Source organism: Myxococcales bacterium (assembly GCA_016703425.1).
Lineage (GTDB): Bacteria > Myxococcota_A > Polyangia > Polyangiales > Polyangiaceae > JADJCA01.
In genome coordinates this window covers 230,438-288,108 of the sequence record JADJCA010000012.1, presented here as the reverse complement: position 1 = coordinate 288,108, position 57,671 = coordinate 230,438, and the positions used below count along the sequence as shown (strand labels likewise).

38 protein-coding genes and 1 pseudogene (1 of these 39 cut by a window edge) are annotated in these 57,671 nt (G+C 67.6%); 13 read left to right on the top strand and 26 right to left on the bottom strand.

Going from position 1 to position 57,671, the window contains the following annotated elements:
• The first annotated feature begins 37 nt into the window (after positions 1-37).
• On the top strand, positions 38-1,372 hold the full coding sequence (locus IPG50_24080; GenBank protein ID MBK6695262.1) for a sigma 54-dependent Fis family transcriptional regulator: 1,335 nt from the start codon (positions 38-40) through the stop codon (positions 1,370-1,372).
• A gap of 29 nt (positions 1,373-1,401) precedes the next feature.
• On the opposite strand, the gene IPG50_24075 is transcribed toward IPG50_24080, so the two are convergent.
• The 6 genes from IPG50_24075 to IPG50_24050 form a co-directional block, all read right to left on the bottom strand.
• Positions 1,402-2,178, bottom strand: coding sequence for a hypothetical protein (locus IPG50_24075; GenBank protein ID MBK6695261.1), 777 nt, complete (start codon positions 2,176-2,178; stop codon positions 1,402-1,404).
• Between the two features lie 154 nt (positions 2,179-2,332).
• Positions 2,333-3,727: a FecR domain-containing protein gene (locus IPG50_24070; GenBank protein MBK6695260.1), complete on the bottom strand. Its 1,395-nt coding sequence runs from the start codon at positions 3,725-3,727 to the stop codon at positions 2,333-2,335.
• Entirely contained in the window at positions 3,724-4,323 is a 600-nt protein-coding gene (locus IPG50_24065; GenBank protein MBK6695259.1) for an RNA polymerase sigma factor, read from the bottom strand. Before IPG50_24065 ends, IPG50_24070 begins: the two co-directional genes overlap by 4 nt.
• A gap of 103 nt (positions 4,324-4,426) precedes the next feature.
• Positions 4,427-4,873, bottom strand: coding sequence for a hypothetical protein (locus tag IPG50_24060; protein MBK6695258.1), 447 nt, complete (start codon positions 4,871-4,873; stop codon positions 4,427-4,429).
• An 81-nt stretch (positions 4,874-4,954) separates the two neighbouring features.
• On the bottom strand, positions 4,955-6,895 hold the full coding sequence (locus IPG50_24055; GenBank protein ID MBK6695257.1) for a protein kinase: 1,941 nt from the start codon (positions 6,893-6,895) through the stop codon (positions 4,955-4,957).
• A gap of 63 nt (positions 6,896-6,958) precedes the next feature.
• Positions 6,959-8,782 (bottom strand): serine/threonine protein kinase, encoded by a 1,824-nt coding sequence (locus tag IPG50_24050; GenBank protein ID MBK6695256.1) that lies wholly within the window; start codon positions 8,780-8,782, stop codon positions 6,959-6,961.
• A 161-nt stretch (positions 8,783-8,943) separates the two neighbouring features.
• On the opposite strand from IPG50_24050, the gene IPG50_24045 reads away from it, so the two are divergent.
• Positions 8,944-15,657, top strand: coding sequence for a VCBS repeat-containing protein (locus tag IPG50_24045; protein MBK6695255.1), 6,714 nt, complete (start codon positions 8,944-8,946; stop codon positions 15,655-15,657).
• A 33-nt stretch (positions 15,658-15,690) separates the two neighbouring features.
• On the opposite strand, the gene IPG50_24040 is transcribed toward IPG50_24045, so the two are convergent.
• The 6 genes from IPG50_24040 to IPG50_24015 form a co-directional block, all read right to left on the bottom strand.
• Positions 15,691-16,080: a DoxX family membrane protein gene (locus IPG50_24040; GenBank protein MBK6695254.1), complete on the bottom strand. Its 390-nt coding sequence runs from the start codon at positions 16,078-16,080 to the stop codon at positions 15,691-15,693.
• Positions 16,081-16,103: 23 nt separating this feature from the next.
• Positions 16,104-16,523, bottom strand: a complete 420-nt coding sequence (locus IPG50_24035; GenBank protein ID MBK6695253.1) for a VOC family protein — start codon at positions 16,521-16,523, stop codon at positions 16,104-16,106.
• A gap of 114 nt (positions 16,524-16,637) precedes the next feature.
• Positions 16,638-20,861 (bottom strand): hypothetical protein, encoded by a 4,224-nt coding sequence (locus IPG50_24030; protein MBK6695252.1) that lies wholly within the window; start codon positions 20,859-20,861, stop codon positions 16,638-16,640.
• Positions 20,750-23,983, bottom strand: coding sequence for a hypothetical protein (locus tag IPG50_24025; protein ID MBK6695251.1), 3,234 nt, complete (start codon positions 23,981-23,983; stop codon positions 20,750-20,752). Before IPG50_24025 ends, IPG50_24030 begins: the two co-directional genes overlap by 112 nt.
• A 286-nt stretch (positions 23,984-24,269) precedes the next feature.
• Positions 24,270-25,064 (bottom strand): hypothetical protein, encoded by a 795-nt coding sequence (locus IPG50_24020; protein ID MBK6695250.1) that lies wholly within the window; start codon positions 25,062-25,064, stop codon positions 24,270-24,272.
• 83 nt (positions 25,065-25,147) lie between these two features.
• The gene (locus tag IPG50_24015) at positions 25,148-25,888 is read right to left on the bottom strand and encodes a hypothetical protein (GenBank protein ID MBK6695249.1); all 741 of its coding nucleotides are present in this window, start codon (positions 25,886-25,888) and stop codon (positions 25,148-25,150) included.
• 199 nt (positions 25,889-26,087) lie between these two features.
• On the opposite strand from IPG50_24015, the gene IPG50_24010 reads away from it, so the two are divergent.
• Both IPG50_24010 and IPG50_24005 read left to right on the top strand, forming a co-directional pair.
• A complete protein-coding gene (locus IPG50_24010) occupies positions 26,088-26,921 on the top strand; it encodes a hypothetical protein (GenBank protein ID MBK6695248.1) in 834 nt (277 codons plus the stop codon).
• Entirely contained in the window at positions 26,863-27,948 is a 1,086-nt protein-coding gene (locus tag IPG50_24005) for a hypothetical protein (GenBank protein MBK6695247.1), read from the top strand. The genes IPG50_24010 and IPG50_24005 overlap by 59 nt, the downstream gene beginning before the upstream one ends.
• Before the next feature lie 126 nt (positions 27,949-28,074).
• On the opposite strand, the gene IPG50_24000 is transcribed toward IPG50_24005, so the two are convergent.
• From IPG50_24000 to IPG50_23960, 9 genes and pseudogenes are all read right to left on the bottom strand, one after another.
• Positions 28,075-29,769 (bottom strand): VWA domain-containing protein, encoded by a 1,695-nt coding sequence (locus IPG50_24000; protein ID MBK6695246.1) that lies wholly within the window; start codon positions 29,767-29,769, stop codon positions 28,075-28,077.
• Between the two features lie 3 nt (positions 29,770-29,772).
• The gene (locus IPG50_23995) at positions 29,773-30,561 is read right to left on the bottom strand and encodes a CbbQ/NirQ/NorQ/GpvN family protein (GenBank protein MBK6695245.1); all 789 of its coding nucleotides are present in this window, start codon (positions 30,559-30,561) and stop codon (positions 29,773-29,775) included.
• Positions 30,562-30,571: 10 nt separating this feature from the next.
• Positions 30,572-31,951: a cbb3-type cytochrome c oxidase subunit I gene (locus IPG50_23990; protein ID MBK6695244.1), complete on the bottom strand. Its 1,380-nt coding sequence runs from the start codon at positions 31,949-31,951 to the stop codon at positions 30,572-30,574.
• A gap of 6 nt (positions 31,952-31,957) precedes the next feature.
• Positions 31,958-32,650: a c-type cytochrome gene (locus IPG50_23985; protein MBK6695243.1), complete on the bottom strand. Its 693-nt coding sequence runs from the start codon at positions 32,648-32,650 to the stop codon at positions 31,958-31,960.
• Positions 32,651-32,752: 102 nt separating this feature from the next.
• Complete coding sequence (locus tag IPG50_23980; protein MBK6695242.1) at positions 32,753-33,730, bottom strand: c-type cytochrome; 978 nt, start codon at positions 33,728-33,730, stop codon at positions 32,753-32,755.
• The gene (locus tag IPG50_23975) at positions 33,727-34,080 is read right to left on the bottom strand and encodes a cytochrome c (protein ID MBK6695241.1); all 354 of its coding nucleotides are present in this window, start codon (positions 34,078-34,080) and stop codon (positions 33,727-33,729) included. Before IPG50_23975 ends, IPG50_23980 begins: the two co-directional genes overlap by 4 nt.
• A 3-nt stretch (positions 34,081-34,083) precedes the next feature.
• Positions 34,084-36,531: pseudogene (locus IPG50_23970) on the bottom strand (FAD-dependent oxidoreductase).
• A 263-nt stretch (positions 36,532-36,794) separates the two neighbouring features.
• Positions 36,795-37,361 (bottom strand): hypothetical protein, encoded by a 567-nt coding sequence (locus tag IPG50_23965; GenBank protein MBK6695240.1) that lies wholly within the window; start codon positions 37,359-37,361, stop codon positions 36,795-36,797.
• Between the two features lie 92 nt (positions 37,362-37,453).
• Positions 37,454-38,599, bottom strand: coding sequence for a hypothetical protein (locus IPG50_23960; protein MBK6695239.1), 1,146 nt, complete (start codon positions 38,597-38,599; stop codon positions 37,454-37,456).
• A 214-nt stretch (positions 38,600-38,813) separates the two neighbouring features.
• Here IPG50_23960 and IPG50_23955 point away from each other — a divergent pair, with 214 nt between their 5' ends.
• Positions 38,814-39,464 carry a hypothetical protein gene (locus tag IPG50_23955; protein ID MBK6695238.1) on the top strand — a complete coding sequence of 217 codons (651 nt, stop codon included), beginning with the start codon at positions 38,814-38,816 and terminating at the stop codon, positions 39,462-39,464.
• Positions 39,465-39,491: 27 nt separating this feature from the next.
• On the opposite strand, the gene IPG50_23950 is transcribed toward IPG50_23955, so the two are convergent.
• On the bottom strand, positions 39,492-41,747 hold the full coding sequence (locus IPG50_23950) for a protein kinase (GenBank protein MBK6695237.1): 2,256 nt from the start codon (positions 41,745-41,747) through the stop codon (positions 39,492-39,494).
• Positions 41,748-42,056: 309 nt separating this feature from the next.
• Between IPG50_23950 and IPG50_23945 the strand changes: the two genes are divergently transcribed.
• Positions 42,057-43,046, top strand: a complete 990-nt coding sequence (locus IPG50_23945; GenBank protein MBK6695236.1) for a hypothetical protein — start codon at positions 42,057-42,059, stop codon at positions 43,044-43,046.
• 3 nt (positions 43,047-43,049) lie between these two features.
• Here the strand turns inward: IPG50_23945 and IPG50_23940 are convergent, their stop codons facing one another.
• The gene (locus IPG50_23940) at positions 43,050-44,120 is read right to left on the bottom strand and encodes an extensin family protein (GenBank protein ID MBK6695235.1); all 1,071 of its coding nucleotides are present in this window, start codon (positions 44,118-44,120) and stop codon (positions 43,050-43,052) included.
• Positions 44,121-44,313: 193 nt separating this feature from the next.
• Between IPG50_23940 and IPG50_23935 the strand changes: the two genes are divergently transcribed.
• Entirely contained in the window at positions 44,314-45,075 is a 762-nt protein-coding gene (locus IPG50_23935) for a hypothetical protein (GenBank protein ID MBK6695234.1), read from the top strand.
• A gap of 84 nt (positions 45,076-45,159) precedes the next feature.
• Positions 45,160-46,365: a hypothetical protein gene (locus tag IPG50_23930; GenBank protein MBK6695233.1), complete on the top strand. Its 1,206-nt coding sequence runs from the start codon at positions 45,160-45,162 to the stop codon at positions 46,363-46,365.
• Here IPG50_23930 and IPG50_23925 read toward each other — a convergent pair.
• On the bottom strand, positions 46,362-47,924 hold the full coding sequence (locus IPG50_23925) for a hypothetical protein (GenBank protein MBK6695232.1): 1,563 nt from the start codon (positions 47,922-47,924) through the stop codon (positions 46,362-46,364). The two genes, IPG50_23930 and IPG50_23925, sit on opposite strands and share 4 nt — an antisense overlap.
• A 142-nt stretch (positions 47,925-48,066) precedes the next feature.
• Positions 48,067-49,509: a DUF4388 domain-containing protein gene (locus tag IPG50_23920; GenBank protein ID MBK6695231.1), complete on the bottom strand. Its 1,443-nt coding sequence runs from the start codon at positions 49,507-49,509 to the stop codon at positions 48,067-48,069.
• 199 nt (positions 49,510-49,708) lie between these two features.
• Here IPG50_23920 and IPG50_23915 point away from each other — a divergent pair, with 199 nt between their 5' ends.
• Positions 49,709-51,181: a cyclic nucleotide-binding domain-containing protein gene (locus tag IPG50_23915; GenBank protein MBK6695230.1), complete on the top strand. Its 1,473-nt coding sequence runs from the start codon at positions 49,709-49,711 to the stop codon at positions 51,179-51,181.
• Here the strand turns inward: IPG50_23915 and IPG50_23910 are convergent.
• Entirely contained in the window at positions 51,066-53,501 is a 2,436-nt protein-coding gene (locus IPG50_23910) for a DUF4139 domain-containing protein (protein ID MBK6695229.1), read from the bottom strand. The two genes, IPG50_23915 and IPG50_23910, sit on opposite strands and share 116 nt — an antisense overlap.
• 180 nt (positions 53,502-53,681) lie before the next feature.
• Between IPG50_23910 and purU the strand changes: the two genes are divergently transcribed.
• The 4 genes from purU to IPG50_23890 all read left to right on the top strand — a co-directional run.
• The gene (gene purU, locus IPG50_23905; protein MBK6695228.1) at positions 53,682-54,587 is read left to right on the top strand and encodes a formyltetrahydrofolate deformylase; all 906 of its coding nucleotides are present in this window, start codon (positions 53,682-53,684) and stop codon (positions 54,585-54,587) included.
• Positions 54,588-54,600: 13 nt separating this feature from the next.
• Positions 54,601-55,753, top strand: a protein-coding gene (gene prfB, locus IPG50_23900) for a peptide chain release factor 2 (GenBank protein ID MBK6695227.1) whose coding sequence is annotated in 2 segments (ribosomal slippage) — positions 54,601-54,672 and positions 54,674-55,753 — 1,152 coding nt in all. Because the reading frame shifts where the segments join, the coding sequence is not laid out codon by codon here.
• 63 nt (positions 55,754-55,816) lie between these two features.
• Positions 55,817-56,758 (top strand): NmrA family NAD(P)-binding protein, encoded by a 942-nt coding sequence (locus tag IPG50_23895; protein ID MBK6695226.1) that lies wholly within the window; start codon positions 55,817-55,819, stop codon positions 56,756-56,758.
• Positions 56,759-56,884: 126 nt separating this feature from the next.
• Positions 56,885-57,671 carry the 5' portion of a cyclic nucleotide-binding domain-containing protein gene (locus tag IPG50_23890; protein MBK6695225.1) on the top strand. The gene runs 524 nt beyond the window's last position, so 787 of the gene's 1,311 nt are visible here — the first part of the coding sequence; its start codon is at positions 56,885-56,887; its stop codon lies beyond the right edge, outside the window.

The window sequence follows — 57,671 nt, the reverse complement described above, 5'->3', positions numbered from 1 at the left end:
AGGTTCCCACGCCGGAAAGCCCTGATACCTTGACGCGATGGAAACCGACGGCACCCATCGCCAGCGTCGGCCTGGCATCCCCGTTCGCACGCTCCGCGCCGTCGTCACCGAAGGCCCCGACGCGGGCCTTAGCTTCGTCGCGCCGGAGGACGTCCTCACGGTGGGCACCGCCGAAGGCAACGGCCTCAGGCTAACCGATCGCACCGTTTCACGGTTTCACCTCGAGTTGAGGCGCCTCAACGAGGGCATCCTCACGACGGACCTGGGCTCGACCAACGGCACGCGCGTCGCCGCGGCCACGCTCGACGGCGCCCGCGTTGTCGTGGACCCCGGCGCCACCATCCGCATTGGCAGCACGACGCTCCGCGTCGAGGACGGCGACGAGGTCGTCGTTCGCACCTTCGAGATCGACTCGATAGGCGGTCTCCTGGGCCGCTCAGCGGTGATGCAGCGACTCTTCGCGAGCATCAGCCAACTTGGCTCGACGAACGCGCCGGTGCTCATCGTCGGCGAATCGGGCACCGGCAAAGAGCTCATCGCGCGGGCCATTCACGAGATCGCTTCGCAAGACGCCCCGATGGCGACCGTCGACTGCGCCGCCACCGTACCGGCGCTCTTCGCGAGTGAACTCTTCGGTCACGAACGCGGTGCGTTCACTGGTGCAGAACAGCGGCGCGAGGGCGCCTTCTCTCTCGCCAACCACGGGACCATTTTTCTCGATGAGATCGGTGAGCTGTCGCCGGAGATTCAGTCGCTGCTCTTGGGCGTCCTCGAACGGCGTCGCTTCCGTCGCGTAGGCGGAAGCGATGACGTGACGGTCGACGTCCGCGTCATCAGCGCCACGCATCGCGATCTTCGCGCTGACGTGAACGCGGCGCGGTTCCGCCTCGATCTCTTCTTCCGCCTCGCCGTGGTGACGCTGCGCGTTCCCGCGCTGCGGGAGCGGCGCGAAGACATTCCCTTGCTTGTGGAGCACTTCCTTCGCGAGGCGGCCTTCGAGGGGCCCGTCGAGGCCGTGTTTCCAGAAGAGGCCATGCGGCGCCTCATCGCCTACCACTGGCCCGGCAACGTGAGGGAGCTGCGCAACGTGGTCGAGGCCGCCATCGTCCTCGGCGCCCCCCGCGACCTTGGAAACCTCTCCTCGACGGAGAGCTTCGGCGGCGCGGAGACGTTCGCCGCCGTGAGGCCCCTCGGCTACCGCGCGGCGCGCAAGGTCGTCGTCGACGCCTTTGAACGCGACTACCTCCAGGCGTTGCTCGAGCGCTCCGGCGGCAGCGTGCGTCAAGCGGCTCGCGTCGCCCAGATGGATCGCTCGTACCTCACCGAGCTCCTGCAGCGCCACCAGATCGGCGAGCGGCAAAAGGAGTCCTAGCCGGCAAGCGCGGGCGCGAGAGACGCTCGCTAGGAGTTGACCGCGAGCGGCGACGAAGCCCACAATCCGTGCAGATTGCATGCGGCATACGCCGTCAGGCTCCCGACGCCGCGGGGCAACACGAAGGTGATCACGGGTGGCTCGGCATCGGTAGGTCGGAGCTCGATCAGCCCCAGGACCTCACCGGAGTCGGCCTTCACGTAGATCGTCGTCGTGAAGTGGTAGGGCTCGTCGACGGGCGCAAGCGGCGCGAGAAGGTTCTGGGGAGGCGGCGGGGCCGGAGCCTCGGCGTCGTCGCCTTCGAGCCCAGACTCCGCGGCGAGCGCCACATCGACGGCCGCGTCTTCGAGCTCCGGGTTCGGCGACCACACATCGCCCGCGTCGTCGCTGCCCGGGACCGTGGCGGCGTCTGATGTACCTGAGACGCCGCGCGGTCCGTTGCTCATGATGTGACTGACCATGACGGTGACGCGCTCAGGCATCACTGTGTCGCGCACAACAGTTGGCACGTGACTCCGCTCGCGTCCCGCCCAAGGGCCCGGAGCCTCTTCGGTAAAGACGCCGAAGGCCTCGAGCTGCACCGCGCGCGCTTGCCAACTCGGGTTCGGCTCCCACGTCGCTTGAACCACCGCCGTGGACTGCGTCGACGACGCCGGCACGTATTCGTCGTCGTCGATGGGAACGGGTACGAGGAGGCGCCCCGTAGGCACCCAGGAAGTGCCTTGCTCGATGCAGCCACCGAGGAGCCAGCTGACGCCGGCGCCGGCGGACACGCCGAGGAGAGCGAGAAAGGACCTCCGTTGCATGGCGTCGTCACCCAAGCAGGGCGCATGCCATCGCAAGAGCGCGCAGCGAAGGGGGCTCGTCGCCGCGGAGATGGCTCGTCCCTCGCGGCGGCGCCACGCCGCTGCCGTGGACGAGAAGCCGCGGTGTCGCCCGTCGTCTACGCGGCGTGCTCGCTCACTTGCCCTTGCGCGGGCCCCGGCCCCAGGTGCTGCGCGACATGCAAAGCTCGTCGCTGTAAGCGATGCGGTGGGCCTCCTCGGGTCCGAAAGCGCGCGCCAGCTCGTCTTCGAACGCCTTGGGCTCGTGCGTAACCGCGAGGAACATCTTGGCGACCGGATGCAGCTTCTCGCCGGGGCCTGGCATCGGCCGCGCACCCGAGCGGATCTCCCCCACGAGGCGCATCGCCTCGTTGGTCGCGTCACCGTCTTTGGCTCCCTCCACGTCGAGGACGAGGTGTTGGCACGTGCTGGGCCCCAACTTCTCCGCCACCTCGGCGCTGTTCACGGCTTGCGCACACAGGGGCCGTAGCGCCGCCCAGATGCGCTCGTTCGATTGCGCGTAGGCCGTCTTAAGCGTCGCGGCGTCGTCCGGTGCCAGGCCCAGCCGCTGCAACTGCTCGGCCGAGGGCGCCCACCCTTCGGGCTTGATGCACGGGGTGCGCGCCTTGACGGTGCCGTCTTTGGCGAGCTCTTTCCAGTCGTCCTGTGAGAGGTCGAAGTCGTGTTTGACGCGCGGCGCCGAGCCGTCGGCCTGCGCCGCCGCTAGCGCCCTCTCCGTGGAGGAGAGCTTGCCCTCGAGCTCCACCTTCTGGGCGGAGAGCGCCTCGAGGCGCTTCTTGTAGTCCGTGACCTGGTTCACGAGGTTCTGATTGGCAGCCTCGAGCGGCTCGTCTCCGCGCGCAGCGACCTTCGCGTCGAAGGCCTTCTGCCCGTCTGCGAGCGACTGCCGCTCGACGCGCCCGCCGCCAAAGGTAGCCGCCTCCCCCGCGCCAAGCTCCGCTCGCTGGCCGTCGTGTGACAACGCGACCTTGCCTTCGTACACGCCGAGCAGCACAAGCGCCGCCGCCCCTGCCCCCGCCGCCGCAACCTTGATGTCTCGCTTTTGCATCTCCGCCACCCTCACTCCAAAACAAGTTCCCTTGACCTCGATGACCCCCGCCGGCGTCTTCACGCGAAAACGCGCACCGGGTTCCACTCGATAAAAAACGTCACCTCGCGACTGAACGACGTCGTCACCGTCCCACGCGAGCTCGGCGCCCGGCTCGAGGACCACGCGGGCACGTGACCCCATCGTGAGCTCGATGCGATCGCGCGCGATGGCCGACCCTCGCGCGGGCGCTGGAGACCGAAACGCCAACGCGACGCTGGCGGCGAGCGACGCCGCGATCACGACCGCCGTCGCGCGCGAACCGAACCGACGCCCTTTCGGCGCGGCCCCCTGACCATCGCTGCGCTCGGCGCGGATGCGCTCCACCACGCGCTCCGAAAAATCGCGAGGCGGCGGCGCCGCGTCCCACGCCTCCAGGTCCACGTCCTCGGACAGCGGTCGCTCGTCGTCTCGCTCGCTCACGATCGCCTCCATTCGGGCTCGAGCGCGGCCCGCATCTTCTCGCGTGCGCGAAAGAGCTTCGTCTTCGCGGTCGCTTCCGGTACGCCCAGCGCCTCGCCCACTTCGGCGAGCGACAAACCGTGAAGCTCGACGAGCACGAGAGCCGCGCGTTGGTCGTCGGGGAGCGTCGCTGCCGCCTCCGCGATGGCGTGACCGAGTTGGCGTCGCACGAGGCGGAGCTCAGGCGTCGAGGGGCGCTCAGCGGACACCTGGTCGGCCTCCTCGATGGGCCCCGCGTCGACGGTGCGCCGCTTCTTGAGATCCAACGCGAGGCGCGTCGCGATGGTCAAAAGCCACGTCGAGACCTTGGCCGTCCCGTGGGGGTCGAAGCCGGGGAACGCACGATAGGCGCGCACGAACGTCTCTTGCGCCAGATCCTCCACCTCGGGCCGTCGGCCGAGCATGCGCGACAGCAGCGCAAAGACCATTCGCTCGTGCCGAACCACGAAGGCTCGAAAGGCCATCGGATCTTGCGCGCGGCAACGCTCGAGGATGGCGGCCTCGAGCGGGAGCGGCCTCTCCGGCTCCATGCTCTTCGTCGTTGGGCCGCTCATCATGACCATCATCACCGAGTGTCACGACGAGCCCGGCAAAAGGTTCCGCGGGGGCGCGCGGGTCGCGCCGCTTTTCTTCTAGGTCATTGAACTGACGTCGCTTTTGTCAGCCCGGAAATCCGCCGCTCTCGGCCAGGCCCGCTTCGATAGAGAGGGCGTTCTCGAAATCGCGCTCCGTGACCTCGTAGGGATTGCCGTCGGCGCCGGAGACGAAGACGCCTACCGAAGCCTTGTCGACGGTCACGTACACAGACACGCCGAAGAGCTCGGTCCGCGACGGAGCCTCGTATTTCGGGAACAGCGGGAGCGGCTGCCGGAGCGCCTCATATTCCTCGATGGTGTATTGGCAGCCGGCGACGGGAACGGCCGCGTCGCTCGGCAGCTCGACAAGCGGTCGCCCCAATCGGTCGAACAGCGCGACGAGCTCGCGCTCGTTGGCGAAGGGCAACGTAGCCTTGAGCGCGTCGCCATCGTTGGTGTGGCGCGAGGGCTGAAAAGTGAAGAGCCGGAGGCGTGTGGGCCATCGCTCCAACTGTTCGGGACTGGGCGGCATTGGGATGATGGTACGTCGTTGCGGTCGATGGAGCGGTGAGCAATTCGAAGCTGTCCGTCCTTGACTCAGACTTCAAGCGATCTAGCGCGCCACGCGAATCGGAATGTTGAAGGTGCGCGGCGTATCGGCCGCCGGGAACGTCCACGAGCGCACCTTACCTTCAACGCATTGTGCGAAGGCCGCGTCGGTCGCCTTGGCGCTCGCGCCAACGACGGCACCGTTCGCGTTCACGGTCGCGACCACCTGCACGACGCTCGTGGTCTTCGAGGACCCCTCCCAACACTCCTTCGTGCCGGCTTGATTCTTCCGCGCGACCTGGAAGCCCACGGCCGCGTCGTCGCCGGCGGATGCGGGCGCGGGCGTCGGCGCCACCTTCGGCGTGGCCACCGCAACGACCGGCTTTGGGCGCGGCTCGCGAGGCGGCGTCGGCTCACGGGGCGGAGCCGGCTCGCGCGGCAACACTGGCGCCGTGGCTTCGACGACGGCAGCCGTCCGCGCCGGCGTGGGAACCGGACTGGGCACGGCGTCGACGCGCGGCGGGGGAGCGACGACCGCGACCGCCGACGGCGTGGGAAACGTCGGCGACGTTGACTCGACCGTTGCGGCGGTGATGGCATGAGGCGCATTCGTTGGCGTCGGTGGGGACTCCACGGTCGTGAACGCGGTCATCGGCTTGGTCGGAGTCGGCGTCGACTCGGGGGGCGCCGGCGCCACGCTCCGCGAGGATCGCATGGCCATCACCGCGCCAGGCACCACCAGGAGCGCGACGAGTCCCGCTCCCCACGCCCAGAGCACGCGATCGCGCGCCGGTGCCGCCGCGGTCGCCGGCCTCGGTGGTCGCAGCGTCGGGACTTGGCGAGAATCAGGCACCTTCGCTGGCGGCGGCGACGTCGACACGCCGTCGGCAGCCTGCGCGGCCACGTCTACCAGCGGCGCTGACGGTGGCACGCTCGCCCGAGCGACAGCGGGCGTTGGTGTTGGCGTCGCGCGAGCGCCCCGCGCCGAGGGGGGCGCACTGGCCGCGACGTTGGGCGGCTGCTCCGATGGCAACAACTCTCCGACGTCGACCACTTCGCCGTCCTCGAGGTCCACCAGGGCTTCTTCCGGGATGGTCTCTACGGGCGCCGGCCGCGGCGTCAAGCTCGCGCGCGGCACCGGTGGTTTGGACACCCTCGAAGGCCGCTCGAGAGCCCGGAGCGCCGTCGCCAGCTCGTCGATGGTGCCGTAGCGCTCGCCCGGGTCTTTCGCCAGGCATCGCCGAATGACCGCATCGAAGGGCGACGGCACTTCGACGAGGATCGGCTCGTCGTGGAGCACCTTCACGATGACCTCGGTCATCGTCTCGCCGTCGAAGGGGACTTCACCGGTCAAGAGCTCGTAGAGGATGATGCCGAGCGACCAGATGTCGGCGCGCGGATCCGCGGACGTCGAGCTCTGCATCTGCTCCGGCGCCATGTACCAAGGTGAGCCCAGGATCTCTTTGGTCTCGGTGCGGCGCCGGTCGTGGTGCTCGACCTTCGAGATCCCGAAGTCGAGCACCTTCAAGCTCGGCGGCCGGCCTCGCGTCTTGGCGAGGAAGAGGTTCGCCGGCTTGATGTCGCGGTGAATGATGCCGAGCGAGTGGGCCTCGCGGATCGCGTCGCAGACCTGCAGCGCGTAGAGGAGCGCTTCGGTGACGGGCACGCGGTGGCGCCGCGAGAGCAGGGTCGCGAGGTCCTCGCCTTCGAGGTACTCCATGACGATGTAAGGCGTGCCGTCTTGAAGGGCGCCGACGTCGATGATGCGGGCGACGTGCTCGCTCTTGATCTTGACGGCCATCCGAGCTTCGCGAGCGAAGCGCGCGCGTACGTCGGCGTGTTCGGCGCGATGGGGCAAGAGGATCTTGATGGCCACCAGCTCGTCGAGCTCTTGATGGCGAGCGGCCACCACCACGGCCATGCCGCCGTGGCCCAAGACGTTCTCGACCTTGTACTTGCCCCCGATCAGCTCTCCGCGCCGAACTGGGAGCGTTTCCTCGCGCATCGCGTCGTAAGGGTACCGCACGGCGAGACAGACGTCTCCTTGACTGTTTTTCTTGCCGGAGCGCTACTTCTTCTTCGCCTCGAGCGCAGAAATGGCCTCGGCGAGCGCGGCGTCCTTGCGCATGCAACGGTAACAATCGCCCCGCGCGAAGAAGCCGCACCCGGTCGTCCGCTTAAACGTAGTGATGAGGGCCAACGCCCGCGCATCGCCGGCGGCGGCGGCCTGGGGCAAGAGCTCCTTCTTTGCCTCACACGACTTCGCCTCACGCAGGTCGAGCACGACGCTCGCGGCCGGCGATGCGTGTGCGCGCACGTCGGGCTTCTTGAGGCTGCGCTGGAACTTCGCGCGGTGCGGCCCCTGCGCGGCGGCTCGCTCCATGAGCACGTCGACGCCGCGCGCGCCCAAGGGCCCTTCGAGGAGCAAGAGCGCCGCGTCGACGTCGTCGGCGGTACCGACGTCGAGGGCCACATCGAGCACGCGGTCCATGTCTGCGTGAGCGGCGGCCTGGGCGTCTAGCGCGGCGAGGCGGCCCAACGCCGCGAGCGCGTCGCGGTGGCGCCCTTGCGCTGAGCAAGCGGCCGCGATCTCGCGCGGAACGCGCGCGTCTTTCGGGTATTCGGCCTCGAGCGCCAGGAGCGCCTCGACGCCGCGTTGGCTCGCGTCCCGGAGCTTGCTATCGGAAAGCCCTGCGAACGGGAGCCAAGGCGTCGTCGACGCAGCACCGCCGTCGACGACGCTCGGATGCGCTCGCGGACCACACGACTTGGCGGCGAGAACGACCATCAGCAGCGACAACAATGCGGCGCCGCCGAGAGCCGGCAGCAGGGTGCGGCGTCTCTCCCAGAACCAGGTGCGCACGTCCGCTGCCGCGTAGGCGCGCGACGTCGGAGGAGCCGGAAGCGCCGTCGGTAGGTTCCCGAGCTCCGACGCCACCGACGTTGTCGGCGACCCAATGTTCGCGGCAGTGTGGAGGACCGCGGCGCCCGAGACGACACGCTCCGACGCCCCATCGCCTCGTTCGGCCAGGTATTGGTTCAACTCCGCGTGAACGGCGGCCGCCGTCTGAGGCCGGTAGCCCGGGTCCTTCGCCATGAGGCGCATCACGAGCGCCTCGAGGGCCGGCGGCACGTGGACCCGCGGCGCGCGCTCCGAGGGCGGCGGCGGCGGCTGCGCGACCTGCATCGTGAGGACCGCGATGGCGGTATCGCCATCGAAGGGCCGGAGCCCCGTCAGCATCTCGTAGAGCGTCACACCCAGCGCGTACAGGTCGGCGCGCGCGTCGACCGCCTCGCCCCTCGCCTGCTCCGGCGCCATGTATTCGGGCGTACCAAAGACCTGCCCCAACTGCGTCAGCGCTTTGTTGTCTGCCGCCGGCGAGAGACCTGTCGCCTTCGCGATGCCGAAATCGAGCACCTTGACCAGCTCGTCGACCGAGCCCTCACGCCGAACGAGCATCACGTTGTCGGGCTTCAAGTCTCGATGAACGATCCCAAGCTCATGGGCGCGCGCGAGGCCGCTGGCGATCTGTGTGGCGATGGTCGCCGCGCGCCCGGCCTCGAGAGGGCCCGACGCGAGCGCGTCGCGCAGGCTCTGCCCCTCCACGAGCTCAAGGACGAGGAAGAAGGCGCCTCCTTCCATTCGCCCGAAGTCCGTGGCGGCGACCACGTTCGGGTGGTCGATATGCCCCGCCGCCATGGCCTCGCGCTCGAAGCGCGCGACGACCTCGTCGCTGCCGCTCATCTCCGGGAGGAGCACCTTCAACGCGAGCCGCTTCCTCATGTGGATGTGCTCCACGAGGTAGACGGCACCCATGGCGCCCTGCCCGAGGAGGGACTCCACGCGGTAGCGCTCGGAGATGATGGTGCCGGGGGCGAGCGCGGGGGTCATGGCGGGACGAGTCAGAGTACACGCTCGCGTTCGACTGTGGACGACACGCCGCACGCCCCCAGGATTGTCGCATGCAGTCTACATGCACGAAACCGTCGACTTAGGATACTTCCCTACCGTCTTCGTGTGTCCGCGTGCACGGTCGCTGAATGCAATCGCACTTGCACTTCAGACTCCTCCTCGTCGCCCTCCTGACCGCGACCGTCAACTGCAACGACGCGGAGTCGGGCACGGACCGGGCAGACCTCTCGTCGACGATCCTGGTGCCCGGCGCGACGCCTGGCACAGCGTCGGTCTCTCCCACCGGCGCTGCCTCGTACGCCATCCCGGTGGCCATCGCCCCGGGCATCGCCGGAAGCCAGCCGGCCCTGTCAATTCAGTATTCGAGCCATGGAACGAGCGGCATCCTCGGTCAGGGCTTCTCGCTCGCGGGACTTTCGGCCATCGCGCCATGTCCGCGAACGGTAGCCGACGACGGCGTCGCCGCCGACGTCGCCTTCGACGCCAGCGACCGACTCTGCCTCGACGGGCAGCGCCTCGTTTCGGTCAACGGCCTCTACAACCAAACGGGTGCCGAGTACCGCACGGCACGGGAATCGTTCGCGCGCATTCGGCAGCGGGCCGACAGCTTCGTCGTCGACGCAAAGAGCGGCCCAACGCTCGAGTACGGCGCCACGCGCGACTCGCGCATCGACGTCTCGAGCGGCGCCGGAGTCCGCGTTTGGGCCCTGTCGCGGGCCACGGATCGCACGGGTAACGTCGTCCGCTACGCGTACGCTGCGGACACGGCGAACGGCGACTACTTCCCGACGAGCATCGAATATGCGGCCAACGCAGCCGCCGGCGTCGTCGCCAATCAGAAGGTCGAGTTTCGCTACAAAACCAGGAGCGACGTGACGCCAGCCTTCGTTGGTGGCGCGGCAGTGAAGACGACGCGTCTGCTCCAATCAATCGCAGCCTTCGAGAGCGGCGTCGAGTTCCGCAGCATGAACTTCGACTACGACGCCGGTCACCGGGGGCGCGCGCGACTGATCTCCGTCCAAGAGTGCGGCGCCGAGCGCAATGGCCCCAACCAGGGGAAAGTGGTGTGCCTCAGGCCGACGCGCTTCGAGTGGACCTCGGCGACACCGCTCACGACCGTCGCGCTGGAGTCAGCCCCCAACGTGGCGGGGCTCGTGAGCTCGGCCATTACCGGTGACTTCAACGGAGATGGCATCGTCGACCTCGTTCAAGTGCAGAGCGCGACGGCGCTCGTCAACGTCGGCGTCCCCGACGATTCGCGCTTCCGGGGTTGGGCCAACTGGGGCTCCGGCTTCTACGGCACCATGCTCGCGGGCGACTTCAACGGCGACGGCAAGTCTGACCTCCTCGACGTACGCGGCGACGGCACGGCTTACGCTTGGCTCTCCTTCGGCAACGGATTCAACGCCACGCTCTTCGCGAGCGGACTCGCCGACGCGTCGCGTCTACGTGTGGCCGACTTTGACGCCGATGGACGGAGCGACCTCTTCGAGGTGGCGTCGAACGGCGACCTTCGCGTGTTCGTCTCGCGGAGCGCGAGTCCCGCGTCGCCCGTCATGGCGTCCCTGGGGCTCGAGCTCGAGAACGTTCGTCTTGCCGACTTCGACGGGGACGGGCGTGCTGACATTCTCCACGTCCAGGGCGGCGCCTTTCGTGTGATTCGTTGGGGCGCGGCTGGCCCTTCATCGAGCGCGTGGGGCGCCGATGGATCGGCAACGGGGCAAAACGTTCGCATCGGCGACGTCAACGGCGACGGAAAGGGCGATCTCATCGTCATTACGGCCGGAGGGGCCGCGAACGTCCACCTGAGCACGGGGCGCGGCTTCGTCGCCCAGGGCACGTGGTCGACAGGGCACAATCAGACGACCCAGATTGCCGACCTCGATGCCGACGGCAAGGGCGACCTCTTCCAATACGACGGCGGCGGCACCGAGTTGCAGGTGGCCCTCTCAAACGGCATTGGCGCCTTCGGCGCGCTGACGAAGATCACCGAGCGAAGCCTGGCCCCGGCGCGGTATCCATCGACACGGGTCGACACGCGCAGCTTCAATCCTTGGGGGCACTACGTTCACACGAACGACGACTTCCGCGATGGAGTGTGGCGCTTCTGCAGCGAGCGGGGTCTAGGTACGACGGTGGCTGGCGCGAGCGTGCGGAAGCAGAGACTTTCGAGTTGGTGCGAGCGTCGCGATACCGGCCATTGCCGGGTCTTCGCCAGCGGCGAGCGGGAAGACTGCAGCCTGAGCAATCGGTGCCCGGGCTCGACCGAGGGCGCCATCGACGCGCCCGGCACCTTGTCCGTTCGCCCGCTCGACGCACCCGAATTGTCGTCGCCGACCGTCGTCTCCGGCGACTACGAAGCCGTCGCCACGCGCCACAACGGCAACTGGTTCGTTCACACCACCGACATCGATCCCGGCGGCAACGTCGTCGAGTGGGTCGACTGCCAGACGGTCGACACGTCGGAGCAAGAAGCCGTCGATCGCTTCAGCGTGCAGCTCGGCGATCTCGATGGCGACGGCGACGTCGACCTCTTGCAGCGCGGCAACGGGGGCTTGCTCCGCCTCGCCCGAAACCCCGTAAACGCGCACTACGATGTCCTTCGCGCCGTCACGAACGGGCAAGGCGCTCGCACCGAGGTTGACTACGCGCCGCTCATGACCGGCGGCGTGTACACGCCGCTCGATGAGCCCATGGCGTATCCGCTAACCGCTGCCACCGGCGCCAGCTACGTCGTCAAGGAGACGCGCGAGACCGATGGCGCCGGGAGCGTGACGCGAAACCTCTACCAGTACCAAGGCGCGCGGACGCGGATGGACGGCCGAGGGTTCTTGGGCTTTCGCCGCGTCGTCACTCGCAACCTGACGACGGGCATCGAGACGCTGCAAGTGCTTCGCACCGACGAACCCTTCGCGGGGCAGCTCGAATACTCCGAACGTCGTTGGCTCGCCCCCGGCGGGCGCACCGCGGTCCTGGGCAAGAGCTGGAACGAGCTCGCGCTTCACCCCGGATATCCAAAGTTGGGAGTTGGCGGACGCATCGACTTCGTCGTTCAAACGGGCGCCATTGAGAAGAGCTGGGATCTCGACGGGGCGCCTCTACCGGACGTATCGACGAGGAACGAGGGGTATCAATACGGCAACCCCACGAAGGTGGTCACGAGCACGTCGTTCGGTGCCGACACGCTAAAGAAGACGACCCTCACTCTGTTCGATCACGACGAGGCGAGCTGGACCCTGTCACGAATCCGCAAGAGCACCACGACGACCGAGTGGACGGGTGCGGCGGCGTTAACGCGAACAACGACGTCGAGCTACCTCCCCAACGGCTTGCTCGCCGCAGAGACCGTAGAGCCCGGCAACGCAGAGCTCGAGGTTTCGACCCGCTACGAATACGACGCGTTGGGCCACGTCGTCACGAAGGTCGCCAGTGCCGCCGACGGCACCGCGCCCCGCACGGTCACAACGGAGTTCGCGGATCCGAGGTTTGCCACGGCGACGCGGAATGAGCTCGGACACCAAGTGCGGGCGGAGTACGACCCCCGATTCGGCCTCGCCACGCGGACCATCGACCAGAACGGCCTCGTCGCGGAGACGGACTACGACGCCTTCGGTCGGAAGCGTCGGAGCAAGGCGGCAAGCGGCGTCGAATCGACGAGCGAGCTCTACTTCTGCGACGCCACGTGTCCCGCCGGTGCATCGGTTTGGGGTCAGGTAAAGACGCTGGGGGGTGCGACGCAGCGCTCGTACCTCGACGTCCTCGGCCGCGAGATCGCCGCCGACGTCGAGGGTTGGAACGGACGCTGGGTTCGCACCCAACGGCGGTACAACAGCCAGGGCCTCGTGGCGGCGGAGTCGCGGCCCGCGTTCTTGGGCGACCCGGTGCATTGGTCGCAGACCACTTACGACGCCCTCGGGCGCGTCACCTCCGCGACGGCCCCCGACGGCGGCACGACGCGGTCGACCTACGCGGCCCTGACGTCGGCAACCACCGATGCCCTCGGGCGCACGTCGCGCACCACGAAGAACGGCGCCGGCTGGCTCGCGCAAAGCGTCGACGCCCAAGGCAACGCGATGACGTTCACGCACGACGCCGATGGCCACGTCGTCTCGACCGTCGACCCGAACAAGCAGCGGCACACCCGGAGCTACGACTTACGCGGGCGCCTCACGCGCGAGGTGAGCCCCGATCGGGGTGCTGTCGCGTTCACCCACAACGCCTTCGGGGAGGTCGTCAGCGAGCGACGGGAGGCGACCGGTGCCGAGACGCGCCTCGCGGTGGACGCGCTGGGTCGCGTGGTGAGGCGGACCGCCCCCGAGGGCACGACTGTTTACCGCTACGACACGGGCTTGGGGGCTATCGGAAAGCTCACGTCCGAGGAGTTTACCCCCGACGGCGGCGGCGGCGGCGTCGTGGCGAACACCCGCAGCTACGCCTACGACGAGCGCGCGCGCCTCGTCGGCGTCGAACACGTCATCGACGGGGAGATCTTTCGCACAACGTCGACCTACGACGCGCTGTCTCGACTCGTCTCGGTCACGGAGCCGAGCGGCCTCGCCCTCAGCTACGGCTACGACGCGCAAGGGCACCACGTGAGCGTTGCGAACGCGACCTCGGGCCTCGAATACTGGCGCGCCGTCGACACCGCCGCCGACGGCCAGGTACGCGTCGAACGTCTGGGCAATGGGCGGAGCACGACTCGTGACATCGACCCGAAGACCGGCCGCGTCACGGCCATCCGCACGCCCAACCGTGAAGGGAGCGTGGCTTGCGTGCCCGCCACGTGCACGATGGACATGGCGACCTACGATGCCGTGACGAAGCGCGACGCGGCGGGCTGCACCTTCAGCGAAGACAACGGTCGCTCGGAGCGGTTGCCTCAAGGTTGCGCAAGCGTGACAGTGCAGAGTTATCTCGCCAGCTACGATCTCGTGGGCAACCTCACAGGCCGCCGCGACCTCGTGACGGGTCTCGACGAGGCGTTCGAGTACGACGCGTTGAGTCGGCTCAAGAGCGCCAACCTGGCGGCGAACGGCACGGGCCTGGAGAAGGCCAACGCGGGCAAGACCGTGACCTACGCCTACGACGCCGTGGGTCGGCTCACGGCTCGGTCGGACGTAGGGCAATACGCCTACGAGGGACCAAAGCCCCACGCGGTGACGCGGACCACGGGGCCGGTAGCCGCCGAGTTCACGTACGACGTCAGCGGCAACCTACTCTCGGGGCACGGCCGCACGCTCACGTGGACGTCGTTCCAGAAGCCGCTCCGCATCGAGCGCGGCGAGGCCTTCAGCGAATTTGCCTACGGTCTCGGTCACGCGCGCGTGCGACAAGCGCTGCCTCACGGGCGCCAGATCACGTACGTGTCGGGCTCCTACGAGGAGCGCACGACGAACGGCGACGTTGACCGTGTTCACCGAATCTCCGCGGGACACGGCCTCGTGGCGGAGATCACCGTCAAGGGGCAGAGTGAAAGCGTCGCCTACTTCGGCACCGATCACCTTGGCTCCATCACAGTCGTCACGAACGAGGACGGCGAGGTCGTGCAACGCCTCGGCTATGACGCCCACGGCAAGCGACGTTTCGCCAGCGGCGGCGACGACACGGCGGGCACACTAAAGAGCGCAGCGACGACGCGCGGCTTCACGGGACACGAGATGCTCGACGACCTGGGCCTCGTCCACATGAACGCGCGCATCTATGACCCGACCTTCGGCGTATTCCTGTCACCCGACTCGGTGACCCAGTTCCCCAGCTCTACGCAGGGCTGGAACCTATACAGCTACGTTGGGCAGAACCCCCTGTCGTTTACCGACCCGACGGGACACATGCGGTGGGGCAGCGTGTTCCGCATCGTCGTCGCCGTCGTCGCCGTGGTAGCGGTGGTGGTGACGGGAGGGGCTGCTCTCGCCGCCATGGGCGCGATGCTCAGCGGCCTCACCGGCGGGTTCATCAGCGCCGCGGTGGCCACGGCAGCGGTGACGGCGGCGGCGACGAGCTTCGTCTTCACCGCCATCGTCACGGGCAGCTTGAGGGTCGCGGCGAAGGCGGCGCTCATCGCCGGCGTATGCGCCGGCGTCGGAGCGGCCGCGGGTGGCGGCTACCTCGGCGGCGCCCTCGAAGGCACGGGACGTGCGGCGTGGCAGGGCGGCGATCTCAAGCAGGGCTTCATCACAGGTGCCGCGCCGCTCGCGAGCCTCATCTACGCGTACAAGGATCGCGGCACCGACGGCATCGCCATGGCCCTGGGGCAGAAGGCCATCGCCATGATCGCCGAGCGCGGCATGTCGGGGGAAAGCTCCGCCCAAGAGGCACCACGCACATCACCGATGCAGCTCGCGGGCCTCGACTCGGGCACGATGAGTGACGTGGCCGGTAGCTTCGGCAACGCCGAGCAAAGCACGGTCTCGCCGGGCGGTGTCGACTACGGCGATCAATGCCGGCCCATGGAGCCCGGTCTCGAACGAAACTACTTCCTCGAAGAGATGTTGCTCGGCGGAAAGCTCTTCAAGCTCGCCGCCGACGGAGTCCGCGCCGCCGTTGGATTCGCTCGAGAGTTCTCCGTACGGGCCTGGACCCTTAGCGAGTGGGCGGGCGAAGCGGCGGGCACGACCGGCGGCTACACCGTCTATCGCGGCGGCCGCGAGTTGGGTCGTTTTGACGCGCACGCCTTCGAGGTCCGGGGACTGAGCCTAGACGTGCCGCACGTTCACGGCTTTGGGGTCTTCGGGGAGAAGGGTCACTTTCCTTGGCGCGCGGTGGTCGACGCTGCGCGGGGCCCGGCAGCCGGCGGCCACGGTCTTGGCGTGCACAGTCCCGGAAGCATGTGGGTTCCCAAGTACCCCGCGCCGTAGCGCGCCCCGCGGGCCCCCTGCTCGGAGACGTCGCTATGGGCGAGGACTGGGGTTCGCGTCGCCGCCCGGCTTCGTGAACCAGTACGCCCACGCGATGAGAACCGCCTGGAGCGGGAGCCGCGCCCACATGAGGGCCGGCTCCGTGAGCTCGCCGAAGGGGATGTGATTGACGGCCATGTTGATGTTCGCCGGCAACACCGCGACGAAGAGCGCCATGAGACCAAAGGCGGCGAGCCGCCGCGTTCGTTCGGCGAGGAGCGCCGCCCCCAAGATGATCTCGAAGGCGCCGCTCACGTAGACGAGCGCCAACTTGAAGGGAAGCGCCGCCGGCACGATGCGCACGAAGCCATCAGGTCGTGCAAAGTGCATGACGCCGGCGAAGACCATGAAGGCGGCCAGCACGAGTCGTAGGGCGCGCTTCATGGTCTTGGGTGCCGGCGGAGTGCTCAAGAGGGCTTCGGCAGATCGCAGTTGACCATCCAGGCGATGCCAAACTTGTCGACGAGCATGCCGAACTTCGCGCCCCAGAACTGATCGCCGAGCGGCATCGTCACTTGTCCGCCTTCGGCGAGCGCACGGAACACGCGCTCCGCTTCGCCGGGGTCTTTGGTGTTGATGGAGAGCGAGACGCCCTTCATGCCGTCGTACGGGTGACCGGGCATCGTGTCGCTGGCCATCAAGAGCGTCGGCCCGATCTTGAACGACGTGTGCATGATGCGATCGAGGTGTTCGGCCGCCAAGCCCTCGGCCGCCGGCGTACCGCGGAACGAGTGCGACGCGACGATCTCAGCGCCGAGGGTTTGCTTGTAGAACAGAACGGCCTGAGCGCAGGTACCGGGAAAGGTCAGGTACGCGTGGACTTCCATGGGAGCCTCCGTGGTGAGGCGCGGAGGGTAAGGGGCGAGTGAGGGGGACGGCAATGGGGGGGGGCAAGTCGCGCCGGGCACCGGGTGACACGGAGCTCAAACAGAGCTCATTTCTCAGCGCGCCAAGCGAGGGTTGACTGACGGCCAGTAGGTCCTGAAGTCACCCGAGGGGACTATCGGGACGTAGTCCCCGTATCCGCCCTCGACTCCGGAGTAGACCTTTCCGTCGCTCGGGAGCACCGCGAGATTGTCGGGAGCGATCACGGGTGACGGGACGCCTGTCTCGCGAAGGAGGGCATTGGCGAGTGCTTGCGCAGCGCCGCTTCGTCCAGACCAACACGCGACAAGGCGAATGGGCATGCCCGGTCGGAACCCCAACCGACCCTTGATCATGGCAGCGAGAACCTCCGGCGAGACCCACTGGTTGAACGCCCAGAATTGGCCATTCTCGCCTCCGTGTATGCCAACGGTGTACTCGGCGGCGTCCTTGGGGATCGCCTCAAAATTATTGATGAGCCTGTACTCGTAGGATCGCCAGTAGTGCTCGCTCGACGGCTCTAGACCACTCGGGTCGCGCACGAGGGTCGGCGCGTTTGCGATGTAGGCGAAGAGATTCGTGCCTCCCGAGAACCCCATCGGATCGCGCGCGGTCCACCTTCCGCTGGCGGGCTCGTAGTCTCGGTATCCGAATCGTACGAGGCCCGTCGTCGCATCCCGAAGGCCTCCAGCGAAGCCCTGCGGAATGTCAAATGTGTTGGCATCACCGCCGAGGGCCACGCCCCACGCATCGTATTCGGCGGTTAAGGCGACGACGCCCGCCGCGTCCACAACGATCTTGGGAGTGCCCACTTCGTCCGTGCCAACCAAGTAGTTCGTACCGCCGCGGCGGAGCGCGTAGAGACGGCCGGCGTCGTCATAGAAGTATTCGGTGACCATGCCACCGGGAGCGCGCGAGTGGGTGACGTAGAACGAGCCGTCGGAATAGAGGTACTCCGTTGTTCCGCTCCCGTCGGTGCGCGCCACGCGGCGCCCGCCGGCATCGTAGCCATAGGTCACCGTGTTTCCCCCCACGGTGGCGCTCAGAAGCTCACCACGCGCCGAGTACACGAACGTGTCACTCCCCCGCTGCGTGAGGAACCCCGCCGCGTCGTAGGTGTACGCCGTCGTGTCGCGCGTGACGATCCGGTCCTGCGCGTCGTAGGTCGTTGTCACCGGGTTCCCCCCCACGAGGGCGCTCGTGCGGTTGCCGTTGACGTCGTACGCGTAGCTCTCGACGACGACGTTGTCTTTCTTCACCTCAACGAGCTGGCCGCGACCGTCGTACTTGTACGCGTACGTCGATGCGGCGGCGCCGTTGACGCTCTCGACGCGGCCCGTGAGTTGGCTCCCGGCATCAAAGCTCAAGGTCGACGAGTAGCGGCTACCGGCGGCGTTGAGCACGCGGGATGTCCGCCGACCGAGGGCGTCGTAGCCGTAGGTCCAGTGCGTCGTCGCGCCGATACGAATCGCGGACGTCGCCCCGCGTGGACCGCTCCTCGTCAATCCGAACGGACCTTCCACCGTCGTGAGGCCGTCGGCGTCGTAGGCGAACGGCGTCGCCGGCCCGCCGTCGAGCGAGCGACTCGCCACCCAGAGGTTCGTGGCCCCTGCCGACGGAACGTCGTACGTGAAGGCATAGGCCCCCGTAGCGGGCCCCGCAAACGCAAGGCCCGTCAGGGCGGAGCCCGCGTAGGTGAACGCGATGCTCTGGGCCGCGCCGGCCGTCGGCGTCCGCACCGCGCTCGCCAAGCGCTCCGTCGCGCCCACGTAGCTTCGCGTGGTTGAGCCCTCGGGGAACGTCGTGCCCGTCATGCGCCCCGCAGCGTCATACGAGAAAGAGACGTTCCGACCGTCGCCGAGCGTGAGCTGCGAGAGGCGCTTGATGCCGTCGTACGCGAGCGCCATTGCGCTGCCGTCGGGCGGCGTGTAGCTCGTCACGAGGTCGCGCGCGTCGTACGCGAACCCGTGCACGGCGCCGCTCGGCATCGTCACGCTCGTTCGATTGCCGTTCGCGTCGTAGGCGTATTGGAACGTCGCGAGGTCCTGCGCCACCGGCGTGGTCTCCGCATACGTCATCGCGCTCACGCGGTCGGCGCTATCGTAGGTCACCTTCACGCGTTGACCGATGGCGTTGGTTCGCGTCGTCAAGCGGCGTGCGCTGTCGTAGGCGAGCGCCGTCGATGTCGCTCCCTGCGTCATCGTCTGGACGAGGCCGTCGGCTCGATACGAATACGTGACCGGCGACTGCCCGACCTCGCGCGTCTCCTGGATAGGCCTCAGCAGCGCATCGAGCACGATCGTCGCTCGCCGCGACGAGCCAGATCCGCCCGCGGTCGTGGAGACGCCGGTGCGTGTCCCCACGGTGTAGGTCATCGTCGACGTACGCCCGTTCACCGTGAACGAATCGGTCTGCGCCGTCAGCGAGAACGGATTGTTGAGATCGGGCACCGTCAACTGTCGAGAGAAGGTCGTCGTCACCGTGCCCAACGGCGTGGCCACCGACACGTTCGACGCGTACGGCGAACTCATCCCAAAGCGCGCGTCGGGCGCGAGGCGCGTCGTCATCGTATCGCCCACGGAATCCGTGGACGTCGTCACTCCGGCGGTGTTCGTGCTCGTCGTCGTCATGGCTCCCGATGGCGCCGTGCTCGTACGCGTCTCCGTGAGACTCCCGGCCGTCGCGACGGCGAACGATTGCGTGAGCCCGAGGGCGTTTGTCAGCGTCACCGTTCCGTCGGCGGCGCGCGCCAACGTCGTCGCGGCGCCCGCCGGATCGGTGTCCTTCACGAGGTACCCAAGCCCGTCGTATTCGTACGAATGGACGCCGGCGCGCGGATCGGTGAGCGACGCGAGAAGGCCACCGGGCGCATAGCCGAGCGCGTAGGCCTGCCCTGCCGGGTTCGCCACGGCGGTCAGGTAGCCATTGCCATCGACCGTCAGCGTGTTGCGTTGCCCGCCGGGCGCGACGATGGCGGTCATTTGCCCGCTCGCGTTTCGCTCGATCGTCACCACGTTGCCGCTGCGATCGGTGATCGACGTGAGCCTTCCCGCCGAGTCGTAGCCAAAGGTCTGCAGCGTCACGTTGGTGTTCGAGACCGTCCGCAGGTGCCGCCCAACGGAATTGAAGACGTAGACCTCGTTGCCACTCTCTGAGGGCACGGCGAGGTCGGCGCCGGTGAAGCCAGGAAGGAAGGGCGAGACGCGCGTGATGACGCCGCCTTGGTAGTTGGGAAGTATGTTTCCCACGTAAAGCGCGCCGTCGGGCCCAAGCTTCATGCCGCCGACGATCCACGCGCCGTCGACCCCGGGCTTGAGTGCGGACGCGGGCATGCCGCCGCCCCGCCCGCTGTTGTCCGCGATGTTGAGGGTTCCGTCGCCCATGTACGACTCGACGATCCCCTCGGCCGTCACGTGGCGTATGCGGTCGCCTTGGCTTTCGCCGTAGCCCGTTCCGCCGCCGGCGGTCGCGAAGTAGAAGCCGCCTCGGCCGTCCCAAGCGACAGCGCGAGCGCCGGCGTCAGAGTAGGGCTTGTCGGGACCGCTGGCGTCGGCGCTGAGCGCGTTGACGCCCATGGAGAGCGAGCCGGCGCAGCGCGCCCCGCAGAACGGACCGGCGGGGCCGTAACCCGCGCCCGCGACGGTCGTGACGATGCCGTTTTCGACCTTCTTGATGGAGCACTGCTGCGAAAAGAGGATGCGCCCGTCTTTGTCGACGTCGATGTAGCTGATCGCGGTGGGCCACGTCGCGTTGGCGAGCGGGATGTTGTTCTGCTCCGTCATGTAGCAATACGGCTGCGACTCGCTTCCCGCCTGGGTAGCCTTGGTGAGGCGACGGAGGATTCCGTCGGGCGCGATGGTGTAGATGCCCGTCATGCGCAGACCTGTGACCGGCTGCGAGGAGAAACCGGCGGCGATGTAGAGCGTCCCGTCGGCCCCGAACACGATGTGGGCTGTGCTCGGAAGCTGCGCTGCGGACGCGGGGCCGCCGACGCCGGTCTCGACGCCCGCGGTGCTCGGCGCCGTGACGTTCTCGACGACGCCGTCGGCGCGAAGTCGACGGATGCCGGGACAGCCGTTGTCCGCCTGCGCGTAGTAGAGCAGGCCATCCAGTGGTGAGATGGCCATGGCGACGGAGTTGGCGACCTGCGTCTGCGAGCCAGGTAAGCCCGCCGCGCCGCAGCCGGCGCTCATCGTCGCGCTTCCGATGAGCGGAGTGACAGCACCTTGCGGCGAGCGCTTCCAAATGCGTGAGCCGTAGTAGGGGTACTCGCGGAAGTAGATCGTGCCGTCGGGCCCCATCGTCCACGCCGAGTGGCGGTACCCGACGACGACCCGCGCTTGGAAGTTGACGACGTCTGCGTGACGGCGTCGGCCATACGACGTCGGCCGTCGCCGAAGAGGAGCTCCTTGTTGTCGGGGAAGTATTGGTGATGGCTCGAGAGCGACCATCCGCCAAGGCCCGTGCGCCTGACGTCGCCGGCCTCAAGGATCCCCTTGTGCTCTTGGCTTAGCTTGATCTCGTTGCGGGTCCGATCGGCTTCGATGATGCCGGTCGGGCCGCCGGCGCCAGCCGGGTTGGTCTTTTCGAGCGCGCCGAAGGCGTTGCCAAAGCCGGAGCCGCCTTCGGCGTAGAGCGCACGGTAGACGTGGCTCACCTTGATCTTCGCCGCGAAGGCGCCGCTCTGCGGGCGGCCCCACGCGTCGACGCCGTCCCAGTTGAAGGTGTAGGTCTGGTTCGCTTGGAGCGGCGGATTGATCGAGGGCGTGAACGTGCGCCCCGCCACGGAGATCTTGAGGTCAACGCGGCGGAGTGACGCGGGAACGGTCGCCTCCGTGATGGGAATCGTGAGCGAGTTCCGAAGCCGCGCGAGGCTGCGATCGCTCCGGTAGTGGAGGGCCTCCGAGGTGCCAACCAGCGGCAAGGTCTCGCCAAGCGTCTGGTTCTGCGCCTCGATGATCGAGCCGTCGCACTCGTCGCAGTCCGCCACGAGGCCGTTCGGGTTCTTCGGTGGCTTGAGGTTCGGGTACCGCGACCCCGCCTCAGGCACCTTGGGCCAGTTGTAGTCCCACGGCGTGAAGTGATCGACGACGACGCGCCAGAGCTCTTTGCCGACGGCGAACTTCACTGCGAGCTCGGTGCGCTCTTGGTCGGTGATGCCGAGCTGCCCGAGGCGCGTGGCGTTGGCGATGCCTGCTGGCGCCTTGTCGACGACGAGATCCGCCATGCCGCCGGTGACCGACTCAATCTTTATGGCGCGACCGTCCTTGCTCCCGACCCACGCGTCCTTGTCGCGGTCGAAGTAGCCCGCGGGGACGACAGAGCCAACGGGGAACTTCAGGAAGTTGTCGACGTAGGTCACGACGGGCTTCGAGAAGTTCACCGAACTGGCGCCCGCGGCCATCGCCTCGTCGACGCTAAACTCTGCGGCGTACGTGTACCCGCTCGTGGAAGGCAACGGCCCGGGCATCGCGTCGGGCCCACTCGGACCGACCGTGAACTCCGTGGCGCGCACGTGAATCGGCAGCGCCAGCGGTTGCGTGGTGCCGTTCGGCATCGTCATCGTGACGACGGTGCCCTCCGTGAAGAGGAGCGTCGCCTGGCGATCGCCGGCGTCGTCCGACTGCATCGTCCCTTGATGGCTCACGACGGGCGCCGTGAAGTCGACCGTCGTGACCGCCGTGTCGAGCGGCACCATCACCACGTCGTCGGCGTTGACGAAGTCGTGCCACGGCACCTCGATGACACGCGTCGACGGGAGCACGCCGCTCTTCTGGTACTCGAGCGTCATGCCGCCGCCGCCGTTGACGACGAGGTCGAAGGCGCCGTCCGCCTGCGTCTTCGTGGTCCCAAACTCGGCGCGGTTCTTGAGCGAAACGGTGACTCCGTCGAGCGGCGTCCCGTCGCGGAGCGCCACGCGACCTCGAATCACCGAGACGCGCACCGGATCGATGGTGGCCGTGAGCCCCGTCTGCACGGCGTTCGCTCCCGTATAGAGGAACGCGAGCGAGTCCTTCAGCGTCGGCAGATCGCCCACCGTCGGCACGGTGGTCGGGCAGTTCTTGCACGTGCCGCCGCAATCGACGTCGGCCTCGGTGCCATTTCGGACGCCGTCGTCGCAGGCTGGCGTTTGGCATTGCAGCTCGGCGCAGACGCTGCTCTTGCAGTCGCCAGCCACGTTGCAGCCGGCTCCGTCGTCGCACTTCGTGCCGCAGCTTCCGCCGCAGTCTTGTGCCGTCTCGCTGCCGTTCTGGAAGCCGTCGTTGCAGGCGGGCGACGCGCACAAGAGCGAGGGTGGGTGGCAAAAGCCATTGGCGCAATCGCCGTGGACCTTGCACGCGAGCGCGTCGTCACACTTCGAGCACGTGCCGCCGCCGCAGTCCTTCGCTGTCTCGTTGCCGTTTTGGAAGCCGTCACCGCAGCCGGGCGTCGCGCACTTGAGGGTGCTCGGGTTGCAGAACCCGCCAGCGCAATCACCGCTCACCTTGCACGCGAGGTCGTCGACGCACTTTGCCGAGCACGAGCCGCCGCAGTCCTTGTCGGTCTCCGTGCCGTTGACGAAGCCGTCGTCGCACGCCGGCGCTGCGCACTTGGTCGTCGTCGGGTTACAGAATCCGCTCGTGCAATCGCCGTCGGCTTTGCACAGAAGATCGTCGCCGCACTTGGTCGCGCACGAACCGCCGCAATCCTTGTCGGTCTCCGTGCCGTTGACGAAGCCGTCGTCACACGCGGGCGCAACGCAATTGAAGCTCGTCGGATGGCAGAACGTCGATTGGCAGTCGCCGTCGACTTTGCAGACCTTCGAATCGGCGCACTTCGTGGCGCAAGTGCCGCCGCAGTCCTTGTCTGTCTCGGTGCCGTTCTGAACGCTGTCGCCACACGTCGGCGGCTCGCACTTCAGCGCCGTTCCGTTGCACGAGCCGCTCTTGCAATCGCTGCCGGCGGCGCACGCAAAGGTGTCTTCGCACTTCGTCGTGCAACTCCCGCCGCAGTCCTTGTCGGTCTCGCTTCCGTTCTTGAACGTGTCATCGCACGCGGGCGCCACGCACTGCGTCGTCGTCGGGTTGCAGAACGTGCTCGTGCAGTCACCATCTGCGGCGCACGTCTTCGTGTCGGCGCACTTCGCGGTGCACGTGCCGCCGCAATCGATGTCCGTCTCGGGGCCATTCTTCACCCCGTCGGTGCATGTCGGCGCAGGGGCTTCGGCGTCCGCAGCGTCGACGGATGCGTCGACCGTTGCGTCGATAGGAGCGCCGCCCTCTTGGTCAGAGGGCAGCGCAACGTCGGGCGTGCCCGCCTCGGGCACCTCCGAAGCGGCGGGAACCGACGGCTCGCTCGGCGACGAACTGCACGCGACGAACGCGATGCACGCGACGGCGGTTGCCCACGATCCCCGTCCAACGACGAAGCGACTCTTCGACATCGTTTCCCCCGACCCCTGCCGTGTCACTGCAATCTCGCAGTGCGGCGGGAATCAGACGTGACACGCCTTCGTGATTTCGGGAAGGCAGGTCTTTGGGCGACGACGTGTGGAAGGACGCCGACGCGTCGCACGGCACCGTCGGTGTGGTTCTCACGAACGCTTTACGTTTCAGGGCGATAGCGAAGCGATGCGCGGCCGGCGCTCAAGGCGCAACGGCGCCACCAATGCGTCTCAGGCGTCGCCCTTTGGTCGGCGGACACCTGGCGATGGCGCCGTGGCGACCGCGCTACGGCGCCAGCTTGCACGCGAGCGCGTGCGTCTTTGGTGAGCTCATGAACGGGCCATAAGACGAAAACTCGAGAGCAGAGCGAAAGGCGCCAGTTGGGGCCACCGGCAACGCGATCTTCACGTCGTTGTCGTAGAGGTCTCGCCCCTTGAACGTCACCGTCTCCCCTCGCCCATCGCTGCTCAAGACGAAGATTCCTTGAGGTGATTGCCCCTGGAATTGTCCATCCTTCGGCGTCACGCGGAGGAGCACGCGATGGCCGGGCTCGCGGCGGGAAAGGTCGAGCTTGAGCTTGAAGGCCTCCGTCTCACAACTTACGCGCGCGTCGCCGGGGCGGTCCGGGTCCACGCGGTCGAGGACGAACGTTTCGCCATCTTCGTTGGCGAGCGTCAAGCCATCGGCGCGCTTCTCTTTGATCACGAAGTTGAGCTCGCTCGGATCGGAACACTCGAACTTGAGATCCTTGCCGGTGATCTTGAAGGTGCCGAGACAGGCTCCGCTCACGCGTGAGGGCGAGCCGGGGTAGTCGAACTGGAACCGCACCGAGTTCGGCGGCGTTCGTCCGACGGGGCGCTTGGTGTCGATGCCGATGCTCATCTGCGGCACCCAGTCGTGAGCGGGTGCTCGTGCGCCCGGCGGAGCAACATAGAGCGCCTCGTCGAGGGTCACGCCGCGCGACTCGCCTTCGTCTTGGGCTAGAGCCCCTTCGGGCGGCGCGTCACCGCAAGCCGCGAGCGTAAGCGCCGAGGCGATCAGGAAGCACTTCTTCATGCGCGCGAGGAGAGCACGATGCATGCCGAGGGAAAGCGGGGCCTAAAGTCCCCACTGACGCCGCCGCTGCCCATCGAGTGATCGCGAACCGCGATCCCGGAGGTCGCCTAGAGACGCTCGAAGGTCTCGTCGTAGTCCGACGAATACAAGGCCCCGCGCACGACGAGGGTCGCGCCGTCGGTCTCATAGGTCCACGTGGGAACGCCGCCACCTGACGGAGCGGGGCAGGTCTGCTGAAGGAACAGCTTGTTCGTTCCCGACTTCGTAAACGTGTACTCAAAACTGAGCAACGTTCCGAACCCTGCAACGGAATACGTGATGGTGGAGCCTTCGACGCGTATGCCCTTGGATGTGCCGACGGTCACACTCCCCGTCGAGCCGTAGCGATTTCGAGCCGTGAGTTTGTAGTCGCCATCCACGAGGGCGCCCCCCGCGAGCGTCGGCGCGAACCCCGGCTTCGAATACGACGTCGTGACCGTTCCCCGCGGGGCGGATTTGCAGCTACCGGCCTCGGCCGGCGCCGCGTCGACCTTCGACGCGTCTGGCATCGAACACGGGAACGGCCAGCATGAGGCGGCATCGAGGAGCCCGGCGGCGCCGGCATCCGACTCGTCGGGCTCCACGGCTGTGCTCGCTTCCCTCTTCGCATCGGAACGCGCGTCCTTGCCGCCATCTCGGGTGGCCGATGCCGCCGGCTCAGACTCCGGCTCCTCGTCGACGGTCACGGCTGGAGTCACGGGCCCCTGAGCCGCATCGAACGAAGTGCCGCCCGAACACGCCATCCATGTTGTGCCCAGCGAAAGCGAGGCGAGAAACGCAAGGCGGGTATGGGCGGCGCGGCTGTTCATCGGGGACTTGGACGGCAGCGCGAGCTGCCGATTCTTGCCCCTCGGGATAGTCCACTGCCGCCGACGGCGCCGGTTAAACCGGGCGCCGTCCATGGATCGGCCCGTGCCCGACGCGCTCTCCATTCCACCGGCTCAAACCCAGATCTCACGAGAAAAAGGCTGCGGGGAAGGTGGTCCGGTGTGTGCAGTAAGAGCACCCATGCTTCTCCGCAAACACTCCGTCGCCTTCTTGCTAGGCCTCATGGCCGCCACCACGTCGCTCGCGTCCGTCGCGTGCTCGTCCTCCTCCGAGGAGGACACGGATACCGGTGCGCTCGTCGACGAACCGACAGCCTCAGGCTTCGAGATGGACCTCGCAGCGGTCAACGCCAAGTGGCCGGCTGCTGGCTTCGCGGCGGAGAAGGCCGAAGACGTCTTCAGCGTGCTCGTGCAACTGGAGAACGGGAAGAGCTTCCGCGCCAACACGCACCTCTTCACCAAGAGCGTCAACGTCATTCCCTACGCGAACCCGGACATCGAGGCCTCCGTCGCTGGCGCGACCGACGGCCGTGGCGACGCGGTCATCGCGCAGTACATCCAGCCCGGCGAAGTCGGCCTCATGATCAAGCACCACCGCCCCGAGCACCGTGTGCTCGCGCTCGGCGGCGGCGGCCCCGAGATGAAGGAGAACTTCAAGCTGCAAGACACCCACATCGGAATCATCGTGGGCGTCGAGCGCAACGGGAAGCCAGGCGCGATCTCGATCAACAACCCCAAGGGCTACGAGAGCGGCGCCTTCGGCAAGGATCACTACCCGATGGTGTTCGTCAAGCCGACGTTCCCCGCCGGCGTCGATGCCGCCACCCAGAAGCTCTACGTCGACAACATCCGGTCGATGGCCGTTCTGTTCAACACCGTCTCGACCTTCCCCGGCGACTACAACGGCGGCGACCCCCTCGCCGCGCACGCCGGACGAAATCAAGCGCCACGTCGCCATGATGATCAAGGCCATCGGCGGCGACACCAACGCGCAAGCTTGGTTCACGAAGCCTGAGAACCTGATCTACTGCGCCGAGCTCGCCGAGGTCGCCTTCAGCGCCGGCATCCTCGTCCCCTTGACCAAGTCGGCGATCGTCGGACTCGATGGCGATGGCTTCAAGATCAACGAAGCCGATTGGTCCGCCTTCGAGCGCGCTGTCTCGACCGGTTGGCCCTTCGCCGCCGCCGGCACGCCGAGCGCCGACACCACGCCGCCCAACGCGCGCCTCGCTGAAGTGGCTCAGTACAAGCCCGACTTCGCCGCCATGAGTCGCCTCCGTCCCATCAGCGAGCTGGCGGCGCTCCCCAAGCGAGCCGACGGCTTGCCCGCGGCGGGTCTCGCCTTCGAACCGATGACGATGGCCGACATCGTCCAGCAGTTCTTCCGCACACACATCCCGCGCGCCCCGGAGCGGCAGCGCGGCAGCGTGGGCGCCCCGGCCAACATGAGCCTCGAAGGCATGGGCGAGGAGGTCGCGCCGATTCAGCAGATGGTCCTCGTGAAGATGGAAGAGGGCCTCTACGAATCGATGAAGATCCCCAAGGAGGGTCAGGGCAGCGAGCAGCGTCAACGCAAGATCGATGACGGCTCCCTGATGGAGCTGCCGAAGAAGTTCGCGGAGCGCGCCATCACGCCGCAAGACTTCACGGTCAAGGATGTGTTCGACGGCTTGGTCAAGATCATCGGCGTCAAGTACGGCTCGTACACGGAGTTCCAGAAGGCGCTTCAACCCTGGCTCCTCGTCGCGCGCAAGGTGACGAGCCCCCGCGCGAGCAAGACCGGCGACGGCCTCTTCTCACCGCCGAGCCTCTACCACTCGGTTGCCCAGCGCGACGAGCAGGGCAACTCGGGACACCCGGGCGGCTACCTTGGCCTCCAGTACCTCGGCCACGGCGTGCACTACACGCTGGTCAAGCAGAGCTCCCGCGTGTCCACGCCCGCGGCGGAGACACCGGCGGCCGGCGGCGGGGCAGCGCCCGCGCAGCAGTCGGACCGCAAGGCGCCCGCGGGACCGCCGGCGAACCCCTTCGGCAACCCCTGATCAAGCGGCGACGCCGTGCGCGCTCGATGGAGCGGAGCACGGCCTCGCCAAAAAAGACTTCACTCAGAAGCGGGCGCTCTTTGCGGAGGGAGTGTCCGCTTCGCCTATTTTGTCGCGGCGGCGCCGCTATCGCTGCATCTTCGTGCACAGTACACCTACCGCGTGCGCGACGTCGCGGGCCGAGCTGAGCCCCGCGAAGGAGTGCGCTCCAAACATGCGAGGCAGAAGCGGCCGGGAGCGCGGATCGACCGAGAGGGCGAAGACGTCGACGCCGCGCTCCTTGGCTTCGCGCACCGCTTGCCTCACGTCTCCGATGCCGTGACGGCCTTCGTAGCGGTCGGTGTCGGTGGGCTTGCCGTCGGAGAACAAGACGATCACACGCCGCTGCGCCCCGGCGCGCTCGAGGACTCGCGTGGCGTGGCGGAGCGCCGGCCCCACGCGGGTGTAGCCGCGCGGTTCTAGCGCCGCGAGCCGCTCGAGACCTTTCTGAAGCGACTCCTTGAACGCCTTGATGGGCGTGAAGCGGCAGTCCTCGTGAGAGAACGAACAGAACGACGCCATGGCGAGCTCATCGATGAGCCCCTCGAAGGCGAGGCCGACGATCGTCGCAGCGTCGCGCTCCACATCGAGAACCCGCCGATTGGCGACCCACGCGTCCGTCGAGAGGCTCCCGTCGATGAGAAGCAGCGCCGCGAGCGAGGGCCCCCGGCGCCGGCGAGAAACGTAGAGGCGTGTTGCGCCGTCGTGTCCTGCCCGCAGCGCAGCGCTCCGCTCGACGAGCGCGTCCAAGTCGACGTCGGGGCCGTCGGACTGCCTCGTGTGCCAACGACGAGCCGCGTCGATGCGAAGAACGCGAGCCCGTGTCTCGCCGACGGCTCGTCGCTCGTCGCTCGCGATGCGCCGGCGCAGCTCCACGCCTCCGCTCGTCGTTCCGCGCGCGGCCTCGACGGTCACGGCGCAGTGGCGGGCCAGGTAGCGCCGTCGGCCCGAGTCCCATTCGTCGTAGCAGAGGCCCGGCCCGCGGTCGGTCCTCGCTTCGGTGCTTCCGTCGAACACGAAGTCACTGCGGTACACCGAGCGGGTGCGCTCGCGCGACAAGACGACCTCGTCGGGGTCGAGCGCATCGAGGGCCGCGAGCTGGTCGTCGAGCTGGTCGCTCCCGTCGGCGCGCTTGTTCCCTCCCTTGTGCTCCTCGGCCGTGTGAACCTTCTCGAAGGAGTGAGTGAACGGGTTCTCGCCCTCTTCGTCTTCCGTGAGCCTCCGCTTGCGCGCCGGCGGCGGCCGACGCTTGGCATCCCGCTCCGTCGTGGGGCGCGGAAGGTCGTCGGCGTTCTGCTCCGAGCCCTGCACGGGAGAGGCGGCGCTCCCGGGTCGGAGGTACCCCGCCAGGTCGACGAGCGACAGCGCGCGCGGCAAGCGATCGCGGAGCGCGCCCCATCCCGGGAGCTCCTCGCGAAGCGCGGCCTCGAGGTCCGCGAGCGACGCGCGATCGATTCCAGCCGATGCGCCGTGAGTCAGTCCTGCGCGCACGATGGCGCCCGCGAAGGTCGCTCTCACGAGGAGCAGGCGCTCGTTGTCCTCCCGCGAAGGGAGCGTGGTCACGCGCGCCGGGAGGAGCACGGTGTCGCCGGCTACGCCGCCTCCGTCGTCGACCAGCTCCACTCGCAGATCACGCTCGGCAGCGGCGCCGGCCATCACACGCAGCGTCGCGAGGATGGTCGCGGTGCTGACGGCGCGCGCCTCGATCTCTTTCGACTCGCGGCCGCGCCACGCGCCAATACGACCGTACAGCCACCGGAAGAGCTTCTCGTCGATGCCCACGGCTCAGAAGACCAGCGCGGCGAGCTCGCGCAACGGCTTGACGATCTCGTCGTCGTCCGAGAGCGGCTGCACGATGCCGACGTCGCAGGCGAGCCTAGGAGACATGCCCGCTGCGACGAGCCGTGCCGTGTGGACGAGGAGCCGCGTCGATACGGTCTCGGGCAAGGCCAGCTCATCAAGCGCGCGGATCTTCCGAGCCAGGGCCACGAGGCGCTTGGCGACCCCGGGTTCACAGCGCGACTCGGCGACAACAATCTCGAGCTCAACCTCCGCCGACGGATATTCGAGAGCGATGGCGGCGAACCGTTGGCGTGTGGATGGCTTCAGATCCTTCGCGCCACGCCGATAGCCGGGGTTGAAGCTCGCCACGAGCTGAAACCCAGGCGCCGCGACGAGTCGTTCGTTGCGGCGGTCGACCCAGAGTTCACGCCGATGGTCGGCGAGCGGATGAAGCACGACCAGGATGTCGTCGCGTGCTTCGGCGATCTCGTCGAGGTAGAGCACGCTCCCCTCGCGCACAGCCCGCGTCGCCGGACCGTCTTGCCAAACCGTGTCTCCCCCCTGAACGGTCCAGCGACCCAGGAGGTCCGCGGCGCTGGTCTCGTCGTTGCACGCGACGGTCACGAGCGGCCGGCCGAGCTCCCAAGCGACGGCCTCGACGAGGCGAGACTTTCCGCAGCCGGTCGGGCCCTTGAGGAGGACCGGGAGCGACGCTTTGCAGGCGGCGCGCATGGCGTGCAGCTCGTCGGCCACCGGGTGGTAGTAGGGCTTCGGCCCGCCGTCGATCGCCATGAGCGCCCCGTCAGGCAAGTTGAGGCGCTCCCGCTTCGCCCGGCGCGTCGTCGGTGGCGGTGGGTCCCGTCACACGACCAACGGGGAGGCCCGAGCGAATGAACACCAGAATGAACGCGCCGATGCCGAGGGTGAACAGGCTCGCCGCGAGGATCAGTCCGACAAAGTGGACCTCGATCTCTCGTTGAACGGTCAAGAAGTCCATGCCAAGGCGCCGCTCGAGCACCACCTGCGTGACACCGGCAACGGCGAAGGCCAGCGTCATGGCGATCATGCCGACGTTGGACGTCCAGAAGGCGAACGTCGAGGTCGGCGAGTCGTGGAGCTGTCGCCCCGTCAACTGCGGCAACGCGTAGGCGATCATGGCGAGGACGATCATCGCGTACGCACCCCAGAAGGCCATGTGACCGTGCATCGCCGTCACCAACGTGCCGTGCGTGTAGAGGTTGACTTGCGGAATCGTGTGAGCGAAGCCCAGAAATCCGGCGCCGACGAAGGACATGACGGCGCAGCCCACGCTCCAGAGCAGGGCCATGCGGTTCGGGTGTTTGCGCCCACCGCGCTTCGCCATCGAGATGGCGTAGATGGCCATCGCGAGGAACGCGACCGGCTCAAGGGCGCTGAAGATGCCGCCGATCGCGAGCCAATACCTCGGCGTGCCAATCCAGTAGTAGTGGTGCCCCGTTCCCAGGATCCCTGAGAGGAACGTGAACCCCACGATGACGTAGAGCCACTTCTCGATGACCTCTCGGTCGACGCCGGTGAGCTTGATGAGCAAGAAGGAGAGGATCGCCCCCATGATCAGCTCCCAAACGCCCTCGACCCAGAGGTGAACGACCCACCAGCGCCAGTACGAGTCGTGCGTTTGGTTCGTGGTCGGAATCATGCCGGGCAGGTACAGGAGCGCGGCCATGAGGAGACCGAAGAAGAGCACCATCGACGTCGTCGTCATGCGCTTGCCCTTCCAGACGGTCATGCCGATGTTCGCGATAAACGCGAGCACGTCGACGACGACGAGGAAGTCCAGCGGGCGGGGGATCTCAAGGAACTTGCGCCCTTCCCACCAGTTGAAGTGAAAGCCGATAACGGCGGTCACTCCGACCACAACGAACGCGGCGAGCTGGACCTTCGCGAGCCACGGCCACATCAGCTCCCGCTCACACTCTTCCGGGATGATGAAATAGGCCGACCCCATGAAGCCCGCGAGCAGCCACATGACCAGCAGGTTGGTGTGCGTCGCCCGTGCCGTGTGGAACGGCACGATGCCGTGAAGCACGTCGTAGCCCGCGTGCGCGAAGCCCATGATGAAGCCGTAGACGATCTGTAGGGAGAGCAGGAGCATGCAGGTGGCGAAGAACCACCAAGCGACTCGTTGCGATTCGTAGCGCATCGTCATTCACCTCTTCCCGCCGAGGAACGTCACGAGCTCATCGACCTGCGAGTCGGAGAGACCAAGCTCCGGCATCTTTGAATCGGGCTTCACCGAAGAGGGCTTCTTGAGCCACTTTCGCAGGAACTCAGCGTCGAGACGCGCTCCCACGCCGTCGAGCGGCGGCCCCACGCTCGCCCCCTGCCCGCCCAGCGAATGGCACGCCACACAAATCTGGCGAAAGGCCTGCGGCCGATCGTCCTTGGTGCCTTCGAGCATCGCGTGGGTGGGCGTTGGACCACCGGCGAGCGTGGGCTTCGCCGGAAAGCCGTTCAAGTCGACGCTGCCGGCCCACTTGAAGAACGCCACGAGCGCCGACTTCTCAGCTTCGTCGAACTTGTACTTCTGCATCTTCCGCTGGCCCGGGAACATCGCCTCCGGGTCCGTCAGCATGCTGCGAATGAACGGCTCGCCGCGCCGCTCGTAGACCTTCGTGAGCTCCGGCGCGTAGTAGGCGCCCTCGCCGAGCAGGGTGTGGCAGCCCATGCAGTTGTTCGAGTCCCACAGGTCCTTGCCGTGAGCGACCTCGGCGGTGATCTGGTCGGCGCGCGTCTGTCCGGGAATTTGGCGAAAGGTGTCGACCGTGAGGCCGATGAAGGCCACGGCGCACACGCCGGTTCCCAAGAGGAAGAACGCGCGCGCTTGAGACTTGCTGAGCATGATGGCCTCGCCTGCCGTCATGCGTAGCCCCCGCTGTGCCGGGCCGCGATGATCCAGATCAGCCCGGTGACGTTTGTCTCTCTGATGACTGGGCGCTGGCGGCTACTTCACCTGGCTCGGTGGCACGACGTTCGAAACGGCGGGCACCTCGCGGAGCGCCGTGATGAGCGCCTCCTTGTCGTCCTTGGTGAGGCCCGCGTAATACGACCAGGGCATCACGTAGAGAAAGCGCCCCGCCTTGCCTTTGCCTTCGTCGAAGACGCGGCGGAGGTCGTCGTCGCTGTACGCACCGATGCCGGTCGCCTTGTCGCTCGTGATGTTCGGCGCGATGACGTAGCCCTTGCCCGGCGCGAGCGGGAACTTGAACCCGCCCGCGAGAGCCTTGCCAGGAAGCTTTTCCATGCGCTCGTTGACCGAGTCGTGGCAGTCGTTGCAGGAGCCAACGCGCATGAGCCAGCGACCGCGCGCGAGCTTGTCGGTCACGGGCGGCGCCGGCGGCGGGCTCTGGGTGAGCGGCTTCGGCGCGGCCCTTATGAACATCGACACGGGGAACTGAATCTCGGTGCGGCCCGGATCGCTGGCCAGCGGAGCCAACGTGCGGAGGTACGCGACGATGGCGAGCGCGTCGTCGTCGCTCAGCGTCTCGGCGTACGTCAGATAGGGCATCTGCGGAAAGAGCGCTCGCCCATCCTTGCTCACGCCCTCGCGCATGGCGCGCACCACCTCGCCGTCGGTCCAGTTCCCGATGCCGAACTGTTTGTCGGGCGTGAGGTTGGCGCTTCGGAGCCGGAACGGCGCGCCTTCCCACACGCCAAAGTCGCGGCCCGCGCCGAGCTTGCCCGGCACGACGAGATCGCCGGGCTTGTCGTCTTGCACCGGCGAGTGGCAACCAAGGCATCCGGTGACGTGATCGACGAGGTACTTCCCCCGTGCGATGGCCTCCGGGCTCGTAGGCGCCTTGAGGTCTTGCGCCGGCCGCATCTTCGGCGACAGCACAAAGAACTTCACGACGATGGACAAGACGGCGAGCGCGATGAGCGCCGCGAGGGCGAGACCGATGCGGCCGAGCAGCTTCTTCATTTCTTGGGCGTTCCTGGGTCGAGGGTCCGTAGGTGCGCGATGAGCGCGGTGATCTGTTCGTCGGTGAAGGTGGTGCCAAAGGGCGGCATCGCGCCGCCCTTGCCGTCGCGAATGGTCTGGCGAAGAGCGCCATCGGTCCGTCCAGCGAGGAAGCCTGCCTCGGTGAAGTTCCTAGGCGACGGCCCGCCGTCCCAAACGGGTAGGCCACCGGCGCCGCCCTCGCCATGGCAGCGAGCGCACGTTGCTGCGAAGAGCTCGCGGCCCGTCGGCTCCGCCTTCTTCTTCTCGCACCCCGCGAGCAAGAGTGCGCCTGCGAGCGCGAGCGCGCACGTCGTTCCCCCCACCCTCATGCGTTACGCCTTTATCTTGAGCATGTCCGGGTCGTACATCGGCTTGAGCGACACGCGGGCCGGGTACCTGCGCCCTGCAATGTCGACCTCCCAAGTTCCCGCGGCGAGCCACGCCGGGTCGACGGCCGCACCGCCACCGTCGACCATCGCGAGACCGACCGCGCCACCGAGCGTGTGCCCATAGGACGCGGCGCGCACGTACCCGACGGCCTTGCCGTTTCGGTAGACGATCTCCGCGTGGTAGAGCATCGGCTCAGGGTCGGTGACGAAGACCTGCACGAGCCGCTTCTTGAGCGGGCCTTCTGCCTTCTTGGCCAAGACGGCGTCCTTGCCAAGGAAGCCGCCGGGCTTCTTCAAGTCCACCGCAAAGCCGAGGCCTACCTCGAGCACCGAGTCGGTGTTGTCGATGTCGTGGCCGTAGTCGCGGTAGCCCTTCTCCATGCGAAGGCTCGCGAGGGCCTTGAGGCCCGCGTGCCGGAGACCGAAGCCTTCCCCTCCTTGGACGAGACGATCGTAGACGTGGAGCGCTTGCTCGGTGGGGATGTAAAGCTCGTAGCCGAGCTCGCCCAGATACGTGATGCGCACGCATAGAATTCGCGCGAAGCCGATGTCGATCTCGCGCGCCGTACGAAACGGAAAGGCCTCGTTCGACAAGTCTGACGCCGTGAGCGACTGCAAAAGCTCGCGCGACCTCGGACCTTGGATGTTGATCTGCGCATAGGCCGACGTGACATCCGTCACGAAGGCGTGGGCGCCTTCAGGGATGTGCCGCTTGAGCCAGGTCTCAGCGTGACGATGCGCCGTGTCGGAAGCCACCACCCAATAGCGCTCGTCGTCGAACTTGGTGACCGTGAGATCGGCCTCGAGGGTGCCGCCCTCGTTGAGCCACTGCGTGTAGGTTACACGCCCCGCCTGCTCGTCGACGTTGTTCGCGGAGATGTGATTCAGGATCCGGCCCGCGTCGCGGCCCTGCACCGAGAACTTCGCCATGAACGACATGTCCATGAGGATCACGCCCTCGCGCGCCGCGCGGTGCTCGGCCTCCCAGTTGGGAAACCACTCTTGGCGTCCCCAGGAGAGCTTCTCGACCTTCGCCTCTTGGCCCAGCGGCGCGTACCAGTCGGCGCCCTCCCAGCCGCTGACGTCGCGGAAGTAGGCCCCGCGCGCCGCGAGCCGATCGTAGAACGCGGGCTTCTTTGCGCCGCGGGCCGTCTGCATCGAGCGCGTCGGGTAGTGGCACTGGTAGACCATGCCGAGCGACTCGACGGTGCGCGTGCGACGGTATTCGGGCGTCGACTGGTAGACCTGGAGCCGGTCGATGTTCATGCCCGTGACGTCGACGTCAGGACGACCGTTCAAGATCCAGTGGGCCAAGACACGCCCCATCCCGCCGCCGGTGATGATGCCGATGGAGTTGAGCCCGGCAGCGACGAAGTAGTTCTTGAGCTCGGGCGCCTCGCCGACGATGGGCGCGAGATCCGGCGTGAAGCTCTCGGGCCCGCAGAAGAAGGTCTTGATGCCGACGCTGAGGGCCGACGGCACGCGCTGCATGGCCTTCTCAACGTACGGGCCCATGCGCTCCCAATCGGGCTGGATCTCTCCGAAGGAGAAGTCGTTGGGGATCCCTTCGACCTTCCACGGCGCGCAGATGGGCTCGAAGAGACCGACCATGAGGCCGCCGCCTTCTTCGCGGAGGTAGCCGTACGAGGCCGGGTCCTCGATGACGGGAAACGCGCTGGTGATCCCCGGAAGCCGTTCCGTGATGAGGTAATAGTGCTCCGCCGCTTGCAGCGGCACATTGACGCCGCTCGATTGCGCGAGCTGGCGTGCCCACATGCCGGTGCAGTTGACGACGAACTCGGCCTCGATACTCCCGAACGGCGTTTCGACGCCGGTGACGGCACCACGCTTGCGGGTGATGGCCGTGACGGGCACGCCTTCCAAGACCGTTGCGCCCTTCATGCGAGCGCCCTTTGCGAGCGCCATGGTGATGTCGACAGGATTGCCACGGCCGTCTTCCTTCACGTAGAAGCCCGCGAGCAAGTCGTCGGTCTTCGCCAGGGGGAAGAGCTCTTTCACTTCCTTCGGCGAGATCTCGTGCACGTCGACGCCGCAGTACCGATTGAAGGCCGAGACGCGGCGGTACTCCTCGAGACGATCGGGCTCGGTTGCGAGCTTAATGAAGCCGATGGGCATGAAGCCCGTCGACTGCCCCGTCTCCGCTTCGAGGCGCGCGTACAGATCGCGCGTGTACTTGCGCATCTCCGTCGACGTCTCGGAGGTCGATCCGAAGGTCACCATCAGCCCTGCGGCGTGCCACGTCGTGCCGGAAGTGAGCCGATCGCGCTCGAGCAAGACGACATCGGTGCAGCCCATGTGCGCCAAGTGGTACGCGACCGATGTCCCGATGACGCCGCCGCCGACAACAACAACGCGAGCGCGGGCGGGGAGTTTCGGAGCCGCGGCCGAAGACAATTCCGTCATGGTGGCGGCAGCATACAGCGCTCGTCGCCCGCTTGGGTCGAGCTTTCCAGCGTCCCCGTGAGGTCGCGACCGCGCGCCGGCCGCTACCTTGGCCCGATGCCTGAAGCGCCGCTCGGCGGCATGGCGTTGCCCGACCCGGGCTCGACGACGACGACGGCGCGCGCGTTCGTTGCGGGAGCGACTTTCCTAAGCTGCCCTCAGCTTGGGATCGGGCACCGAGCGTTGGTTGGTTACAGACAGACCGACGCGCCTGCGCCATGGCCGCAGTGGAGCGTGACCTCGGTGCCGGAGTCGGCGGCGGCGGCCGTCCCCGCCAAGCCGCAGTGCGTGGTGCGGCACGCGACGTTCCACGTCGAGTAGTTCGCGACGCAAGTCGCCTGGCAGCTCGCCGGCAGGGTAGGGCCACCGTCGGCAAGGGTTTGCGCCGAGCAGTTCGTCGTCATGCAGCTGCAATAAGACGCACAATCGGCCGCGACGGTCGCAGCGTCGAGGACGACGGCCGCATCCGTGGGAGCGTCCGTCTTCGCATCCTTGGGCGCGTCCGTTGTGGCGTCCTTGGGCGGCGGGATGACGCCCGAGTCTTTCGGGGTCGTCGAAGCATCGCTGCCGATGCCCGACTCGGGCGTGACCGTTCCCCCGGAATCCGACGAGGTCGAACCGCCGCTATCCGTGGTGCTTCCTCCGCCGTCGTCACCGAACGTGCGGGCGGGCGCTTTTTCGTCGTCGGAGCAGCCGGCGTAGGCGAAGAAGCTCGCAACAGTCAGGCAAAGGACAGGCTTGATCATCTTCGTCGACATGGCGCCTCCGCGTTGAAAAGCGTCGAGAACTTCAAGGCGCGAAAGATTCGCGCGTTTTGGAAGGTTCGCTGGAAAGGGCCTCCCAGGCAAGGTCACTTTGAAACCAGGACCCGTGCGACACCGGCACACGCCCGCACCGCAACGAGCGGTTCGTCGCTCTCGCAGCGGCGAATGCAGGGCGCTTCGTAGTCGCGAAGCACGACGCCTACAGGCTCACGCTTCGTCGGGCCGAGGAGGAGACTTCCCTTCTTCACTGACAGCATCCGGCTCCCCTTGAGTCGACCGGTGCTCGTCTTGTGCTCCTTCGACCACGTGACCTCGCCGCCGCCGCCGCTCAGCAAGGCCTCTTGGATCCAACCGACGACGGACGTCTCCGGATGCACGAGCCGCACGAGCGCGAAGCCGCTCTTCTTGGGCCCCAGGCGTTGGAAGCGATGCGCACCGTCGCCATCGGGATAGGGCGTGAGCTTCGCGATGGGGCGCCTCGCGGCGTCGGACTCGGAGTAGATCGCACCCTCACCGCCGGTAAGCTCGGCCTGGTACTTCACCGTCTTCGTCTCCGACGCGCCCGCCGACGCCGTGGCAGCCTCGGGACGGAACGCGTGACCGAGCTTCACGCGACGCGCAAAGCCCTCTCCCGAGAGGCCGATGGACTCGAAGCGCACTTGGTCGACGGCGTTGAGGCTGCCCAAGACGGTGAGCGGCGCGCCTCGGCTCACGCGCACCCCGGGCTCCGTGTCGCTATGGGTCTCCGGTGGCGTCGTCTTTGGCGAGAGGACCACCGGCTCGACGGCCACCATCCTCAGTTGATGCGAAGGAACGTAGGCGGCGATTTGATTCTCCGCGTCACGACACAGAACGCGGTAGGGCCGAGTGCCAGACGCCGCCTCGATGATCGGCGGCTCGTACTCGACGGACTTGTCGGCCTCCGCGTCCTCCTCCTTGACGGGCGGGAACTCGACGTAGAGCCGACCGGCGCGAGCCACGCGCACACGCTCCGGGTATTCGACCTCGATGCTCGCGTTCGCAAAGGCGAACGGCGGGAGCTTGGAGCGGTCGACAGTGGGCGCTGCCGATGCGGGCGATGCGGCCGACGACGGCGCCGTCTTGACGGGCGACGCGGAGGCAGCGGCCGGCCCAACGGCACGCGGCGCAACCTCAGGGCCGCAGGCAACGAGCAAGCCAAGGAGCGCCAGCCGTGAAGGCCAGCGGACCGCGACACGGTGGGTCTGCATCATGGAAGGCAAGATACCCAAAGGAGACCGACGACCGGGAAAACCTGGCTGCAGGAGCAGCCGGCAACCACCGTGGCGTGTGCCGCCCACGGGACGCAAAAACTCGAAAGCTCCCCTCGACGACAAAGGGCCCGGTGCTAGAGCCTGCTCGGGCGAATTGCGCCCGGCTGATCCCGCGAAAGCCCGGGATTTTGCGCACTTTGCGCCTGGGAGGGTCGTGCTGGCCTACAGCTATGAACAGTGGCATTCGCGGCGCTACCTTGAGGCTCGTGAACGCGAGCGGCAGCCGTCGGCGTCGGGAGCCAGCGGCAAGACCCGTCCTCTCGACGAACGGCTCCTCCTGGCCGGAGGCCTCGCGACCTACCGCGATCAAGACCGCCTCGGCGAGGACGCGGCGCTGCTCCGCACTTATGGCTATCGGCTCTACGTCATCGACGGCTCGCGCTTTCTGACGAGCGGCGCCTTCCACGGCAAGGTTCGCCTGATGCTCGACCACGTCGGCCGCTACGACGAATCGCTAGCCGGCTTCGCCGGCGCCCTCCGCGAGCTGCCGCTGTCATCGACGGGCCGAGCGGCCATTGTCTTCCACCACTTCGACGTCTTCGCGCGGCAGTGCCGCACGCTCGCGAGCGAGGTACTCGCGGCCATCGAATCCGAGTCGCGGACGCACCTTCGCTACAAGCGGCGGCTCGTCACGTTGCTCTCCTGCAGCACGCTGGGCTTCGACGCCTTGGGCACGCCAACGCGCTTGGTACACGGACCGGAAGCCGCGCCGCCTAGCTCCGGGGTTCGCGAAGCGCCTTTCAGGTGGCGTCGCGTGGACGACACGCTGCAAGACGAAGACTCCGTGATCGACGTCGTCGCGTAACGCAAGCCTCACGCAACCGCGGCGTGCTCATCGCTCCTCGAACTCGTAGGGCGCGGCGTCGGTGGTCACGACGAGTGTCCAGTCGAGCGCGTGGAGGCGCACGAAGGTCGCGAGCTTGCGCCCCTCCGTGACGCGGCCGCTCTTCTCTCCGCGAGCCACGGCGGCGCGAACCTGCTCCATGTCGAAGGGGTTCAGCTTGATTTTTCGGTTCTCGTAGGTGCCAGGCGCCATGCGGAGGACCTTCGCGTCGGACGAAAAGACGACGTCGCCGCGTGCGTTCAAGATCGACGACGTGCGGAAGCCGGCCACGTCGACGCGCGTTTCGGGCAAGAGATCTTCGATGGCGAGGAGCGCCGCCGCGACGCCGAAGAACTTCCCAGCGCCGTCGTAGAGCGGCACAGAACACGAGACATTCAGGCTCCCGCTGGAAGCGCCGGGGTAAGGCTCGCCCCAGACCTTGCCCTTTTGGTGGGCCGCGACGCGGTACCACGAGCGCTTGCGCACGTCGTAGTCATCAGGAAAAAAGGCGCTGCCCGGGTAGATCGCCAAGAGCCCCGACTCGAGCCCGATGGCCGACCACATGATCCGAGCGCCGGCGCGCGCCCGCTCGACCTTCGCCTCGAGCGACGACGCGAGGACGTCATCGGCGCTGCTCGACCGCGCGGTGGTGTGGATCAGCACGCGCTCGAAGTCCCCCACGCGTTGCAGGTCGAGGGCCAGCTCTTTGCCCGTGGCCGCGGGCGCCAGCACCGTGACCGGGTGCAGAAAGGTGATGCGCTGCGCGTAGCGATCGGACCAGGCCGTCGGGACGAGCTCCGCCGCCAAGTCTTTGGTGGTGTACGCGCGGCCCGCCGACGTCGGCGCCGCGCGGCGCAGCTCGCTGGTCGAGGCGCCGAGCGAGCTCACGAGATCTTCGATGTCGGCGAAGCGCGCCTCGAGGGACCGAGCGGTCTCGGCGACGCGGCCCGTCAGCGTCGAGAGCCGATCGCTCTGGCGTGCAGCGCGCTTGCGATCGACGAGCTGACGTTGCAGGTTCGTGAGCATCAGCGCGGCGGACACCATGACGAGGCCGAGCACGACGGCCAGCACGAAGAGCGGTCGCTTCTTCAGCCGGCGCCAAACGCTGCCGACGCGGCTGTCGGGCAACGCCGAGACCTCTTCGTCGCGCACGAGGCGTCGGACGTCTTCGGCCAACGCGCGCACGTCGGGGTAGCGGTCTTCGGGCCGCATGGCCGTCGCGCGCGCCACGATGGCGACGGCCGCCGCCGGGATCGGCAGGCCGAACTTGTGCACCATGGGGCGGCGCTCGTTGGCGAGCGCGTTGGAGAGCTGCGTCTGCGCCAAGACGCCCTCGCGCGCCGGCGCCAGCGTGAAGATCTCCTGGAACAGGAGGCCGAGCGCGTATTGGTCCGACGCGGGCTCGGCGGCAAGCCCCCTCGCCTGCTCCGGCGCCATGTAGGCGAGGCTTCCCACGATGTCACCGGCAACGGTGTCTTTGGTGATGGCGCGCGAGACCACCTCGCCAGACTCGAGCTCCAAGAACTCGGGGGGCCCCGTCTCGATGGTGTCGGTCAACAGCGTGCTGGCGTCGCCGACCGGCGCGAGCACCTTCGCGACGCCCCAGTCGGTGACGTACACCTCGTTGTGCGCGCCGAGCATCACGTTTTCGGGCTTCAGGTCTCGATGCACGACGCCGCGCGCGTGCGCGTAGTCGATGGCGTCGCAAACCTTGAGGAAGATCTCGAGGCGTCCGCCGAGCTGCCACATGGCCGAATGCGAGCGATCTTTGGTCGTCGCGCAGTGCTCCAGGAAATCCGCGAAGGATGGCCCGTCGATGAGGCGCATCGCGTGGGCGGGCACGCCCTTCTCGTTCACGACGATGCCGTAGAAGGGCAGGATGTTGGGGTGCTCAAGCTGGGCGGCGACCTGGGCCTCGACGACGAAGCGGCGTAGCTGCCTTCCCGAGGTGCGACGCAAGAGCTTGATGGCCACGGCGCGACCCAGCCGACGATCGCGTGCACGATACACGGTTCCCATGCCGCCGCGGCCGAGCTCGTCCATCACGACGTAGTCTCGCTCGAGGCGCCCCGGGAGCTTCCCATCGCGAAGCGCGGCCTCCACGATGGCGGGGTTGCGAACGACACGCTGGGGCAAGTCCGCCGTCTCAACGTCCGACGGGCCAGCGGGCGTGGGCGTGGGCGGTCGCGACGAGGTGCGAACGTCGTTGGCCGGGCGGCCGTATTCGCCACTCATGCGCCCCGCGGCCTGCCCGTCAGAGAGCACGACCGGGAGGGTGGGTGTGGTGCGTCCTAATGCCTTTGCCATGGTGGTGGGGCCCCCGAGGCCACACTCAGCATCGCTCGTGCCTGCCCGCAACGCGTTGAAAGCAAAGGCTCGACGACGGCTTCGTGGGGCATCCCACATGGCGTCGCTCGGATCCTCGGCGGATGTGCGCGGCTATCGCCGCGCGGAGGCGCGCCACCTGCATTGCCGCATGCCGACTCAGAGGCAGCCTGGAAACGCGATATAGATTTGCGATGAACGTTCGCTTCCTCTTGGTCCTAGCCGCGGGGCTGCTCGCCGCGTGCGGCGGTGACGAAGGCTCCAGCAGCGCGACGTCCGCCGATGGCGGCGCACCCAAAGGCCCCGGCGCCGGTGGGCCCCACGACCGGAGCGCCGGTCGCCGGCAACGCTCCTGTCGTGAGCGGCTGCAGGATCTTCCCCGACGACAATCCTTGGAACCAAGACGTGTCGGGAGCGCCGGTCTCGTCGAAGAGCGCGGCATACATGGCCAAGATGGCGCCGACGGCGAAGCTCCACCCCGACTGGGGCACGACGGCCGAGGGCTACGGCATCCCCATCTCTGTGGGCTCGGGCGCACCACCGGTGCCCATGACGTGGACCACGAGCTGGGGTCCGCGCGAGAGCGATCCTTTGGCCTGCCCGAGCGGTGGCGGCGCCTTCTGCTACCCGATCCCAACGAACGCGAAGGTGGAAGGCGGCGGCGATCGCCACGTACTCTTCCTCGACACGGCAGGCGCTCCGTCGAACTGCACGCTCTACGAGCTCTTCGATGCGCAAGCCTCCGGCGGCGGCTGGAGCGCGGCCAACGGTGCGATGTTCAAGCTTGGCTCGAACGCGCTACGCAAGGACGGTTGGACGTCGGGCGATGCCGCAGGCCTTCCGATCATGCCCGGGCTCGTCCGCTACGAAGAGCTCGCTTCAGGCACCATCCGCCACGCCATTCGTTTCACCATGTCGCAAACGCAACAGGGCTACATCCACCCGGCGACGCACGCCGCAGGCAAGGCCGACGTGGACCTTCCGCCGATGGGGCTCCGCGTGCGGCTCAAGGCCAGCGTGAACATCACCGCGCCGCCGGAGGGCACAACACTGGTCGCCGCCTTGAAGAAGTACGGAATGCTGCTCGCCGACAACGGCTCGAATTGGTACTTGAGCGGCGATCAGAACGACGGATGGGCCAAGGCGTTGCCAAACGTAAAGAAGGCGCTCGATCAGCTCCATGGGAGCGACTTCGAGGTCGTCGAGACCGGCGCCGTGAGCGTGGCCGGGCTCGACTGAGCGTCAACGCTTGCCGCTGCGACGCCGCGCGACGACGAGCGACAAGCCGACGAGGATGCCGAGCGCCGGAGCGGTCGGAACCTTGGCAGGCGCCGGCGCGGCCGTGCAGCCCTGAATCTGTCCCTCTTCCGCTTCGCCACCGACCGCGGTGATGTTGTTGGCTTCGCGGACGCCGAGGCCCGTCGAATCCTCCTCACCGGGACCGTCGTCGTCGTCGTGCACGTGCTCCTCTTCCGGCACGATCGTGGGCGCGACAGGCACGGGTTCGACGGGCGCGGGCGGCGGCGCGGCGGCAGCGGCGTCCGGCGTGACGGCCGGCGGCGCGGCAGCGTCCGCCTTCAAACTGCTCGGAGCGGCGCCGGCGTCGAGCACGACGGGCACCGGCATGCCTGCGTCGGCCGACGCCTGCGTGGGCTGCGTGGGCGCCGGATGCGGGCCCGTGAAGAACGGCGTCTGACGAGAGGACGCGCGGAGGTTCAGCTCCACGTGAATGTGATCGTGGTGCGGGTGCGGTCCTGAGTATTGGCGGTCGCCGCTGCCGTTCGCCATCCACGACGTGCGGTTCCAGATGATGAGCTGAACGCCGATGTCAGCGGCGTTTTGCACGAGCCAGTTGGCCACCGGATCGCCGGCGTTCGCGTTCGCACGGCCGTCCTTGAGCGGGATGAACACGTCGAGGGCGCGGCCCGTTCCGTGGACGCTCATGCGGCCGCCGTTGGCGGTGTTCTGGCGGCATGCGTATCCACCGATGGACTTCACCTGGCCGAACTTGGCCATCAGGTACTCGCCGACGTCTTGTGCACCTTCCGTGAGGTGGCCGGCGCAGCGGTTCGGATTCCAGGCCGGCGCATCGTCGTAGTGGACGCGTGCGGCGCTTCCGGTCGCGCGGACGTCGCCAGGAATCTCCCAGCGCCCGCGCACCGCCTGCTCGCGGGTCGACTCGTCGTCGCCGGCGTCGGAGCAGCCCACCAAGAAGGCGGGCGCGAAGGCCACCGCGAACGTGCCCACCACGAGGCGCGCGAAGGACTGAGCCCAGGTCGACCGCGCGGGGGACTGTGTAGGATTGGCAACCACGTTGAGGGATGATGTTACACACCCAAGGGGGTCTGAAAAGGCGTGAGACGCGAAGGATCTGGCTTTTTGATCCAGGGACGACAGGCAGCAACAGCAACGCAAATTGCTGTTATCAAACACAATTGTATCGATTTGGGTGTCGGTGCCCGAGTCGAATTGCAGGTCGGGGCCTTCGTCCGCTATGACGGCCCTCATGCGTAAGGTCCTTTCCGCGCTTCCGGTGATCGCGCTCCTTGTCGCCCTGCCCCAGGAGGCGCGCGCCCAGGCCGCCGCTGGCCGCCCCTTCGGCCAAGACTCCATCATCGTCTCGGCCGATCGGCTGATGGGGCTCTTCTCGTACGCCTCGGTCACCACGAGCCAGACGATCGCCAACGTCACGACCGAGACGACCACCTCGGGCCCCGGGCTATCGGTTCTGCTCGGAGGCAACCGGCCGCGAGACCTCGTTCACAACATCCCGCGCGTGAGCGTCGACTACGCGCTGTCGATGCACCTGACCCTCGGCGGGTCGGTGCCCCTCGCGTTCGGGCTCGGCGGCAAAGAAGAAACGAAAAAGACCGGCAACGTGACACGCTCCGTCGACGCACCGACGACGACCATCGTGGGTTTGGCGCCGCGCGTCGGCTACATCCTCAACGTCTCCGACACGTTCGCCATCTGGCCGCGGGCCGGCTTTGCGTATTACTCGGCCAGCGAGAAAGCCACGGTGCGCGACAACAACAACGCGGAAGGGACGCGCACGGTGACGACCAGCTTCGTCAGCATCGACCTCGATCCGCAGCTTGTCATCACGCCCTTCCCGCACTTCGGCATCACGCTGGGCCCGGTGATCAACGTACCCATTGGCGGGAAGATCGAATCGGAGACGCAGTTCGGCTCCGTCAAGCAGTCCGTCGAGATCGACTCGAAGGCTTTCCACTTCGGCATCATGGCCGGCATGCTCGGCTACTTCTGACGTTCCCTTTGGGCGGGCTCGGCGCCGTCGCCGCCCTTAGCCAGGAACTTGCGGAGACGGGCGCCAGTGCGATCTCCTGTGGCGATGCGCGCTTCCTTCGCCCTCGTGCTCGCCTGCTCGTTGGGCGTCTTGTCCAGCATCACCTCCGGCACCGCCTTCGCGACGCCGAAAAAAAAGCCGGTCGAAGCCGCCGAAACCTCCGCCGGAGAGACCAAAGCTGCGCAGAAGAGAGACGACCGCAGCCACGCCCGCCGCTTCGAGTCGGCGATCCGCGCCGCCTCCAAGGCCACGGGGCTCTACGTGCGCGGCGATACGGCGAGCCGCAAGGACTACGACGCGCTCCTCGACGCCGCGGTGGTGCACGGCCTCGACACCATCGTTCTCGACGCCAAGGACTACGACGGGACGCTGACCTACCGCTCCCAGGTTGCGCTCGCGAAGGAGACGGGCGCCACCAACCAGGCGCCCATCGAAGACTTCTCCGCTGCCATCAAGAAGGCCCAAGCGAAAGGCCTCCGCGTCGCCGTCCGCGTGAGCTGCTTCGAAGACGAGTTCATGACCAAGGCCAGGCCCTCCATGTCGGTGATGTCGAAGGCGGGCCGCCCCTACCCGCTCGGCTGGCTCGATCCGTCGAATGCCGCCGTGCAGGGTTACCTCGTCGACCTCGTGCGCGAAGCCATCGCGCTTGGCGCCGACGAGATCCAACTCGACTACGTCCGCTATCCGGTGCTGGCCATCAAGAACGCCGACTTTCACCTCGATGAGCGCGGCCTCACGAAGACGACCGTCATTCGAGACTTCGTGCGCAAGGTGCACCAAGTGACGATGGCGCACGACGTGCCGCTCTCACTCGACGTCTTCGGTGTCATCGCCTTCGGCAAACGCGATGACATCGAACGTTTGGGGCAAGATCCCGTTCTTCTCGCGAGCGAGTGCGAGGTGCTCTCGCCGATGGTCTACCCGTCGCACTACCACGCCGGCTTCTACGGCTTCGAAGAGCCCGGCGCGCACCCCGAACTGGTGGGCATCGCGATGGCCGGCCTCACGAAGCAGCTTGACGCGGTCAAAGGTCGACGAGCGGTCTTGCGACCATGGCTCCAGGCCATGCCGTGGAAGTCGTCGACCTTCTCGCCCGGCTACATCGTCCAAGAGATCAGGAGCTCCGACGAGCACGGCGGTTCGGGATTCCTCCTCTGGAATCCCGGACAGTCCTACAAGCAGTCGTTCGCCGCGCTCCGGGCCATGAGAAAGGCCGACGGCAAGGCGAGCGCCAACGCTGCACGACCCTAGCGCACGCTGATCTCGCGCGCCTTCGCGTCGGCGTTCAGGAGCCACGGCATGGCAGCGGGCGCCAACTCAGTGCCACGCGCGACGCGAAGCCGTGCGAACGCCTCGTCGCCGTCGTAGGGAACGAGGAGGTAGCCGCTCGAGCGCTCCGTGAAGCGTACCGCGTGAGCCGTCCGCACGGCAGAGACGCGCCCCCCGTCATCGAGCCACTCCACCGGGACCTTCGCGCCATCGAGGACCGCATCGGTGACGAAGGGCGCGCCATACCAAGCGAGCGCACCGTCCGACACGTGGAGCATGCGAAACCGTGCCGCACCGGGCCCCGTCGTGAGAGGCGCGGCGCTCGCGGGGATGCGGGCCACGGCGCTCAACCGCTCGAAGAGACCTCGGTACGTGTAGTCACTCTGCCACGCCGGGTTGCAGTAGCTCATCTGGTCAAAGAGGCTCGGCGGCTGGAGCGCCTTGGTGACAACGCTGTAGCCCCAGTTGCCCGTGAGGCCGCCGGGATACGGGTAGTGTGCATCGACTCCGCCGGCCCGGCCGCAGGGCGCGTGGTCGCGGCCATGCCCGTGGCCCAGCTCGTGGGGAACAGTGTCGATGGATTCGCTCGTTGGGAAGAGGACCCCGACGCTCACGCGATGCGCCGTATCGGCGGGGCTCTCGGCGAATCCCGAGAGACCGAGAACGCAAGACCCCGTGCAGAAGCCGGTCAAGGTCGCCGCCGGGGCGAAGGCCCCGTAGTAGTAGACGTCGGGCGCCACGCGATCGGTGAGGCGCGCGCGCGTGACGGTCATGAGCACCTCGTCCCAGCCGGGCCCCCTTCCGCTGATGGGCACGGAGAACGGAACGGGCTCTCGGACCGTCACGACGACCTCCGGCACCGGGTAAAACTCGAGGAGCCGCTTTCGAATGGCGTCAACGATTGAAGCGCTCGTGTCGGGCAGACGGTTCGATCCGTCGGCGCCGTATTGGACGGGCACGATCACCACGCGGAGCTTGTCGGCACCTCGCTCAGCGCGCAGCGGTTCGGGAATGCCCGACAGCGGAGACTGCGCGGCGGTCTTGGTCGCGCCAGGGCGCGCCGGCGCCGCTGCGTCGACCAAGCGCACCAAGAATCGCGTCTCCGGCGTGAGCTCCGCGCCGGGGACGTCGAAGTTGAGGGTCGTCGCGGGCGTGTCCTCGCGCGACGGACCGGCGAGGAGCAACGTCTCCTCAAAGACGCGCTGCGTCTTGCCCTCGCGCACGAGGTAGAGCTCCCCGCGCACGCTCGTGCCGATGCGGGCCGCGTCCGGCGCCACGTAGGCGCGGAAGAGCGCGTCGCGCCCGGCGACGACGGGCATGGCGCGCGTGGGCGCCTCCCCGCCCAAGAGCAGCGAGACGCGTGTGCCCTGGTACAGCGCAACCTCCGTCACGCGAACGCCCTCGGCAAACTGCGCCTTCGCGAGCGTGACGTCGGCCTCGCGCCTCGCCGAAACAGCCTGGCCCTCGTCCTCCGACGGCGCCCGCCCTTCGACGCGATCGGAGCAAGCCGCGAGCGCGGCGATCAGGAGCACGGCTCGCATCGCACCGTGTGGGAGCAACCAATGGGCCACAGCACACGCCCCTCGCGATGACACCGAACGGCGCTCCGCGAGGCGGGGCGTGGATCACGGCGCCCCCACGACGCATCCGTACGATGACAGGCGCAGCGCTGAAGCGCGCGATCTAGCGGCGGGCGCGACTGCCCTTCGAGGAAGGCGGCGGCACGGTGTTCTGACCGACGGCCTTGCTCGGCGGCAACGAGTTCACCTTGCCCGGCGGCATCGAGAAGCTGATGCGAAACTCGCCCGACACATCGGGCGAGCGAAGGGCCGCGGCCGCGGCGATGGCGGCGCTCTTGCGACGCGGCGGCGCCGACGCGGGCACGAGCGAGTGACTCGCGCGATCAAGCGGACGGAGCAGCTCGCCGACCTCGGTCTTCAGGGCCACCGAGTCCTCGCGCGGTAAAAGCGAGGTCGCCAAGAAGAGCGCAAAGCCGACGTACTCCTCGAGGTTCTTGACGAGGCGCGCGACGGGCTCGTTGGTTGGGCGGGCGAGGAGGTTCTTCGCGACCCGCGCCGGCACGAAAGTGCCGTCATCCTGGGGCCCGGCGCCGGAGACCAAGGTAGCAACCGTCGGCGCGCCGGACACGAACCGAGCGAGCGCCTCGCGGAGCTCGGTGCCCACGGCAGCGCGATCGCAAGCGCTGTGCATCGCGGCGAGCGCGGCGTTGAAGAGCTCGGTGATGGCCTCAGGGCCGCGCGGGCGCGGGCCGCGCATGGCCACGACCCCCGCTTCGACGAGGCGGACCATAAGCTGCGTGATCTCGTATTCGAGAATTCCGAGGCGACGTCCGATGTCAGCCACGGAGCGTTTGCCGTCGCACTCGCCGAGCACCTGTTGGAGGTCCCCTGCCATCGGCGGGACGCCGATCACCTCGGGGACGTGCCGCTCACTCGGGACATGGCGCCGGAACGAGAGCATCTCGTCCATGCGACGCGCCCCCTCCATGAGAAGCTCGATGGCCGTCGGGTGTGGTCGCGGGAGGGCTCCTTCGATCATCTTGCGGTCAAAGAAGTAGAACGCGCCGCCCTTGGCGCGGACGACCGCGAAGAACACTTCCTCGGCGTGACGCCGCTGGATCGGAGCGAGCGACTCTTCGTCGGCGACGTCCTGCTCGATGAGGGCCTCCGCCAGGCTCGTGCCAGTGATCGCCGCCGCGCGGCGCGCTCCGTCGATTTGTTCGTGGCTCGCGAGACCGAAGCGGTAGACGAGCTCGCCAAAACGCTCGAGCCGCACCGTCGACGTGGCTCCCGTCACGCGGCCCGCGTCAAACTCGACGGTACGTGTGCCGTCATCGTTGGTGACAACGAGGGAGCCGGTCCACCCCGACTGCCCGATCAACGCGAGGACGTCGCAGAGCGAGCCGGCGATCGTAATTTGACCTGCGAGGCGCAGCTCGGCGTCGGCGAGCGGACCTTCTGCGCGGCGGAGAAGGAGGACGTCGGGCGTGCTGTCCTCGAGCGACCAAACGCCGGGCCGCGCGCCCAACATGTGCTGCGCTGCCTTCGAGAGCGCCGTGATGCCCCCACCCTCTTGAATCCGTACCTGACGTCGGCCCTTCGCCATCCAGCCTCGTTCTCTCCAACGTACGCGACGTGCGCGCCTCGCCGGGAGGTTGTTCAGTGTAGTTGCCTTTTGCTCGTAGGCCCGGAGAAGTCGCGGATTTGTGGGGGCGAGAGCTACCGGTAGGGAGCTTCCGAGCGGTGCGCAAGTCTCTGTGCGGTAGCCGAGCAGTCGCGCACCGGGTTGCGATATCCTCCCACCCGTGACGCGCGAAGAGGTCTGGGAGAACATCGCCGCCTACTTGCGCGGGGAATTCGGGAAGCTGCTCGAGGTGCGCGACGTGCGGCGCGTGAGGCGCGTCGCCGGTGACGCCTGGGCCGTCACCGTCGTGCTTGCGGCGCCGAGCGGCGACATCCATGTGGCGGACCTCCACGTCGACGAGGAAGGCGTCATCCGGCCCCTCTTGGGGCCCGACGACATCGTCACCGCCGTGCGGACCGCCGACGAGCGTCAGCGCGCGTCGCTCACGGCGCCAGCCGTCATTCCCGAGCTCGCGGGGTTCACCGTCGACGACTCCGGTGGAGGCGACGACGACGACGACGTCGGCCTATCGGCGCTCGAGTCCACGGAGGATCTCGCCGATCGCGCCGGCGCCCTCGTGAAGGCGGGCGACCCGGCGTCGCTGCAAAAAGCGCGCGAGCTCCTCCCGCACCTCCTGAGCGATCCGATGCATCGCGGCGAAACGCTCCTTCGCATGGCGAAGGTCGAGCGCGCGCTCGGCGAAACCAAGCTCGCGACGAACTACGCAGAGGCGGCAGCGCGGGAGTTTGGCGATCGCTTCGACTTGCCTTCGCTGGAAGACGCCGCGGCGCTCGCCCTCGAGCTCTTGGGCAAAGAGGCGTTCCCGGGCTCGCGCATCTACACGCTCCTCGAACAGTGCCGCATGCGGCTGAGGCCGCTCGCAAACCTGTTCGATTGCCGAAGCCTCAGCGACCTCGGCGACGATCACCGCCGCGAGCTCTCGGCCGCCACGACGCTTCGAACGCTTGGCCCCGGCGAGATCCTCGTCGTCGAAGGTGACCCTTCCGAGAACATCTTCATCGTGAAGAGCGGCCTCATCGGCGTTTACCTCGAGAAACCCTCCGGTGGGTCGTGGCTCGTGCGGTGCTGCTTTCCTGGCTGGCTCCTCGGTGAATCGAGCGTGCTCGCCATCGATCCGCACTGCACGGCGACCTTGCGCGCGGAGCGCGTAAGCGAGGTCTGGACCCTCCCGGCGCCGGCCGTCAAAGGCCTCATGGGCAAGGACACGGTCTTCGCCGACCGCATCGCGGCGACCAAGCAGATTCACCGCATCGACTCGTTCTTCTCGATGCACGAGTCGATGGCCCAACTCGACGTGCAGGTGCGCGACGAGATGCTCTCGTGCATCCAGCGGCTCGAGTCGTTCTCCGAGGAGACCATCTTGCTACCGGCCAACGAGATCCCGGCGGTGGCGCTCCTCGTGGCGCGCGGTGAGGTGGCGCTCTACCCGGAAGGTGACGCAGGAGCGCAGCCGCTCACGCTCGCGCCCGACACCTTCTTCGGCGTCCGCGACTCGCTCCACCAGATTCCGCTCTCGGTCACCGTGGTGGCCCGCAGCGGCTCGACGGTCGCGTTCTTCGACGGTGAGCGGCTCCGCGCGCTGTGCACGCGGAGCCCGGAGAACGTCGCGGCCGTGCTCGAACGCCTCGGCTGAGGCGGTCGCTGCTCGAAGCGGCAGCGACGCGCCCCCGTCCGCCGCGCGTCAGGTTCGCGACGTCTTCTTGTCCTTCTTGTCGGCGTCCTTCTTGTCGTCCTTCTTTGGCTCGCCGTCCTTCTTCGCGCCGTCGAGGCTCATCTCGGCGACTCCGTCTTGGAAGCGCACCTTGGCGACCATAAGCTTCTCCTGAAGCGACACCAGCTCGAGCGTCGACTTCGAAACGCGATCGCTCGTCTCCTGCATCTTCTTCTCGAGATTCTGCATGAGGGGTCCCGCGGTCTTCACCGCCTTCAGCGTCACGAGCTGCGCGTGAAGCTCGTCGAGACGAACGCGGTACTCGCCCATCTGGTCGCGCGTCGTTTGGATGCGCTGCTCGAGGTTGCCGATCTCCGTCTGGAGCGTCACCAGATCGGCGACGCGCTCCTTGAGCAAGCCGGTGGCCGACTGCGAGAGGTAGACGCGAACAGTCTCGAAGCTCTGCGGCGTGCGGAGGTCGAGGCTCTTCAAGCACCGGCGTCGCCGTCTCGATGACGACCTCTTTGGAGGAGTTTGGCTCAAGCTCAACGCGAAAGAGGTGCGCCGCGCCCATGCGCTCGCGGTGTTCCGGTCCCTTCTCGATGACGTGCCCTTGCGGCACCGTTTGGCGGACGAAGACCGTTGCGCGCTCGCCGAGACGATTGTGCAGCGTGAACTGCGCCTTTCGGATGGTCTTCACCTCCGTGGAGAAAACGCCTCGCTGCACCGAGAGGATCTTTGCGATCTCGTCGCGCGAGGCGTCCTTGCGCTCCACCACGATCTGGCGATCGAGCGCGAAGGGTACAAAGGCCGCCGACCGCGCGGGGATAGGCTCGCAGAGCCCTTCGCCAATGAATCGGCCCTGGCCGAACACCGTCACCGGCCCGCTCTCCAACACCGAGTCGGTGGGATTGACGAGGCGCACCGACTTGAAGGCGAAATTGGCGTTGCCGCGCGCGCTCTCTGGATCGAACAAATAGACAACGCCTCCCTCGGTCTTGGTGGTGAGGATCGACACCATGGCGCTCGACGCCTTGGGCACGCTCATGGTGACGGCCGACTCGAAGTGCGAGGTGCCGATGGGGTCCGTCGAGAGCGGCGGCGCCACGGCGGCCGCCGCGTCTCTCGCGTCTCCGGCCTTGGCCTTTTCGTTGTTGCTCTCCTCGACGATGCGAACGCCGCCGCGCGGCGACGGCACGTCGGCGCGGCCCACCGCCACGACGCGCGACGGATCGATGCCTTGCCGCACGAGCTGGTCGCGGAGCTTGTTGGCGCGGTCGAGCGACGCGCTCTTCTTGTCGCCGTCCTTCTCGCTGGCAAAGCCTTCGACGGTGACTTGGTTCTGGTTCTGCCGGAGCGAGTTGGCGAGCTGCGCGATCTTCTGCGCCTCCTCGCGTTGCAGAGGGGACTGCATCGGCGGAGGCGGCGGGGCTGGCATCGCCGGAGGCGAAGCGGGGCCTCGGTTCGTGGCGCCTTGGCCCATCCCCATGCCGGCGGAAGCACCACCAGACGGGGCTGCGCGGCCACGACTTCCCGTCGACTCGGCGGCGTCGAGCCGCAGCTCCTTGGCGGGCCGCGGCTTGGGCGCCGGCGCCATGGCCGGGGTCGGGGCGTCGAGCGCGGCGATGGCGTCGTCGGAGAACTCGAAGGACTTCTTGCCGTCTTTGCCGTAGGTGGAGCCACCCGTGGGAGGCGCAAGCGCAAAGAGGCCGTCGGCCTGAAGCGTCTCGCGGTGCACCGAACGGATGGAGCGAAGGTCGAAGCGGAACGAGAGCGCGGAGCTCGAGCCGACGACGAGCTTCACTTGGTTCCAGTCTTCGCCGGAGGTGTTGTCCACCACGGCCCATCCTTGGATCTCGACCTTGCCGCCGTCGCCGATGACGATGCGGTAGCTGGGCTTCCAAGCGGGCGCCTCGGTCACGTAGGACAGGCGCAGCTTGTGCGGCCCCGCCTCGGGCAGGCGAATCTTCATGTCGATGATGGCGCGACCGTCGCGCGGGACGTCGGTCGGGTACGCGATGGGCGCGGGCTTGCCCGTCGCCGCGTCGACGACGGTGAGCGACTTCAAGAAGTCGTCGACCTTGTCGGCCGGCACGGCGAGCTTCAGCGTGTTGTCGGTCACCTCCGCGGTGCGCTCGAAGTAAGCCACGCCGTTGCGATAGAGGACCACCCGACCGAGCGTCGTGTCGTCGGCACCAACGTACGTCGACGTGGTCGCTCCGCAGCCAACGCCGAACGCCAGAAGGGGGCACGCGGCCAAGAGGCGAGCGAGCGTCGAGTCGACACGAACGTGCATACGCATGGGAGTTTCTCCTGGAGAACGAACTGGCGGCCGGCCGAACGCGTCGAGGCGGCTCAGTGTGAAGGCATCTCGGAAAGGCTTGGACGGTCCAACGGCGGAAAAGTTTGAACCTTACAGCGAGAGCCTACTGCCTTGAGTCCAGTGAAACGACGGGCAACTTCTTGGTAGCATCGCGTGCCCATGGTCACCGCAGCCCCGCTCGAAGCCACGCTCCTCTTCTCGGCCCCAGACCGTCCCGGGCTCGTGGCCCGCCTCGCGGGCTTTTTCTCGGAGCTCGGCCTGAACATCGTCGACGCCGCCAACTTCACCGACACCGGCGGCGAGCGCGGGGCGCGCTTCTTCATGCGCCTCGTCGTCGATCTGGGCGGGCTGTCGTCAGCGGAGGCCCACGCCAAACTCGGAGGCTCGGCCACGCGCGCGGCCCTGGAAGAGGCCTTCCGCGACCGAATCGGGACCCCGCTGGGCGGCGAATGGTCCATCGGCTACAGCGATCATGTCCCCCGCATCGCGCTCTTCGTCACCAAAGACCCGGCGTGCCTCTACGACCTCGCCCTGCGCCAGCGGCAAGGGGAGCTGCCCTGCGAGATCGCCCTCGTCGTGAGCAACCACGCGGCCCTCGAGAGCGCCGCCCAGGCGTTTCGCCTCCCGTTCTTCGCCTTGCCCGTGACAGCGCCGACGAAGGCCGACCAGGAAGCGCGCGTCCTCGAGCTCGTCTCGAGGCACCATGTCGAGCTCATCGTGCTAGCGCGGTACATGCAAATTCTCAGCGACGACTTCCTCAAGAAGGCGCCGCCGGTTATCAACATCCACCATGGGTTCCTGCCGGCGTTCCAGGGAAGCAAGCCCTACCACCAGGCGCACGCTCGCGGTGTGAAGCTCATCGGCGCGACGGCCCACTACGCCACCAAGGACTTGGACGAGGGCCCCATCATCGAGCAGGACGTCGCGCGGGTCTCCCACACGATGGGCCCCGACGAGCTCGTGCGCGTCGGGCGTGACGTCGAACGCGTCGTCTTGGCGCGGGCCGTTCGCGCGCACTTGCAGCGACGCGTCATCGTCGAAGGTCGTCGAACCTTCGTGATGTGATACACGTAACGGCATGGAGCTCAGCGAAGCCCGCCAGAAATACGACGACCTCCAAGGGCGCCTCAAGGCGCTAAGGGGGTATCTTTGACGTCCCGAAACTGAAGCGCGAGATCGATCGGCTCGGCGAGCAGACGCTCGCGCCGGGCTTCTGGGACGACACCAAGAAAGCTCAAGCCTTGACGCGCAAGCGCGCTGGCATCGAGCAAGTCGTCCAGACCTTCGAGAAGCTCGACAAGGACGTCGAAGACGGCCGCGTGCTCCTGGATCTCGGCGTCTCCGAGAAGGACGAGGACACGGTCCAAGAAGCCTGCAACATGCTCACGGCGCTCGAGGCGCGCGTGCGAAAATCCGAGCTCGGACGCATGCTCTCGGGTCCCGCAGACCGATCGAACGCCATCGTGACGATCCACCCCGGCGCCGGCGGCACCGACGCCAAAGACTGGGCGGCGATGCTGCTTCGCATGTACGTGCGCTGGTGCGAGGCGCGCGGCTACAAGACCGATCTCATCGACTACCAGGAGGGCGACGAGGCCGGCATCGACGCGGCGTCGTTCACGGTGCAGGGCGAGAGCGCTTACGGGTACCTGCGCGGCGAGCACGGCGTGCATCGCCTCGTGCGCATGAGCCCTTTCAACGCCGACCACACGAGGCAGACAGCCTTCGCCGCCGTCGAGGTGTCGCCCGACATCGAAGACGACATCGACATCGAGGTTCAAGAGAAGGACATCGAGATCACGACGATGCGCGCCGGAGGCAAAGGCGGCCAGAACGTCAACAAGGTCGAGACGGCGGTGCGCCTCAAGCACATCCCGACGGGCCTCAACATCGTGTGCCGCGCGGAGCGGAGCCAGCACCAGAACCGCGCCATGGCGATGAAGGTCTTGAAGGCCCGGCTCTACGAGCTCGAGCTCCAGAAGCGCGAGCAACAGAACGCCGCCTACCAGGCGACCAAGAGCGCCATCAACTTCGGCAGCCAGATCCGCAACTACGTGCTGGCCCCCTACCGGCTCGTGAAGGACACGCGCTCAAGCCACGAGACGGGCAACGTCGACGGCGTGCTCGACGGCGATCTCGATCCGTTCATCGAGTCGTACTTGATGGCGGCCGCTGGCGGGACGCTCCGAAAGGGCGGAGCCGTCGAAGGTGGCGACGAGGACAACGGATAGCGATTCGCTTCGCCATGCGACGGTCCACGCGCGCCCACGGGTCGGAGACGGTGTAGACAGGCCATGGCGCGCATTGCCGTGACAGGAGCAACGGGCGGCCTCGGCGCCAACGTGGTTCGCGCGGCGCGCGCCGGCGGCCACGAGGTGGTCGTGCTCTCGCGCGGCCAAGGGGGCGTGGCCCCCGGCGTTGCGTTGGGTGAGCTGCCTGGCGTCCTCGTGCACCGCGGCGACGCCACCAGCGCGGCCGACGTGACGGCGCTCGCGGTCGGCGCCGACGCGCTGATTCACTGCGCGAATCCGCCCTTCGCCGGCGACTGGATCGGCGGGCAAAAGCGCATGGCCGATGCCGCCATCGATGCGTGCCGCGCAACCGGCGCGCGGCTGGTGTTTCCCGGCAACGTGTGGATCTTCGGGCGCGGTCGCCGCGGCGAACGGGTCCTGGACGACGCGGCCGCTGCCCCGATCTCGGCACGTGGCCGAGCGCGGGCCACCATCGAGGCTTCCATCACGCGCTCGGGCGTTCCCTTCACGATCGCGCGCATCGCGGAGTTCTACGGTCCCTCCGTCACCACGCTGATGGGTCCGCCGCTTCAGGCCCTCGCGGCGGGACGAACCGCTACCTGGTACGGGCCGCCGGACGTCGAAATCGAGCTCGCCTACATGCCCGACGTCGGCAACGCGGTGGTGAGCGCCGGCCTCGACGCGCGCACGCGCGGCCTCGCCCTCAACGTTCCGACGGCAGGCGTGACGACACCGCGAAAGTTCCTTGAGCTGGCGCGCGCGCAAAGCGGGCGAGGCTCGCTTCGCTTTCTGCCCGCGTTCGTGGTGCACGCGGCCGCGCCCTTTCACGCTAAGGCCCGCGCCTTCGCCGACATCCTTCACCTGTGGACCGACCCCGTGGTGATGAAAGCGGCGCGATGGTCCGAGCTGGCGCTCCCACCTTTGCCGACCAGCTACGCGGCGGGCATCGAGGCGACGCTCGCGTGGCATCGAGCTGGGGCCTAGCGAGCGGCTCCGCGATTCACGGAACGCCGCGCGTCGCGTAGGCTCCGGCGCGCGTGCCCGAAACGCCGAGGAACGTGGGGCTCCAGCGGGGCGAGTCGGCTGGGGCCCTGCGAGGTAGAGAGCACCATGATCGAGATTTCTGCGCGCGGCGCCACTGACGTCGGCAAAGTACGAAAGTCCAACGAAGACGCCATCGGCGTTGACGAGGCGAGGGGGATCTTCATCCTCGCCGACGGTATGGGGGGCCACGAGAGCGGCGCCCGTGCTTCGAAGGCCGCCGTTGAGACGTTGCATCAGGAGCTCTTGGCGGTGCGTTCGGTCTTCGAGCGGTGCCGGACCGACGCGAGCGAAGGTGCGAGCGCCGAAGCCGTCGCCGCCGTGGTCGCCGCCTTCGAGAAGACGTGCGCTCGGGTCTACGATCTGGGCCGCGAAGGGCAAACCCGTAGACGCATGGGCTCGACGCTCGACGCGCTCATTCATCTCGGAGACCGCGCGCTCCTGGCGCACGTCGGCGACGGTCGCGTCTATCTCTCGCGCGGCGGACGCTGCAACCGCCTCACGGAGGATCACTCGATCGTGGCGGAACAAGTCCGCGCCGGGGTCCTCACGCCTGCCGAGGCGGAAACGAGCCGCTTTCGCGGCGTGCTCACGCGCGCCATCGGAACCCACCGGTCCGTGAAGGTCGATACGTTGATGGTCGACATCAACGCCGGCGACCTCTTCGTGATGTGCAGCGACGGCCTCCATCGGTACGCGCACGGCCCCGAGCTCGCGCAACTCCTCGGACAGAACGCCACCCCCGCCGCGGCGGCGCGGCTCATCGAGCACGCCAACGTGGCCGGCGGCGAAGACAACGTCAGCGTGATCCTCGTCGGTTGCCGGGAGGCTGCGTCGACGCAGAAGATGGCCGCCG

What these genes read in the sequence shown, in the direction of transcription:
- IPG50_24080 (MBK6695262.1), top strand. Translation starts at nt 38, where the DNA reads ATGGAAACCGACGGCACCCATCGCCAGCGTCGGCCTGGCATCCCCGTT.
- IPG50_24075 (MBK6695261.1), bottom strand. Translation starts at nt 2,178, where the DNA reads ATGCAACGGAGGTCCTTTCTCGCTCTCCTCGGCGTGTCCGCCGGCGCC.
- IPG50_24065 (MBK6695259.1), bottom strand. Translation starts at nt 4,323, where the DNA reads ATGATGAGCGGCCCAACGACGAAGAGCATGGAGCCGGAGAGGCCGCTC.
- IPG50_24060 (MBK6695258.1), bottom strand. Translation starts at nt 4,873, where the DNA reads ATGCCGCCCAGTCCCGAACAGTTGGAGCGATGGCCCACACGCCTCCGG.
- IPG50_24055 (MBK6695257.1), bottom strand. Translation starts at nt 6,895, where the DNA reads ATGCGCGAGGAAACGCTCCCAGTTCGGCGCGGAGAGCTGATCGGGGGC.
- IPG50_24050 (MBK6695256.1), bottom strand. Translation starts at nt 8,782, where the DNA reads ATGACCCCCGCGCTCGCCCCCGGCACCATCATCTCCGAGCGCTACCGC.
- IPG50_24040 (MBK6695254.1), bottom strand. Translation starts at nt 16,080, where the DNA reads ATGAAGCGCGCCCTACGACTCGTGCTGGCCGCCTTCATGGTCTTCGCC.
- IPG50_24035 (MBK6695253.1), bottom strand. Translation starts at nt 16,523, where the DNA reads ATGGAAGTCCACGCGTACCTGACCTTTCCCGGTACCTGCGCTCAGGCC.
- IPG50_24030 (MBK6695252.1), bottom strand. Translation starts at nt 20,861, where the DNA reads ATGGGGCCCGACGGCACGATCTACTTCCGCGAGTACCCCTACTACGGC.
- IPG50_24025 (MBK6695251.1), bottom strand. Translation starts at nt 23,983, where the DNA reads ATGTCGAAGAGTCGCTTCGTCGTTGGACGGGGATCGTGGGCAACCGCC.
- IPG50_24020 (MBK6695250.1), bottom strand. Translation starts at nt 25,064, where the DNA reads ATGCATCGTGCTCTCCTCGCGCGCATGAAGAAGTGCTTCCTGATCGCC.
- IPG50_24015 (MBK6695249.1), bottom strand. Translation starts at nt 25,888, where the DNA reads ATGAACAGCCGCGCCGCCCATACCCGCCTTGCGTTTCTCGCCTCGCTT.
- IPG50_24010 (MBK6695248.1), top strand. Translation starts at nt 26,088, where the DNA reads ATGCTTCTCCGCAAACACTCCGTCGCCTTCTTGCTAGGCCTCATGGCC.
- IPG50_24005 (MBK6695247.1), top strand. Translation starts at nt 26,863, where the DNA reads ATGATGATCAAGGCCATCGGCGGCGACACCAACGCGCAAGCTTGGTTC.
- IPG50_23995 (MBK6695245.1), bottom strand. Translation starts at nt 30,561, where the DNA reads ATGGCGATCGACGGCGGGCCGAAGCCCTACTACCACCCGGTGGCCGAC.
- IPG50_23990 (MBK6695244.1), bottom strand. Translation starts at nt 31,951, where the DNA reads ATGCGCTACGAATCGCAACGAGTCGCTTGGTGGTTCTTCGCCACCTGC.
- IPG50_23985 (MBK6695243.1), bottom strand. Translation starts at nt 32,650, where the DNA reads ATGCTCAGCAAGTCTCAAGCGCGCGCGTTCTTCCTCTTGGGAACCGGC.
- IPG50_23980 (MBK6695242.1), bottom strand. Translation starts at nt 33,730, where the DNA reads ATGAAGAAGCTGCTCGGCCGCATCGGTCTCGCCCTCGCGGCGCTCATC.
- IPG50_23975 (MBK6695241.1), bottom strand. Translation starts at nt 34,080, where the DNA reads ATGAGGGTGGGGGGAACGACGTGCGCGCTCGCGCTCGCAGGCGCACTC.
- IPG50_23965 (MBK6695240.1), bottom strand. Translation starts at nt 37,361, where the DNA reads ATGTCGACGAAGATGATCAAGCCTGTCCTTTGCCTGACTGTTGCGAGC.
- IPG50_23960 (MBK6695239.1), bottom strand. Translation starts at nt 38,599, where the DNA reads ATGATGCAGACCCACCGTGTCGCGGTCCGCTGGCCTTCACGGCTGGCG.
- IPG50_23935 (MBK6695234.1), top strand. Translation starts at nt 44,314, where the DNA reads ATGCGTAAGGTCCTTTCCGCGCTTCCGGTGATCGCGCTCCTTGTCGCC.
- IPG50_23930 (MBK6695233.1), top strand. Translation starts at nt 45,160, where the DNA reads ATGCGCGCTTCCTTCGCCCTCGTGCTCGCCTGCTCGTTGGGCGTCTTG.
- IPG50_23925 (MBK6695232.1), bottom strand. Translation starts at nt 47,924, where the DNA reads ATGCGAGCCGTGCTCCTGATCGCCGCGCTCGCGGCTTGCTCCGATCGC.
- IPG50_23920 (MBK6695231.1), bottom strand. Translation starts at nt 49,509, where the DNA reads ATGGCGAAGGGCCGACGTCAGGTACGGATTCAAGAGGGTGGGGGCATC.
- IPG50_23910 (MBK6695229.1), bottom strand. Translation starts at nt 53,501, where the DNA reads ATGCGTATGCACGTTCGTGTCGACTCGACGCTCGCTCGCCTCTTGGCC.
- purU (MBK6695228.1), top strand. Translation starts at nt 53,682, where the DNA reads ATGGTCACCGCAGCCCCGCTCGAAGCCACGCTCCTCTTCTCGGCCCCA.
- IPG50_23895 (MBK6695226.1), top strand. Translation starts at nt 55,817, where the DNA reads ATGGCGCGCATTGCCGTGACAGGAGCAACGGGCGGCCTCGGCGCCAAC.